Here is a 57,671-nt window from a genome sequence, read left to right as displayed (position 1 = left end):
TTTTCAAAAAAATCTATTGTCCAGATTTAACTATCAAAAATAATTTTTTACCATGATAAGAATATCCCGTGTTTTATTTCTTTGTATTACAGTCACGCTATTTACACAAACTACAAAAGCCCAAAACTCTAATCAACTAGGTGCGTGGTATATGTATTTTTACGATACTCAGTTTAACGAGAGTCAATTTGGGGTACAAGGAGATATTCAATACAGAAACTGGAATATTATGGGCGATTTAGAGCAATTGCTATTACGATCTGGCGTAACTTACACACCCAAAAACACCACTTTAAAACTAACTTTAGGATATGCACATATTACATCTGGTGTTTTGGGTGAAAGTAATGATACATCAACCGAAAGTAGAATTTATCAAGAAGCCTTATTACCACAGAAAATAGGAAAACATATTCATTTAACCCACCGTTTTCGTTATGAACAGCGTTTTGTGGAAGACCAAGATTTTAGAACACGCTATCGTTATAATCTATTTATGAATATTCCATTTAACAAGCAAGGAACGTTTGCAAAAAATACCATTTATGCGGCGTTATACAATGAATTGTTCATTAACGGACAGCAAGATATTGGTGATAACAGAACCGTTGAGTTTTTTGATAGAAACCGTACTTATTTAGGAATTGGCTATGTTTTAAATCCTAAAATTAAATTTCAGTTAGGTTGGATGAACCAAAAAACAAATGCACAAGGGAAAGGGCAATTACAAGTAAGTATGCATCATAAATTTTAAATTTTAATGTATTTTTAACCTTCTTAAATAAATGATAGCAACTTACAAAACATATCTTCTCGAATTTAAGCGCCCTAGTGGAACTTCTAGAGGAGTTTTAAGAACCAAAGAGACTTGGTTTATTATTCTTGAAAAAAATGGCAAACAAGGTATTGGTGAATGTGGTATTTTACGCGGTTTAAGCGCCGATGACAGGCCAGATTACGAACAACAACTTAAATGGACTTGCCATAATATCCATTTAGGTTTAGAAGACCTATATAAAGCAAATATAGAATTTCCAAGCATACAGTTTGGATTGGAAATGGCGTTTAAATCGTTGGAAAGCGAAACGCCTTTTGAGTTATTTCCTTCTGAATTTACAAATGGAAATGCTTCCATCCCTATAAACGGATTAATTTGGATGGGAGACAAATCCTTTATGAAACAACAAATTCAAGATAAAATCAATTCAGGGTTTTCTTGTATTAAAATGAAAATAGGCGCTATCGATTTTCAAACAGAATACAATTTACTTAAATCGATACGAAAAGAGTTTTCTAAAGATGATATTGAGTTACGTGTCGATGCCAATGGAGCCTTTAAATATAATCAAGCTTTAGAAAAACTAAAGTACTTAAGTGAGCTGAATTTACATTCTATAGAACAACCCATTAAACAAGGACAACCAGAAGAAATGGCACGTCTTTGTGAAGACACACCTTTGCCCATTGCTTTAGATGAAGAATTAATTGGCGTGTTTTCTGTAACAGAAAAACAAAAACTACTACAAACCATACAACCACAATACATCATTTTAAAACCAAGTTTTGTTGGTGGTTGGCAAGGCAGTCAAGAATGGATTAATTTGTCAAACAAACAAGATGTAGGTTGGTGGATAACAAGTGCATTAGAAAGTAATATAGGCCTAAATGCTATAGCGCAGTGGACTTACACATTACAAAACCCTATGCCTCAAGGTTTAGGAACAGGAAGCTTATTTACCAATAATTTTGATAGTCCATTATTGGTAACAAAGGGTACATTACATTATAATAACAACATTAATTGGGACTTTTCACTTACAACTAACAAGTAAAAATATGTATATAACACAAGCGTTTAATGTATTGCACGATTGGTGGCGGTATTTAGTAGGTTTTTTAATTGTCGTGGCAGCCGTAATTATTGGACAAATTCCTTTTACAGCAGTAGCCATTTATAAAGCGATGGATAATGGCAGTAATTTGTTTGAAATGAATGAGGCCGAAATGATGTCGGTTTTAGAGCCTAATTTAAACCTCTTTTTAATGCTGTTATCTTTTGCTGCTGGTTTGGTGGGCGTGTTTTTTGCAGCTAAAATGCTTCATAAACAAACGATAACAAAACTTACTACTGCACGATCTAAAATAGATTGGAAACGTTTTTGGTTTGCATTTATATTTTGGGGTGTTTTATCTACTGGAATAACGCTTATAGATTATTTCTATTTATCACCAGGTAATTACGAGATTAACTTTCAGTTAGTGCCTTTTCTTATTTTATGTGTCATTGCTATTATCATGATTCCGTTGCAAACAAGCTTCGAAGAGTATTTATTTAGAGGGTATTTAATGCAAGGGTTAGGAGTATTGACCAAAACTAAATGGGTGCCATTACTTACAACCTCCTTGGTATTTGGTTTATTACACATAGCCAACCCCGAAGTGAAGCAACTAGGCTATATTATTATGATATATTATATAGGAACAGGATTGTTTTTAGGCATTATGACTTTAATGGACGATGGCTTAGAGCTTGCTTTAGGTTTTCATGCGGCCAACAACTTATTTACGGCTTTATTAGTAACAGCCGATTGGACAGCGTTTCAAACCTATTCGGTGTTAAAAGACACCTCGCAGCCCACAGCAGCTGGGTTTATAGATGTATTTATGCCTGTTTTTGTTTTGTTTCCTATTTTACTTTTCATTTTTGCTAAAAAGTATAAATGGACCAATTGGAAAGACAAGCTGTTTGGTAGAGTAGAAGCTCCTATGGAAAACAATGACACTGTAACAATACCATAACTTTTGGAAATATTTAAACACATGCATCCAAGCTTTAAATTAAATGGCATTCATTTTTCTGCAGAAGCCTTAAAAGAAGTGTCTTATAGCTACATTAAAGAAGGAGAGGATTTTGAAAAACAAATAGGCCATTTTTTATTAGAATGGCTTGATCACAATGCATTTATCAACTTAAAAACATCAGGTTCCACAGGCAAACCAAAGCTTATTAAAATGGATAAGCAAGCTATGGTAAATTCGGCTATAGCAACGGGACGTTTTTTTAACTTATCGGCAGGGAAATCGGCATTATTGTGCTTGCCTTCTAATTATATAGCGGGTAAAATGATGTTAGTAAGAGCTATGGTTTTAGGGTTAGACTTAACGTTAATAAATCCTAAGATAGTCCTTAATATTAATCCTAAAAAAGAATTTGATTTTTGTGCCATGATACCCATGCAAGTTGAAAAAAACTTGAATAAATTAACAAATATTAAAACATTAATAGTTGGTGGCGCTGCCGTTTCACGTCAGTTAGAAGAAAAAATAAAACCCTTAAACACGCATGTTTACGCAACTTATGGCATGACAGAAACTGTGAGTCATATCGCTTTAAAAAAGTTAAATCACACTAGAAAGAAAGCATTCTATAAACTTTTACCTAATATATCTATTAAACAAGACGATAGAGAATGTTTAATAATTAATGCGCCAAAACTTACTAAAAAAGAGATTATTACTAACGATATTGTAAAGTTACACAGTAATAAAACTTTCGAGTGGTTAGGACGCTTTGATAATGTGATTAATTCTGGAGGCATAAAACTTATCCCCGAGCCAATTGAAGCGAAACTACAACAGCATATATCAGAACGGTTTTTTATAGCTTCACTTCCCGATGACCATTTAGGAGAAAAATTAGTCTTAATCATTGAAGGAAATGAAAAATCATTACCAAAATCTACCTTTAAACAATTAGATAAACTTCAACAACCCAAAGAGATTTTCTTTGTGGATAAGTTTATTGAAACAAATTCAGGTAAAGTTCAGCGAGAGCAAACTTTAAAATTAATAAACTAAGTCTACCATTCAATTAATTACTGTTGCATTTTAAAGTAATAATCGCATGAATGCTTACCTGAGCCATAGAAAAGAAAAAATACACAAGCTAATAATGTAATACTTGCTATAATTAGATTAACAGTATCCATTTCTCCCATGAAATTAATTAAAACAGCTCCTATTAAAATAGGCAATTGAGCTGCTATTGCCCACCGTGTTAATAAACCAAAAGCAATTAGAGCACCACCAATAAGATGTGCTGGAGCCACATAATGAATAGCCAACATACCACCGGCCCAATTTTGAATAGGAGTAATTAAATCGACTAGCACTTGACTATTAGCCATAAAATTGATGCCCTTTATAAATAAAAACACACCTAAAGCTATTCTAACAAGGTCCAATGGGTAATATGTATGCGCATTAGCCCACTTATTTAAGGTTTTTATTGTTTCCATAACTAATAATGTATTGATTACTAGTCATTAAGATACGAAAAATTAATGAATTATTCACTACACTTGCAGCACACCCATATTAAATTGTTTTTCAATAGGAGCGTGGTTAGCAGCCTCAATACCCATACTTAACCACGTTCTGGTTTCAAGTGGGTCAATAACAGCGTCTGTCCATAATCGTGCAGCAGCATAATAAGGTGATACTTGATTATCGTAACGTGCCTTTATCTTATTGTAAAGTTCGTCTTCTTTTTCTTTCGTGATTTTTTCACCTTGCTTCTCTAATGAAGCTTTTTCAATTTGAAGTAATACTTTAGCGGCACTTTTTCCACTCATTACAGCAAGTTCGGCACTTGGCCAGGCAAAAATCAATCGTGGATCGTAAGCTTTACCACACATCGCGTAATTTCCAGCACCATAGCTGTTACCAATAACGACAGTAAACTTAGGCACCACACTATTACTCACGGCGTTTACCATTTTAGCACCGTCTTTTATAATACCAGAATGTTCACTTTTGCTACCCACCATAAAACCAGTAACATCTTGTAAAAATACCAACGGAATCTTCTTTTGGTTACAATTAGCAATAAATCGCGTGGCTTTATCAGCCGAATCGTTATAAATTACACCACCAAATTGCATTTCGGCAGGTTTGGTTTTAGCGCCTTTGGTTTTTACAATATGACGCTGATTAGCCACAATGCCAACCGCCCAACCATCTATTCTAGCATAACACGTAATAATGGTTTGTCCGTAGCCTGCTTTGTATTCTTCAAATTCGCTGTTATCTACAAGGCGTTTTATAATCTCGTACATATCGTATTGATCGGCGCGACTCTTTGGTAAAATACCATAAATATCATCTTGATTTTCTTTTGGCTTTACAGCTTTAGTTCTATTAAAACCTGCTTTGTCAAAATCACCAATCTTGTCAACAATGTTTTTTATTTTATCTAAAGCATCTTTATCGTCTTTAGCTTTATAATCGGTAACACCACTAATTTCTGAGTGTGTTGTAGCACCCCCTAAAGTTTCGTTATCAATACTTTCACCAATGGCGGCTTTCACTAAATAACTTCCTGCTAAAAAAATACTCCCTGTTTTATCAACAATAAGTGCTTCATCACTCATAATAGGTAAGTAAGCACCACCAGCAACACAACTTCCCATAACAGCAGCAATCTGCGTAATGCCCATACTACTCATCACAGCATTGTTTCTAAAAATACGCCCAAAGTGCTCCTTATCTGGAAAAATTTCATCTTGCATAGGTAAATACACACCAGCAGAATCCACCAAATAAATAATAGGTAACTTGTTTTCAATGGCCAATTCTTGAGCACGTAAGTTTTTTTTCCCTGTAATAGGAAACCAAGCACCAGCCTTAACAGTTGCATCGTTAGCAACTACAATACATTGCTTTCCTTTAATATAGCCAATCTTTACAACCACACCACCTGAAGGACAACCACCGTGTTCTTCATACATATCATCACCTGCAAAAGCTCCAATTTCAATACTATTGGCTTTATTGTCTAATAAATAATCAATTCGCTCTCTGGCAGTCATTTTGCCTTTTGCGTGGTGTTTTTCAATACGTTTCTGTCCTCCGCCAAGTTTTACTTTTGCAAGACGTTTCTTAAGTTCAGAAACCAATAATTTATTGTGGTCTTCGTTTTTGTTGAAGTTTAAATCCATTAATTTAAGTGTGTTTGTTTTGGGCGTTACCACGTTTTACGTGGTCGGGCTTTTCGCTATATCTCCCAAAAGGAGGATGCCGCTGCAATCCCTAACGCAAGTTGTTAATTCAAGGCTAAAAATACAAAACTTAACCTTGCTACGAAAACGTTATAATGTAAAAGCTATGTTAAAAATGGTTACTAGGAAATAGTTTCCTTGGAAAATAAATGTTTTTGTCATATATTTGCCTAGGAAAATAAATAACATGAAACATATAATAGCCTTTGCAGGAAGTAACAGTAAAACGTCAATAAACAAACAGTTAGTTACATATACTTCTAGTTTGGTAGAAAATACAAAAACAGAAGTATTAGACTTAAACGATTTTGATGTGCCATTATTTAGTGTTGACCTGGAAGCAAGCATGAATGGGCAACCAGAAAATGCACATAAATTATTAAACAAGCTTAAAGAAGCTGATGGTCTAATAATTTCATTGGCAGAGCACAATGGCGCGTATTCAGCAGTATTTAAAAATATGTTTGACTGGATGTCTAGAATAGAATCAAAGACTTTCTTTGGAAAACCTATGTTACTTATTGCAACATCACCAGGAGCAAGAGGAGGGAAATCGGTATTAGCCATTGCAAAAGATCGTTTTCCAAGACATGATGCTAATATTGTTGGTGTGTTTTCATTACCAAAATTTAAAGATAATTTTAGTAATGGCATGATAAACAACAAAGAACTAAATAATCAATTATTAGTCGAAGTAGGTAAATTAAAAAACGCACTATAACTATGGAAATTCTAAACGATAACGGCGATAAAAAAGGTGCTTTTTATATTAAAAAAGACAACCAGCGTATTGCAGGAATGACCTATGTATATGCTGGGGCATCAAAAATAATTATCGACCATACAGAAGTCGATTCTAGTTTAAAAGGTCAAGGTGTTGGGTATAAATTGGTTGAAGAAGCAGTACAATTTGCCAGAAAAAATAATTTGAAAATCACACCACTTTGTCCCTTTGCTGCTGCTGTTTTTAAAAAGAAAGCAGCCGATTATAATGATGTTAAAGCGTAACTATTATGGGAGATATTTCAAAAGATATTAACTCGTCTTTTAAAGATAATCGTTCTAAAGCACTAATTAATATTTTGTATACCGCAAATTGGATTTCGGCTAAGCAGAACACGTTTTTTGCACAATTTGGGCTATCACCACAGCAGTATAATATTTTACGCATATTACGTGGTGCAGACAAACCATTAACAATGCAAACGGTAAAATCTAGAATGATTGAACGCGCACCTAATGCCACACGATTAACCGATAAATTGTGCGCCAAAAATTTGATAGAACGTATCCCATCCAAAACAGATAGGAGAGTGGTTCAGGTTGCCATAACAATTTCTGGACAACAACTTTTAAAAGATATTTCGGAAGACTTCAACGACGATTGGTTAAAAAATATTACACAAAAAGAGGCATCGCAACTAAGCGATTTATTAGATAAATTAAGATAAAAAAGGGAAACCTAGAAAGGATTAAAAATGAAAACTATAGTACATAAAGCAGACACCAGAGGATTTGCAAACCACGGTTGGTTACAAGCTAATCATTCGTTTAGTTTTGCAGGATGGTTTAATCCAGAGCGTATTCATTTTGGTGCATTACGTGTATTAAATGATGATACTATTGCACCAAAAATGGGTTTTGGAACGCATCCACATGATAATATGGAAATCATCACCATTCCACTTAAAGGTGTATTAAAACATCGCGATAATATGCATAACGATTGGCAACAAGTTTTACCAGGCGAAGTGCAAGTAATGAGTGCAGGAACTGGAGTGCAACATTCTGAAATTAATGGCTCGGTTGATGAATACTTGAGTTTGTTCCAAATTTGGATTATACCTGAAAAACAAGGCGTATCACCACGTTACGATCAAAAGGAATTTAAACCTGAAGATAGAAAAGGTAAACTACAAACACTAGTAAGCTCGTTTAATGATGCTGATGATGGTAGTTTAAAAATCTATCAAGATACTAGGTTATCGCGTATTGATTTAGACGAGAACGAAACATTTACGTATAATCCAAAAAGCAACAACCACGGTGTTTATGTTATGACTATTTCTGGTAACATTAATATTGAAGGTCATATCTTAGAAACAAGAGACGCTTTAGGTGTTTCTGATACTAAAGAATTTACCATTCAAGCAAAGAACAATTCAGAATTGTTGTTTATTGAGGTTCCTATGATAACATTATAATATTGCAAAAAGGCTGTTTTTTTATCAAGAAAAACGGCCTTCTAATTTAGTGGCTTTAGGAAACAAAATATTATTCTCTAAATGAATATGTAAATGTAAATCTTGCTCAAATTCTTTAAGCATAGCAAACGTAACACGATACGTATTACAAGCATCAGCTGGTGGGGTATAATTATTAGTGATACTAGCAATTTTTCTAAAGCGTTCCCCTTCGTTATTGTGTTCTTTCATCATAGTAGCGATAGGATTTTCTACGGTTCCAAAAACTGGTATTTTAACAGGTTGCCCAGAAATAGTTGCACTAACCATTTGTTTAATAAAAGGAAAGAGGATGAGTTCTTCTTTTTTCATATGTGCGGCTAATTCACTTGCCGATGCTGTAAATAATTCGTTGATTTCAAATAATTCTGGATGACGACTTCCGTGTACTTTACAGAGTTTGTCTAAAAACTGTTTTAATACTGGAATTTTTTCGGCAACGTAACGATGATGTTTTTTCTCAATATAATCAACAAGTAAATCTAAGGGCCAAGATTTGTAATCTATGATTTCGCCTGATTTTGATGTCATAATAGTGTTTAATTCATCTAGTAATACATTGGAGTCTATGCTTTTCTTCTCACAAACTTCCTGTAAGCTCCTGTGGCCTTTACAGCAAAAATCGATACCGTATTTAGAAAATACGGCAGCTGTTCTGTAGTCGTTCGCAACATAACTTCCTATTTGTTTTGTAATGTCTTTTTGTAAGGTTTTCATATACTTGTTTTATTTCGGATAAATTTATCCTGTTTAAATTTAAATTTTTTTAAACACGTAAAAAAGAGGTGCCAGAATGCACGTTTAAAGCCAATTGCTTTAAGTGTGTTGTCTCTAACAGCTTTCTTAAACTATTTCTAACTTTTTTAAAGTCGTCATGAATAGGGCAAGGGTGAAGCTCGTTACAATCTTTTAAACCAATCCCGCAACCTTTATAAATATTATCGCCATCTATAGCTTTAACAATATCAGATAAAAAAATAGTTTCTAATTTATGAGATTCAATTTCAAATCCACCATTAATACCTCTTACAGAAGTAACTATATTTTCTCGGGCAAGTATTTGGAGAATTTTTGCGGTAAAAGCTTCTGGCGAGTCAATATGTTTTGCAATACCTTTTAAACTAACGCGCTTTCCTTCGTTAGAGTTTGCAGCAATATAAATAGCTGCTTTAATACCATATTCACAAGCTTTTGAAAACATATTTACATTAATATTATTACAAATTTAAAGATTATTTTTCAAATAAGATATTTTTGTCTTAATTAAATTGAATGCATGACTTATATTAAGTATTGTATAAAAATGTCGATATTTGTATTCTTAAACAAAATAGTAAATTAATGGCAATGAATAAAAACACTGTGTTAGCTTGGGCAACATGGATTATGATAATAGTAGGATTAAGTTTAATAGCATTGGGTGCTTTCAGATATGACGATGTTGCGGGTTGGGGCTTTGCTGCTGTAGGTATAGGGTTCTTTGCTATTGCTTGGGTATTTAACGCTTTAAAAGGGCGTGTTTAATTCTACATTATTTTAAAAACTTAAAACTAAAACGTATTTATGAGTGACGATAAAAAAGTAATTTTCTCAATGTCTGGTGTAACCAAGACATTTCAAAATGCTAACACACCAGTTCTAAAAAACATTTATTTAAGCTTCTTTTATGGCGCTAAAATTGGTATTCTAGGTTTAAATGGTTCGGGTAAATCTACTTTGTTAAAAATTATTGCAGGAGTTGATAAAAACTATCAAGGCGATGTGGTTTTTTCACCTGGATATTCCGTAGGGTATTTAGAACAAGAACCTCAATTAGACGATGAAAAAACAGTCTTAGAAGTTGTAAAAGAAGGCGCTGCAGAAACTGTTGCTATCCTTGATGAGTACAATAAAATAAACGATATGTTTGGTTTAGAGGAAGTGTATAGTGATCCTGATAAAATGGAAAAGCTTATGAATCGTCAAGCCGAACTTCAAGATAAAATCGATGCTTCTAATGCTTGGGAATTGGATACCAAATTAGAAATAGCTATGGATGCGCTTCGTACACCAGAAGGCGATAAAAAAATTGGTGTCCTATCTGGAGGTGAGCGTCGTCGTGTAGCACTTTGTCGTTTATTGTTGCAAGAGCCTGATATTTTACTTTTAGATGAGCCTACCAACCATTTAGATGCCGAATCAGTCCATTGGTTAGAACATCATTTAGCACAATACAAAGGTACTGTTATAGCCGTTACACACGACCGTTACTTTCTAGATAATGTTGCTGGTTGGATTTTAGAGTTAGATAGAGGCGAAGGCATTCCTTGGAAAGGAAACTACTCGTCTTGGCTAGACCAAAAGTCTAAACGTATGGCGCAAGAACAAAAAGCTGCTTCAAAACGTCAAAAAACACTTGAGCGCGAGTTAGAATGGGTGAAAATGGCACCCAAAGGACGTCAAGCAAAACAAAAAGCTCGTCTAAATAACTACGATAAGTTAATGAGTCAAGACCAAAAACAACTTGACGAGAAGCTTGAAATATATATCCCCAATGGGCCTCGTTTAGGAACTAATGTTATCGAAGCCAAAGGGGTAAGTAAAGCCTATGGCGATAAACTACTTTATGAGGATTTGAACTTTAAACTTCCGCAAGCAGGAATAGTAGGGGTTATCGGGCCTAATGGTGCAGGAAAAACAACCATTTTTAGAATGATTATGGGAGAAGAATCCCCAGATAAAGGTGAGTTTGAAGTAGGCGAAACGGCTAAAATTGCTTATGTCGATCAAAGCCACTCAAATATAGATCCCGAAAAAACCATTTGGCAAAACTTTAGCGACGAGCAAGAATTGGTTATGATGGGCGGACGCCAAGTAAATTCTAGAGCTTATCTAAGTAGGTTTAACTTCTCTGGTAGCGAGCAAAATAAAAAAGTATCCTTATTATCAGGAGGAGAGCGTAACCGTTTACATTTAGCTATGACTCTGAAAGAGGAAGGTAACGTGTTACTTTTAGATGAGCCTACCAACGATTTAGATGTTAATACACTTCGTGCTTTAGAAGAAGGGTTAGAAAACTTTGCAGGTTGCGCCGTGGTCATCTCTCACGACCGTTGGTTCTTAGATCGTATTTGCACACATATCTTAGCTTTTGAAGGCGATAGCCAAGTGTATTTCTTTGAAGGCAGCTTTAGCGATTACGAAGAAAATAAAAAGAAACGATTAGGAGGAGACCTCATGCCTAAACGAATTAAATATAAAAAGTTAATTAGATAATAAAACCCATAAAGCATAAGACTCTTAAAGCCAACGTTCTCAACAATGTTGGCTTTTTTATTGTTAATTACTTTATAAAATCTAAGTTTCATTTTATATCACTATATCTTATATTAGCAGTCTATCGCTAACGTTCACGCATATAAATTTTATGGCAGATCAAACCCAATATACCGAAGATAATATACGCTCACTCGATTGGAAAGAACACATCCGTATGCGTCCTGGAATGTACATCGGGAAATTAGGCGATGGTTCTTCCCAAGACGATGGTATTTATATTCTACTAAAAGAAGTCTTAGATAACTCCATAGACGAATTTGTTATGGGAGCTGGAAAAACTATCGAAATTTCCATCCAAGGCAATAAAGTTATTGTTCGCGATTATGGTCGTGGTATTCCTTTAGGAAAAGTGGTCGATGTGGTTTCTAAAATGAATACGGGTGGAAAATACGATTCAAGAGCCTTTAAAAAATCGGTTGGGTTAAATGGTGTTGGTACCAAGGCTGTTAACGCATTATCAACACATTTTAGAGTAGAATCTACACGCGATGGCAAATCGGCATCAGCAGAGTTTGAGCTTGGTGAACTAAAAAATGAAGAGTTTTTAGATGAAACCTCAAGACGAAAAGGGACCAAAGTTTCTTTCGTGCCAGATGAGTCTATTTTTAAAAATTACAAATACCGTCATGAATATGTAGCAAAAATGCTTAAAAACTATGTGTACCTTAATCCAGGGCTAACCATAGTTTTTAACGGCGAAAAATATTATAGCGAAAACGGGTTAAAAGATTTATTAGAAGAAAATATTAACGACGCTGATAAAATTTACCCGATTATTCACCTGCGCGGCGACGATATAGAAATTGCGCTTACGCACCATAAAACACAATATAGCGAAGAATACCATTCTTTTGTTAATGGTCAAAACACCACACAAGGCGGCACACATTTATCAGCCTTTAGAGAGGCTTTAGTAAGAACCATTCGTGAGTTTTACGGAAAAAATTACGATGCCTCCGATGTAAGAAAATCTGTGGTGTCTGCCATTTCTATTAAAGTTATGGAGCCGGTTTTTGAAAGTCAAACCAAAACTAAATTAGGATCGACAGATATGGGAGGTGATTTGCCAACTGTGCGTACTTATGTTAACGATTTTGTAAAAACACATTTAGACAACTTTTTACATAAAAACCCAGAAACAGCCGAAAAACTTCAACGTAAAATTTTACAAGCAGAACGAGAACGTAAAGAACTTTCTGGTATTAGAAAACTTGCTAAAGAGCGTGCTAAAAAGGCAAGTCTTCATAATAAAAAACTACGCGATTGCCGTGTGCATTTAGGCGATTTAAAAAACGATAGACGTTTAGAAACCACCTTATTTATTACCGAGGGAGACTCAGCATCTGGTAGCATCACTAAATCACGCGATGTTAATACCCAAGCCGTTTTTAGTTTACGTGGTAAACCATTGAATTCCTATGGAATGAGCAAAAAAATTGTTTATGAAAATGAAGAATTCAACTTACTACAAGCTGCATTAAACATAGAAGAGTCTATGGAAGATTTGCGTTACAATAACATTGTAATAGCTACCGATGCCGATGTGGATGGTATGCACATACGTTTGTTGTTAATTACGTTCTTCCTTCAGTTTTTTCCAGAATTAATAAAAGAAGGGCATTTATACATCTTACAAACACCATTATTTCGTGTAAGAAACAAAAAGAAAACAATTTATTGTTATTCCGAAGAAGAACGAAGAAACGCCATAAAAGAGCTAAAACCAAAACCAGAAATCACCCGATTTAAAGGGCTTGGTGAAATTTCACCAGATGAATTTCAGTTTTTTATTGGAGAAGACATCCGTTTGGATCCTATCATGTTAGATAAAGACAAGTCTATCGAGGAATTACTAAGTTTCTATATGGGAAAAAACACTCCTAATAGGCAAGAATTTATTATTGATAACCTAAAAGTAGAGTTAGATATTGTTGAGGAATAAAATATGAGAACCAATAACGGAAAAGTAAAAAATGTTATTATCTCGGTATATTTTATGCTGGTAGTTTTGGCCATACTTTTGGCAACCGTATTTAACGCCTTTCGCGATGTCACTAAAGATCCAGTTGTAACGTTTGCTATCATTTTTGGTGGATTTGCTGTTTTATTGTTTTTAGTTCATTTTATTTCAAAATATTTCGAATATGATAGCGATGGACTAAAAGTTGTAATAACAAACAAAGGTTTATTATTATCAGACTATTTTAATTATCGCGAAAAAACCATAGAATTTGAAAAAGACAGATTATCAGCCTTTAAATGTCATAATTATATTATTTATAAAACCTTAGTGCTTTACATTAAAAACTCAAAAAACCATATCAAAAAAGACGTTTTTAATGTGACACTAGTATCAAAAAAGAAACGAAAATATATCAAGCAATCATTAAGTAAAATGATTAAGCATAATAAAAAACATAAAACGAGTCAATGAGCGAAGAGTTAGACGATTTGAACGAACAAAACGAGGATCAAGGTACCATTACTAAAGTTACAGGCATGTACAAGGATTGGTTCTTAGATTACGCTTCTTATGTAATACTTGAACGCGCCGTGCCTGCTATTGAAGATGGTTTTAAACCCGTACAACGCCGTATTATGCACGCTATGCAGGAGTTAGACGATGGGCGCTACAATAAAGTAGCCAATATTGTTGGACATACCATGCAGTATCACCCGCATGGAGATGCCAGTATAGCCGATGCCATGGTACAAATCGGTCAAAAAGACTTGTTAATAGACACACAAGGTAACTGGGGAAATATTCTTACAGGCGATAGCGCCGCAGCTTCTCGTTATATTGAAGCACGTTTATCTAAATTTGCTTTAGATGTTGTATACAACCCAAAAATTACAGAATGGCAAGCTTCTTATGATGGTAGACGAAAAGAGCCTATTAATCTACCTGTAATGTTCCCATTGCTTCTAGCTCAAGGTGCAGAAGGAATCGCTGTTGGATTATCAACGCGTATATTGCCTCATAATTTTATTGAGCTTATCGATGCTTCTATAAAACATTTACAAGGTAAACGCTTTAAAATTTTACCAGATTTTCCAACAGGAGGAGAAGCCGATTTCACCAATTACAACGATGGTAACCGTGGCGGAAAAGTACGTGTAAGAGCAAAAATTGCACATCATGATAAGAATGTACTTAAGATTTCTGAAATTCCTTATGGAACTACAACAACATCCTTAATTGATTCTATTTTAAAAGCGAATGATAAAGGAAAAATCAAAATCAAAAAAATTGAGGACAATACAGCTGCCGAAGTAGAGATTTTAGTGCATTTACACTCTGGGATTTCACCAGACAAAACCATCGATGCGCTTTATGCCTTTACCAATTGCGAAAACTCCATTTCGCCGTTATGCTGTATTATTGAAGACAATACACCAATATTTATTGGCGTTTCCGAAATTTTACGTCGCTCAACAGATAACACAGTTCAGCTGTTAAAAAGTGAATTAGAAATTAAGCTTAACGAGTTTGAAGAACAATGGCATTTTGCGTCCTTAGAGCGTATTTTTATTGAGAATAGAATTTATCGCGATATTGAAGAAGAAGAAACCTGGGACGGTGTTATATCGGCTATAGATAAAGGCTTAAAACCTCATATTAAACATTTAAAACGTAAAGTAACTACTGAAGATATTACGCGTTTAACTGAAATACGTATCAAGCGTATTTCAAAATTCGATATCGATAAAGCACAACAAAAAATAGAAGCTCTTGAAGACCAAATAGCACAAGTAAAACATCATTTAGAGCATCTTATCGATTATGCTATAGCTTATTTTAAGCGTTTAAAGAAAGACTATGGCGAGGGCAAAGAGCGTAAGACTGAAATTAAGGTTTTTGAAGACATTGTGGCTTCAAAAGTGGTTATTAGAAATACTAAACTATACGTAAATAGAAAGGAAGGTTTTATCGGGACATCGTTACGTAAAGACGAGTATGTATGCGATTGCGCCGATATAGATGATATTATTGTTTTTACTGCTGAAGGTAAAATGATGGTTACCAAAGTAGACACCAAAACCTTTATCGGTAAAGATATTATACATGTTGCTGTTTTTAAGAAAAAAGACAAACGAACCATCTACAATATGATTTATTTAGATGGAAAAGGTGGCACAACTTATGTTAAGCGCTTTGCGGTAACATCTGTTACTAGAGATCGTGAATACGATTTAACCAACGGTAAAAAAGGCTCGAAAGTCCATTATTTTTCAGCTAATCCTAATGGAGAAGCAGAAGTTGTTACAGTATTACTACGCCAAGTAGGCAGCATTAAAAAGTTAAAATGGGATCTAGATTTTGCCGATGTGTTAATTAAAGGACGTAATTCCAAAGGAAATATAGTCTCTAAATACGCTGTAAAGCGCATAGAACTAAAAGAAAAAGGCGTCTCAACATTAAAACCAAGAAAAATCTGGTTTGATGATACGGTACAACGTTTAAATGTTGATGGACGTGGCGAATTGGTAGGCGAATTTAGAGGTGAAGATCGGATTTTAATTATTACACAGTCTGGTATTGTTAAAACCATTGTTCCAGAAATAACTACTCATTTTGACGACGATATGATTGTAATGGAAAAATGGTTACCTAAAAAACCTATTTCGGTAGTATATTACAACGGTGAACGAGAGTTGTATTATGTGAAACGTTTTTTAATTGAAAACGAAGGTAGAGAAGAGGACTTTTTACCCGAACATCCAGACACACAACTAGAAATTGTTTCTACCGATTGGAAGCCTATTGCTGAAATAGAATTTACTAAAGAACGCGGAAAAGACCGTAAACCAAATCAAGAAATTAACCTTGAAGAGTTTATTTCGGTAAAAGGGATTAATGCTATTGGAAATCAGTTAACTAAAGAAAAGGTGAACCAGATTAATTTGTTAGATCCATTACCTTATGAAGCACCAGAAGATACACCTGCAGATGACATAGATGTTGTAGATGAAGAAGAAGTTTCTGAGAAGAAAAAAACAAATTCTTCAACTAACAATACGAGTAACTCTGATGATAATAACTCAGATGATGAAGGGCAAACCGCACTGTTTTAATATGTTTATTTGCTATTGTTTTTTTGTATTCTAAAGTTTATAAACTCGACAAACAACGAGAAAGCAATAGCAAAATATAGATACCCTTTTGGTATAGCGCCAACTGTTTGACCAAAAATAGATGTATGCGATAGGTGAGCGGCTTCGGTAATAAGCATAAAGCCTATTAAAATAAGAAAGGCTAACCCTAAAACCTGCATACTTGGATGCGAATCGATAAACTTCCTAATTGGATTAGCAAAACCTATCATTATGATAATAGATATAACCACAGCAATTATCATTAACACCAAAGCATAGTTATGATTAGGATGTAAACCGTTAGTCATACCAACAGCAGTAAGAATAGAATCGATAGAGAAAATAAAATCGATAATAAGTATTTGTGTTACGGCTTGTGATAAGGACGTAATTTTTTTGTTCTGTATTTCTTTTTCATCATGATCAGGCATTTCTACCTTCTCTCGTATTTCAGAGGTGCTTTTATAAATTAAAAACAACCCTCCAGTAAACAATATTAAAGCTTGCCAGCTTATAGCTATATGAAGCCAATCTGTATTAATAGTGTAAAAAGGCTCTTTTAAACCAATTAAAAATGAGACGAAAAACAACAAAACAATTCGCTGAACCATCGCTAACAACAACCCAATATTTGTAGCTTTACCACGTTGATGCTCAGGCAGCTTATTTGCTGCAATAGATATAAAAACAATATTATCTATTCCCAGAATAATTTCTAGAAATGTAAGGGTTAATAATGCCATAATGGCATCTCCGGTTAATAAAAAGTCTAACATCTTAATCTATTTTTTTAGCCACACCACGCATTTTCTTATTATCTCTATTCAAATCATCAACAGCATATTTATATTCAAATGTATAGGAATCATTAGTTGTACTAATAATTTTCATGTGGATAGGCTTCTTTTCCAAATTTGAAGTAGGATGCAGCTTTTTTAAAATAAACTCACAATCGTTTATCCATCTAATTGATGAAGAATCTGCTTTATTATCAATATAATCAATACTATATGCTTCTGTTCTTACAAAAGTAGCTGTTTTTTCTTCACCTTTTTCTATGTAGGTGAATTCAAATGTACCTGTTTTATAATCAGCACAATCACGATTAGAATTATAACAACTGGTTAGCAACAAAAAACTAACCCCAAAAACGGAAAAAGTATTTAATATTGATTTCATAAGTCAAAAATAACAAAAGACATTTATAAAATAGATATATGGTAGTTGATTAATTCTTAATAAAACTATCTTAAAGTCCTACCAAATTGTTTCTTAAAGTATTATTTTGGCACAGTTTTTAGTTTATTTTAATTGAATTAAAACCCAAATATCTTTATGCGTTTAAAAACCTGTTTACTACTCTCAATATTATCATTTACATTTTGTTTTTCACAACAAAAGAACCCATTAGCTTCAACCAATCCAGAGGCACAAAACAAATGGGTGGATAGTTTGTATAATAATATGACTTTAAAAGAGAAAATAGGACAACTATTCATGGTTCAAGTATTTTCTGATAAAGGACTTAGGCATGAGAATATTATTTTACAACAAATTAAAAACAACGCTATAGGTGGTGTTATTTTTTCAACAGGCGACCCTATTCGTCAAGCGAAGTTAAATAACAGACTTCAATCGGCATCTAAAATTCCTTTATTGGTTGGTATGGATGCTGAATGGGGACTAAGCATGCGATTAGATTCTACCTACGCTTTTCCTTGGAATATGACTTTAGGTGCAGTAAAAGATCCTAAACTAATTGAAGAAACCGGAAAGTACATAGGCCAACACTGCAACCGTTTAGGGGTACATTTTAATTTTGCTCCTGTAGTAGATATTAACACTAACCCTAAAAATCCTATTATAGGAAACCGTTCTTTTGGTGAAAATAAAGACAATGTTACCGAAAAAGCATTAGCCTTTATGAAAGGTATGCAAAGCGCTGGAGTTTTGGCTAACGCGAAGCATTTCCCTGGACACGGCGATACCGAGAGCGACTCGCATAAAACATTACCATCTGTTAATTTTACCAAACAGCGTATAGATTCGGTTGAATTATACCCTTACAGAGCCTTGATTAAAGAAGGACTTTCTAGTGTTATGGTAGCGCATTTAAATGTTCCTGCTTTAGATTCTAGAGACAATTATCCGTCATCTATTTCTAAGCCTATCGTTACAGGGATTTTAAAAGACTCTTTAGGTTTTGAAGGCCTAATATTTACTGATGCTTTAAATATGAAAGGTGCTGCAAATTATAGCGAACCTGGCGATATAGATCTGGCTGCTTTCTTAGCAGGAAATGATGTATTATTAATTTCTGAAAATGTTCCAAAAGCTATTGATAAAATTGCTGAAGCCTATAAAAATGGTGATATTACCGAAGAACGCTTAGCATATTCGGTTAAAAAAATACTAAAAGCAAAATACAAAGTAGGATTAAACCGCTATAAACCTATTTCTTTAGATAATTTGGTTTCCGATTTAAACCGAATTGAAGACCAAGTTCTCTCCGAAAAGCTTTTTGAAAACGCGATTACGGTTTTAAAAAACAAAAACGATATTTTACCTATTCGTAAACTTGAAGATAAGCATATTGCTTATGTCAGTTTTGGTGACGATGATGGGTCGGTATTTTTTAAAGAACTCCAAAAATATGCTAAAGTTCATAAAATTTCTGCCGATAATTTAGATGTTTTATTACAAAAGCTATCAGGATACAATACTGTCATAGCTGGATTTCATCGTTCTAACGCCAATCCTTGGAAGAGTAGCTCATTTAAAAATAAAGAATTAGTTTGGTTATACGAATTGGCACGAACAAAGAATGTCATCCTCGATATTTTTGTAAAACCATACGCTTTACTAGACTTATCAACCGTAGAGAATTTTGAAAGTGTTGTTGTTAGCTATCAAAATAGCGAAATAGCCCAACAAAAATCTGCCCAATTATTATTTGGAGCCATACCAGCTAAAGGAACATTACCTGTTACTGTAGGTAATGGTTTTAATGCTGGAGACGGTATTATGTATAATAATATTTTAAATCTAAGTTATGGTGCTCCAGAACGCGTAGGAATGAGTTCGGAAAAACTTAAAAAGCTCGATTCGGTTGCCAATTATGCCATTAAAGAAGAAATGACACCAGGTATTCAATTGCTTGTAGCAAGAAAAGGTAAAGTCATTTATAATAAAAATTTTGGAAAACACACGTATAGTAAAAATTCCCGAAGCGTTACTTTTAATGATGTTTACGATGTAGCTTCGTTAACCAAAATTTTAGCCACGTTACCATTGCTTATGGAAATGGAAGAGAATGGGATTATTTCTTTAGACACAAAACTATCTAAGATTTTACCTGAATATGCCAATTCAAATAAAAAAAATGTCACTATAAAAGAAATGCTATCGCATTACGCACGACTAAAACCATGGATACCATTTTATTACGCCACTTTAGACTCTGTAACTAATAAACCAAGTGCAGCATATTATCGTAATGAAGCGTCAGGGAAATTTAGCGTTAAAGTAGCTAAAGAACTCTATATGAGAAAGGATTATATGGATTCTATTCAAAAAACAATTAAAGATAGTGATCTACTAGATAGACTTAAGTATAGGTATAGCGATTTGCCTTATTATATCTTAAAAAAGTATATAGAAAAGCACTACAATAAAAGTTTAAGTGAGCTAGCAGATAGTCATTTTTACAAGTCTTTAGGAGCTAATTATACAACCTATAACCCAAATACTAAGTTTAGTGGAGATAAAATAGTTCCTACCGAAGTTGATGATTATTATCGTTATCAAGAAGTACATGGCTATGTACACGATATGGGTGCTGCTATGCAAGGCGGAATAGGTGGTCACGCTGGTATTTTTAGTAATGCTAACGATGTGGCTAAAATCATGCAGATGTATTTACAAAAAGGATATTATGGTGGTAAACGCTATTTAAAACCTGAAACACTAGAAAAATTCAACACCTGTTATTTTTGTAGTGAAGATAATAGGCGAGGCGTAGGGTTTGATAAACCTCAATTAGGCGATGTAGGACCAACTTGTGGGTGTATTTCTATGACAAGCTTTGGACACTCTGGGTTTACAGGAACATATGCTTGGGCCGATCCAGACGAAGAAATAGTATATGTCTTTTTGGCTAATAGAACCTACCCAAAAGCAGGTAGAAATAGACTATTACGCGAAAATATAAGAACTGAAATTCAACGCTTAATTTACGAAGCAATAATAGATTAAAAACGAATACATGAAAATAGGAATTGTTTGCTATCCAACCTTTGGCGGAAGTGGTGTTGTTGCTACCGAATTAGGGATAGAATTATCAAAAAGAGGTCACGAAGTTCACTTTATAACGTATAAACAACCTGTTCGGCTAGAGCTATTAAGTAACAATGTACACTTTCATGAAGTGAATGTTCCTAAATACCCACTTTTTCATTATCAACCTTATGAATTAGCGCTTTCAAGTAAATTAGTAGACATGGTTAAGCTTCATGGTATTGAAGTCTTGCATGTTCATTATGCTATTCCACATGCGTATGCTGCTTATATGGCGAAGAAAATGCTTCAAGAAGAAGGCATTCATGTACCTATTGTTACCACACTTCATGGTACCGATATTACCCTTGTGGGAAGTCACCCGTTTTACAAAACCGCCGTCACATTTAGCATTAATAAATCTGATGCCGTTACAGCAGTTTCCGAAAGTTTAAAGAAAGACACCTTACGACTTTTTGATATTAAAAATGATATTCATGTAGTCACCAATTTTATCGACATAGGAAAACAAAAAGAAGCGTTCACAGATTGCCAACGCGCTATGATGGCGCAAGACAACGAACTCATTATCACACACATAAGCAACCTTAGAAAAGTAAAACGTATCCCAGATGTTATAAAAGTATTTTATAAAATACAACAACAACTTCCTGCTAAATTAATGCTAGTTGGAGAAGGACCTGAAAAGAAAGCAGCCGAGACACTTTGTGAAGAGTTAGGTATAAGCAATCAAGTGGTGTTTTTAGGTAATAGTAACGAAATTGATCGTATTTTATGCTTTTCTGATTTGTTTATTTTACCCTCAGAAACCGAAAGTTTTGGACTTGCAGCATTAGAAGCCATGGCAGCAGGTGTTCCGGTTATTTCAAGCAACTCTGGGGGCATACCAGAAGTTAACAAACATGGTGTTTCTGGTTATTTAAGTCCTGTAGGCGATGTTGATGATATGGCTAAAAATGCCTTATCCATACTTAAAGAGAAAACGACTTTAAAACAATTTAAACAGCAAGCAAAAGCACAAGCTGCTTTGTTTGATATTCATGAGATTGTTCCTCAATACGAAACAATATATAAAGAGGCTTTATCTAAATATGTGGTTTCAGAATAAACTTTACATCATAAAAAAAAGCGCTTCTCTAAGCGCTTTTTTTTGTAAAATAACTTGACTTGATTAAAATTGATAACGTACACCTAAACCTATATCAAAATCTAGATCATCATTATCGTATAAATCATCTCCAAAACCTAGTTCAGGTCTAACATCTAAAGAAAGAAGCAAAGGGAAGTCAAATGTATATTCAATACCAACATCTCCCGATAAAATAACAAAAGAATCACTATGTTCTTCTTTTACACTCCCATAAACAGGATGATTATACCTGTATTCGTTTTTGTAAGCTCCAAATCCGGCACCAGCACCAGCATACCAATTAAAACCACCATCAATATTCCAAATCCATTGGTATAACCCAATAAGTTTTACACCATCATAATGTTTACCATCACGCCAACCAAAATCAAATTCTAGTCGGTTATTATCCATAATGGCACGTTGGTATGATATTTCGGCTCCAAAACCATCGCTATCACCCAATCGAAGCCCAATAGCGTTTTTAGAAATATCTTGTGCGTAGGTTAATGCTGTAAATGTCAGCAAACTAGCAAGCGTTAAAAATACTTTCTTCATAATTTTTTGTTTCGTTTATTTATATATACGTTTTTTCTATTAAATCAGATTACAATAAAAATCTAATACCAATATAAAATAACGTTAAAAACATAAATTTATTAAATATCTTTAACCAGTTAACATTTCATTATGATTAAAATTGGCATAGAAGACTTAAATCAATTAAATAAACAACTTCAAGGTACGCTTTTGTTTGATGATTTAATAAAAGCTATTTATGCTACCGATGCTTCTGTTTACAGAATACTTCCTACAGCTGTTGCTTATCCTAAGAATAGCGAAGATATTATTCGGTTAATTCAATTTGCTAATCAACATAGTATAAGTTTAATTCCTAGAACTGCAGGAACTTCACTTGCTGGACAATGTGTTGGCAATGGTATTATTGTAGATGCTTCAAAACATTTTAATCAGATTCTTAATTTAGATACCCAAAATAAAACAGTTACTGTACAACCTGGTGTAGTAAGAGATGAATTAAATAATTATTTAAAGCCATTTGGTTTGTTTTTTGGACCAAATACGTCAACTAGTAATCGTTGTATGATTGGCGGTATGGTTGGTAATAATTCATCTGGGACAACATCTATCCAATATGGGGTCACTAGAGATACTGTTTTAAAACTAAAAACCATTTTAAGTGATGGAAGTGACGTTGCCTTTAAAGCTTTATCAAAAAAAGAGTTCGATGTAAAACTACAATTAGATACGCTCGAGGGAAAGATTTACAGAAAAATCTATAATCAACTAAAAAGCTCCCTTGTTCAAGAACAAATCAAAAACAACTTTCCTAAACCAGAAATTCATAGAAGAAATACAGGTTATGCTATCGATGAGCTTATAAAAAGTGAAGTTTTTACGACTAGCTCTATTCCCTTTAATATGTGTAAACTGCTATCTGGCAGCGAAGGAACGTTAGCGTTTACTACTGAAATTACTTTGCAGTTACAAAATCTTCCACCTAATAAAAATGCTATGATAGCTTGTCATTTTAATTCTGTAGAGGATTGCTTAAATACTGTAGAAACTGTCATGACACATAATTTACACACTTGTGAAATGATGGATAAAACAATTCTAGATTTAACCAAACACAATAAAACACAACAAAAAAACAGGCAATTTGTACAAGGCGATCCTAAAGCTATATTAATGTGTGAGTTAAAATCTGACACAGATGTGGATTTAAACAAACAAATTGACGGTTTATTACATAGCCTTACAAAAGAAAAGTCTTATGCCAATGTAGTTTTGAAAGATGGAGACATCGTTAAAGCGATGGAGCTAAGAAAAGCTGGACTTGGACTTTTGGGGAACATGATAGGTGATAAAAAATCTGTTGCTTGTATTGAGGATACAGCTGTTGCTTTACCAGATTTAGCAAGCTACATTAAAGCGTTTACACAAATTATGACTAACTATCAGCAAAAAGCAGTTTACTATGCTCATGCTGGAGCTGGAGAGTTGCATTTACGTCCTATTTTAAATTTAAAAGATAGTCATGATGTTTCTCTATTTAGGAAAATAACTACAGATGTAGCCAAGCTAGTCAAAAAACATCAAGGCTCTATGAGTGGCGAACATGGCGATGGTATTGTCCGTGCAGAGTTTATCCCAATGATGATAGGCGAGGAGAACTATACCATAATTAAAGAAGTAAAATCTGTTTTCGACCCTAATGCTATTTTTAATCGCGGAAAAATTGTCGATGCTCTTCCAATGGATGAAAATTTACGATATATACCAGACAGGGAAGAACCAAAAATTGAAACAGCTATAGATTTTTCAGCTTCTAAAGGTATTTTACGAGAAGCCGAAAAGTGTAATGGCTCTGGGGATTGCAGAAAATTACCAGAATTTGGCGGAAGCATGTGTCCAAGCTATCGTGCTACAAAAAATGAAAAAGATACGACTAGAGCAAGAGCCAATGCTTTACGAGAGTTTCTAACACATTCCAATAAAAAGAATAAATTTAATCATCACGAATTAAAAGAGGTTTTCGATTTATGTTTAAGTTGTAAAGCTTGTGCAAGCGAATGTCCTAGTAGTGTTGATGTTGCGTCATTAAAAGCTGAATTTCAATACCAATATCAAAAAGCAAATGGAGCGTCTTTACGTGACAAGTTATTTGCCTACAATAATAAATTTAATAAAATAGCTAGCTACACTCCCAAGTTAACCAACGCCATATTTTCTAATAAAATAACGTCTGGTTTTGTTAAAAAACTTATGGGTATTTCTCCCCAAAGAACGCTGCCTTTAATATCAACTAAAAGATTACCTAACAAAACTAAACACTCTATAAATCAAGAGTTTAAAAAACATGTTTATTTATTTGTTGATGAATTTACTAATCATTTAGACACCCAAATAGGTCTTGATACTTTAGAGCTATTATCTAAGCTTAATTATAAAGTAACTATGGTTAAACATGAGGAATCTGGACGTAGTTTTATCTCCAAAGGATTCTTGGATCAAGCTAAAAAAATAGCCAATAAAAATGTGTCTATTTTTAAAAACCTTATCACCGAGAAAACCCCTTTAATAGGCATTGAACCCTCAGCTATCTATACCTTTAAAGATGACTATCCTAAATTAGCCAACGATAAAAACAATGCGACAAAAATTGCAAAGCACACCTATTTAATCGAGGAATTTTTAAATCGGGAAATTCAACAAGGCCATATTGTTTCTAGTCAATTTTCAGAAGATAATAAAACAATAAAAATACATGCGCATTGTTATCAAAAAGCTTTAGGTAGTTCTAGCGATACGTTTCATATTTTAAATCTTCCTAAAAACTATAACGTAACCGTAATACCTAGTGGTTGTTGTGGTATGGCAGGAAGTTTTGGTTACGAAAAAGAGCATTACGCTATAAGTATGCAAATAGGCAATCAAACACTATTTCCAAACATAAAAAATACCAATCATGATGTTATTATTTCGGCAAATGGAACGAGCTGCAGACATCAAATTTTGGATGGTACGGCAAGACAAGCGCTGCACCCAGTAACCATTTTAAATCAAGCGTTAATCTGATTTCTTCTTTTTACGATCAACCACAGTAATAGCGGCAATTAAATCAGTTATTTCCATGTCTTTCAAATCTTCATCTGCAAAAAATGGTGATAATTTATCGTTGTTATAATTGTAAATTTTCCAACGTTTAAATTGATACTCTAAAGCCGTGAAGTTTTCAACCCAATCACCAGAATTTAAGTACATGGTTTGCCCAAACTTATTCTCTTTAATAAGCATTTTGGGTTGATGGATGTGGCCGCAAATTACATAATCATAACCATTCTCTATAGCCAAGTCAGAGGCCACTTCTTCAAAATCGTTAATATACTTTACAGCACGTTTCACACTGTTTTTAATCTTTTTGGAAAGTGAGTACTTTTCTTTACCCATACGCTCTAAAACCCAATTAACAAAGCGATTTAAAAGAATAAGCATATCATAACCATAACCACCTAATTTAGCTAACCATTTGGCATTTTGTATAGAGACATCAAAAACATCACCATGAAAAATCCAGGCACGTTTACCATCTAAATCAAGTACTTTTTTATTAACTATCGATATATTTCCAATAGTCGTATCAGCAAAACGCCTTAACATTTCATCGTGGTTACCTGTAATGTAAATAACTTCAACACCATCCGATGCAAAGTCCATAATCTTTTTTATAACCTTTAAATGCGATTTAGGAAAATAACGCTTTTTAAATTGCCAAATATCTATAATATCACCATTAAGTATGAGTGTTTTTGGCTCGATACTATTTAAATAGGTAAGGAGTTGTTTAGCATGGCAACCATAGGTACCTAAATGCACATCGGATATAATAGCTATTTCTACTTTACGTTTTAATTTCAAGAGCTAAAAGGTTTGTACAAAGAACAGCTTAATTATTCACTTTTACTTTAAGCCTTAATTAATTAACTGTGAGTAATTTGTTAAAAGAATGTAACCAGAATATTAAGACATATTCTAAGGAAAAGTAATGTCGATTTTTGTTTCTTTAAGAATAGGGTTACATTAGCATAAAAATATAGCAGTTAATGGCAGGAAACTCTTTTGGAAAATTATTTAAGCTCACCACTTTTGGCGAATCGCATGGCCCAGCAATTGGTGGCGTGATAGATGGCTGTCCAGCGGGTTTAAAACTCGATTTTAAAGCCATTCAACACGAATTAGATAGAAGAAAACCAGGACAATCCAATATTGTTACGCAACGTAAAGAACCTGACACTGTCGAGTTTTTATCAGGTATTTTTGAAGGCAAAACCACAGGAACCTCCATTGGATTCATTATTAAAAATACCAACCAAAAATCTAAAGATTATTCACATATAAAAGAAACCTACAGGCCAAGTCATGCCGATTATACTTACGATAAAAAATATGGTCATCGCGATTATCGTGGTGGCGGACGTAGTTCGGCAAGAGAAACAGCTTGTAGAGTAGTGGCGGGAGCCATTGCCAAGCAATTTTTAAGCACCATTTCAATACATGCATACACCTCTTCTGTAGGCGATATTTATTTAGAAAAACCCTACCAAGATTTAGATTTTACCCAAACAGAAAGTAACGATGTACGCTGTCCAGACAGTGATGTAGCAGCTAAAATGATCGATAAAATTAAGTCTATAAGAAAAGAAGGCGATACCATAGGCGGAACGGTTACTTGTGTTTTAAAACAGGTTCCAGTTGGGCTTGGAGAACCTGTTTTCGATAAACTTCATGCCGAATTAGGAAAAGCCATGTTATCCATAAATGCTGTAAAAGGGTTTGAGTATGGTAGCGGATTTTGTGGTACTAAAATGAAAGGAAGCGAACACAACGATCTCTTTAATAAAAACGGCAGTACAAAAACAAATCTATCTGGCGGCATCCAAGGCGGAATAAGTAATGGTATGGATATTTATTTCCGCGTAGCATTTAAGCCAGTAGCAACAATAATGCAAGAGCAAGAGACCTTAAATACTGATGGAAATATTGTAAAAATGCAAGGAAAAGGCAGACACGACCCTTGCGTTGTTCCCAGAGCCATACCTATTGTAGAAGCCATGGCCGCCTTAGTTCTTGCAGATTACTATTTACAAAATAAAACATATAATATGTAGCAAATACCTGCTTTCGGCTTTATCTTTTATAATATAAAAGGATATCGCCTCTATCAGGGCTAAAAAAAACACAATGAAGAAACTCGCATTACATTGGCAAATTATTATCGGAATGGTTTTAGGTGTTGTTTTCGCACTTATTATGGCAAATTTTGAGTGGGGAAGCAAATTTGTGACCAATTGGGTAAAACCTTTCGGAACCATTTTTATAAACCTATTAAAACTTATTGCTGTTCCTTTAATTTTAGCGTCGTTAATAAAAGGTGTGTCCGACCTTAAAGATATTTCCAAACTATCTAAAATGGGGGGACGTACAATAATCACCTATATTTTTACAACCATTATAGCAGTTTCTATAGGATTAACTGTGGTAAACATTGTAAAACCTGGAAAGTCTATCTCTCAAGAAACTAGAACCGAGCTAGTAGAAAGCTATAAAGGCGATGCAGATTCTAAAATATCTGCCGCCGAAAATCAAAAAAATGCTGGGCCATTAAAAGCGCTAGAAGATTTAGTACCTAGTAATATTTTTAACGCTGCAAGCGATAATGGTAATATGCTTCAAGTTATTTTCTTTGCTATTTTCTTTGGTATCGGATTAATTTTAATCCCTGAAGAACAGGCAAAACCTGTAAAACAGTTTTTCGATGGTTTTAACGAAGTCATTTTAAAACTTATAGATCTCATTATGCTAACGGCACCTTATGGTGTATTTGCGCTTTTAGCGGCCTTAGTTGTAGAATCGCCAAGTGCCGATTTATTTAAAGCGCTAGGTTGGTATGCCTTATGCGTTGTTTTAGGTTTAGCCTTAATGATTTGTGTATACATTTTAATTGTTTGGATTTTTACCAAGAAAAAGCCATCATTCTTTATAAACGGTATTTCACCCGCTCAGCTTTTAGCATTTTCAACAAGCAGTAGTGCTGCAACGCTTCCTGTAACTATGGAACGCGTTGAAGAACATTTAGGCGTTGAAGAAGAAGTCGCTAGTTTTGTTTTACCTATTGGCGCCACCATTAATATGGATGGTACTAGTTTATATCAAGCCGTAGCTGCCGTATTTATTGCTCAAGCTTTTGGTATGGATTTAAGCTTTGGTGTCCAATTAGGAATTATTGCTACAGCAACTTTGGCATCAATTGGTAGTGCTGCAGTTCCAGGAGCTGGTATGGTTATGCTTGTTATTGTTTTAGCTCAAGCTGGAATTCCAGAAGCTGGTTTAGCCTTAATTTTTGCCGTTGATAGACCGTTGGATATGTGTAGAACAACCGTTAATGTTACTGGAGACGCTGCTGTTTCTATGTTAGTCGCAAAATCGGTAGATAAATTGAGTGACCCTGAAACCAAAAACTGGGATGATAATTATCCAAAAAATTAAAAGTCTTAAAGTTAAATTTTTATCTAACAGTTTTTACTGAAACCTTCAACACGGGTAGACATACGTGAAGAAAGAAATGGTTATTCCCAACTAACAGAAGTTAGGCCCAAATGACTATTTACTTTAAGACTTTATATAGTATAAAGATAATAGTTGGTTTAAGTAATTAAAACCAAGTTTGAGTAACAGGAGTAATTCGTTGAGTAAAAATAGCTTTTCGTTAAGTTAACGCTTATAAAAAGTGTATTTCATAGAAGATATTTACATAAAAAACTAATAAAACAATTAAAATTTGCGCTTCATCGAATAATTAAATGGTTTTAAATCAATTATTTATAGATTTGATAAGGAAGTTAGAGTTTTATGCCATAAATTTTAAACTCTAAATTTCATTTTAGTTTAATTTTTTGGTTAGTTGTTAAGTTTTTAAAAAAGTTCCTTTTCAAAAAAAGGAACTTTTTTCATATAAACTTATCTTTTAAATCTGAGGTTGGCATCATACATTCGTCACGCTTACCATACCATTTATACCTGTTTTTAGCAACAAAGTCGTAAATCTGGTTTCTTATAAATGCCGGTATAATTAAAAATACAGCCATTAAATTTCTAGGAAACCCTAATTGTAACGCAATTTTTAAAGCTGCTGTGGATTTATATGCTATTTTTTTAGATGGCGAGTAGAGTAGTATAGAATCTATTTTAGACGTATTTATATTAAAATCTTTAATAATCTGTTGGCCAACCTCGCTTTGCAACGCTGTAAACATAAAGCGGTTATTTTTATCGTGTTTTATAACATATTGCACAGAACTGTTGCAGAGGTTACAAACACCGTCAAATAGAATAAGTTGCTTATGTTTTGGTAAATTATACGCCACTTTATTTTTGTTTTACAGCTTCAACCAGTTCCAGTTTATCTAAAGACACATTAGTGGTAAACAAACCGTAGTTTACTATAGCTTTTCCTTTTTCAATTTTGTCTATACTACCAACAGCGCGACCATCTTCAAGTCGAACACGATCGCCAACTTTTAATTTTGGTTTGGGCTTTGGCGGTTGTATAGCGGCTTTTTTCTTTTCGGCTTTCTTTTTCTTTCTTATAACCTCCACTTTTTTTTCGGCTTCTTGTTTTACTTTTTGTTCTTTAGCTTTTTCAACTCGTTTTTGCTTTTTTGATTTTTGTTTGCGTTTAGAGTTTTCTATTTGAACAAGTTTAAACAATTCGTTCATTAAATCACGCTTACGCTTATTTTCAAAATAGGTTTCGGCTAGATCATTCACTTTTTGCCCTAAATAAATAAGACGTTGGTTGCTATCGTAAAGTTCTTGATAATCTTCAAGTTTCTTTTGAATTCTAGCATTCACTTCTTCTAATTTATCGGCTTCACTTTGCTTTTTTCGTTCGTTTTGTTTTAAGGAGCGTTCCGTTTTTTCTAGTTTGCTACGCTCTTTTTGGAGCTTTGCTATTGTACGATCAAAACGTACTTTACCTCGTTCAATCTTTTTCTTTGCTTTATTTATTAAGCTATATGGAATACCATTTTTTTGAGCGACTTCGAAAGTAAATGAGCTTCCAGCTTGTCCTAAAACTAATTTAAACATGGGTTGAAGTGATCGCTCATCGAAAAGCATATTAGCATTTTGCATGTAAGGTAACTCGTTGGCTAATATTTTTAAGTTAGAGTAGTGGGTTGTTATAATACCAAATGCTTCACGCTCGTAAAAAACCTCTAAAAACGTTTCTGCCAAAGCACCACCAAGCTCAGGATCACTTCCTGTACCAAATTCATCTATTAAGAAAAGTGTATTTTTATTACATTTTCTTAGAAAATAATTCATTTGCTTTAAACGATAACTATAGGTGCTTAAATGGTTTTCTATAGATTGATTATCGCCAATATCACTTAAAACCCTATCAAACAAACATAACCTACTTCTCTCATGAACAGGGATAAGCATACCACTTTGTAACATAACTTGTAATAAACCTACTGTTTTTAAGGTAATACTTTTTCCTCCAGCATTTGGACCAGAAATAACAATAATACGATTGTCTTGTTTTAGTTCTATAGTTTGTGGAAATGTTTTTTCGCCTTTTTTCTGATTGTTTAAATATAATATTGGATGGTAGGCATCGCGTAAAAACAAATCGCGTTCGGTTGTAATTTCTGGTAAAACAGCGTTTAATGATTGAGCATATTTAGCCTTAGCCGAAATGACATCTATTTTAATTAAAAAGTCTTGATACTGTTGTAATAGTGATGTAAACGGGCGAATAAATTGTGTTAATTCTTTTAAAATACGCGTAATTTCTTCTTTCTCTTCGTATTCTAAATTGTTTAACTCTCTAGTAAATTGTAGTGTTGTTTGTGGTTCTATAAAAACAATACTGCCTGTTTTACTTCCTCCTAGAATAGCTCCTTTTACTTTTCGCCTATACATAGACTTAACAGCAAGTACACGCTTGTTTTCGATGACAGATTCTCTAATGTCATCTAAATACTCTAATCCTGCATAATAATTTAAAGCTGTTGTAAAGCTTTGATTTATGGTACCTTTTAGCTTATTTATTTTCTGACGTAGCTCTAAAAGTAATGGGGAAGCGTCATTTTTTATATCGCCAAAGCGATCTATAATTGTATTTATTTCTTTAATAAGCAGTTTAGTGACTTCAATTTTTGAAGCAAAAGCATTTAAATTTGAATAATACTCTTCAAACTTTTTAAGAAATAGTATAATATTATTACAGGTTTCTGATACCGAAGCTATTTTTTGAAAACTATGTATTTCTAAAAATGTGTTATCAATTTTTAGTAATTTAATTTCTCTTGTTAATGGCTCGAAATGATGATTTGGTATACGATTATCGTTATCAAAAGATGCTAAATACTCGTTGGTTAAAGCTAAAGAAAACAAAACCTCCTCTTGTGTTTTATAGGGTAAGCTTTGTAAGATAGCTTCATTCCCTAAAGCAGTAAGTGCATATTCACCAACTTGTTCTAAAACTGCAGGAAACTCTAAGTCTTGTAATGTTTTCTTATGAATATTAATCATTTTTAATGGCTACTTTAAAAGAAAATTACAAAAGTACAGATAATTTACTTTTGTTAAAGTATATTTACTATAAACCCAGATTTTTAACTTCATATAATCTGTTACATTAATGAGAAAAATAATCATCCCCTTAGTGTTTTTTTTGCTGTTTAACTGTAATACTATTCCTGACGAATTTTACAAAGAACCTAATTATATAACCAATGCCAAAGGAAAAACCAAAGCGTATTATAACTCTTATGACAAATCCTTAGCTTTATGGGAGGTTGATTATGAAGAAGTTTACATTCCTACAACTTATGGAATAGCTCATGTTATTATTTCAGGGTCTAGTTTTAACGAGCCTTTGGTTTTGCTTCATGGTATGGAAGCTAGTTCAACAATGTGGTATCCCAATGCCAAAGCGCTTTCAAAAAACTATCAACTTTTTGCCATTGATCTTTTATTTGAACCTGGAAAGTCTAAAAAACAAAAAGAGTTGGATAATATAGATCTGTTATTTCAATGGTATGAAGAAGTGTTGCAACAGTTAAACTTGAAAAAGTTTCACTTAGCAGGTGCTTCTCGTGGCGGGTGGATAGCAACTAATTTAGCTATACGAAATCCAAGTACAATAAAGAGCTTAACATTATTAAGTCCAGCACAAACGTTTATTTGGATACCGCCTAGCCAAGATATATTGACAAATATTATTAATGCATTTTCATCTGATAGAGCAAAAATGCGTCGTGCATTAAAAACCATGACCGTTAATATTGATAATATTAATGAAGTCTATTTAAACCAGTATTTCTTAGGTAAAGCATTAGAGATAGATAACCAATTTGTATCTGCAATGCAGCCTTTTTCAAAAGAGGAATTAAATAAGTTATCTATGCCTGTTCTTATATTGGTTGGAGATCAAGACATTATAAACAACGAAAAGAGTATTAGCTATGCTTTAGAGAATATCCCCAATGCTGAAGGAGAAATAATATCGCCATCAGGACATTTTGTCTCTATAGACAAGAAAGAGGTTGTTAATAATAAGATGAAAGCATTTTTAAATAAAAATTAACTCCTCACTGAAAAACTTCTGTTAGTGTAGCTCTTTTTTCATCTTTTAAAATTAAAGGTGGAGTTTTATTAACTTTTTTATTAGTCTTTGTTTTATTAGAACTAAAGAATAACAATAGAAAATTAATAATTACCAATAATACTAAAACAATAGTAATTGTTGTAATCATATAGGATAGATTTAAAGCTTACTTATAAACAAATCTAAACTATTTAATTAAAACAAAAAAACTGCGACTGTTGTTTTGACGTATTTAAAATATTGAAGACTAATATTTTACATTAAATAAAAACTAGCGTAATGTTTTATTAAATAATCAATCTTACTATAATTAAAAAACCATAATTGTTAGCCATATCATGGTTATTACTGTTAAAATAATAACTAAAGGATAGACAAACTTTAACCATTTATTAAAGCCTATTTTTACCATAGCTAATGATGCTAGAATTAACCCTGTTGGATTTAAGAAAGAAAAAATCCCCATGCCATATTGATAACAATTAACAATAACTTCTCTACCAAAACCAAATGTATCGGCAAGTGGAGACATAATAGGCATAGTTAATACAGCCATGCCTGAAGAACTTGGTATAAAAAATGACAAACCACTGTACGCTAATAAAAGAATGTTTGCAAAAACACCTTTATGCAATCCGCTAGTGGCTTGGGTAATATTATACAAAATGGTGTCACTTATCATACCATCTTCCATAATAACCGAAACACCTCTTGCTATACCAATAATTAAGGCTACACCAAGTAAATCACTAGCACCACTTACAAAGGTTTCAACAAAATGAGCTTCCTTTATTTTTCCTATAACACCAATTAAAATAGCGCCTACTAAAAATACCGTTGTCATTTCAATAAACCACCAATCTAATTGAGATACGCCAATAATCATAACAATAAAACATAAAGCAAACACCAGTAAAATTAATCGTAATCTGGGTGTTAAGGCTCGAGTTGTTTCTGTATTTGTACCAAATAAAGATTCTATCATAGCTTTTTCCTCAAAAACAAGAGATTTTTCTGGATGTGCCTTTACTTTACTAGCATATCGTAATATATATATTATGCATACTGTGGTACATAATACCAACATAAAAATTCGTCCGTACAAACCTGTTGTCCAGTTTATACCTGCTGCATCTGATGCTATAATGGTACTAAACGGATTGACTGTAGAACACATTGTGCCAACCGAAGTTCCTATATAAATAGCGGCTAATGGCACCATACCATCATATTTTGCAGCTAAAAAAATAGGAATTAAAATAGGGTAGAAGGCTATTGTTTCTTCAGCTAGCCCAAAAGTAGTTCCTCCTAAAGCAATTAAACTAGTTACTAAAATAATTAGCCAATATTCATGGCCTTTAAGTTTCTTAGCTAACCAAGAAATACCTGCTTCAAAAGCACCAGTAGTATTCATAATACCAATAAGTCCACCAATAATTAAAACTAGGAAAATAATATCTGCCGCTTCAATAATACCTTTTATAGGAGATTTTAAAAAGGCTGCTAAACCTTGAGGTGCTGCTTCTAACTCACGATATGTACCTGGTACAGAAATAGGTTTCCAAATATCGCCATTAGTAAATTTTTCTAACGGTATTTTTATGTTAAGCTTTTCTAGAGTTTTGCTCGTGGCCGGAAGGTTTTTTGCATCAGCATTTGATTGCTGTATAACAAAAGATTGGCTATTCTTACTGTATTGTAATGTATCGTACTTTCCAGCGGGAATTAGCCAAGTTAGCAAAGCTGCAAAAGCTGCAATTATTAATAAAATGGTTTGTGCTGTGGGAAACTTTATTTTTTTCACTAGTAAATATTCTTAAAAAATTAAAGATAATACTATTTTAGTATTCCTATTTTAAAAACACATAAAATACATGGATGTTAAAATAAATGACAGCTGGAAACCCTATTTACAAGCTGAATTTGAAAAACCGTATTTTAAAAATCTTGTTTGCTTTATTAAAAGTGATTATCAAAACCACACCTGTTATCCACCAGGAAGTTTAATATTTTCTGCTTTTAATCATTGTAGTTTTAATGATATTAAAGTTGTTATTATTGGTCAAGACCCTTATCATGGAGCAAATCAAGCAAATGGATTGTGTTTTTCGGTTACAGATGGTGTTCCACATCCACCGTCGCTTATAAATATTTTTAAGGAGATTGAAAAAGACATTCAAGTACCTTATCCTAAAAGCGGTAATCTTGAACGTTGGGCAGATCAAGGTGTTCTTTTATTAAATGCTACGCTAACTGTAAGAGCAGGGCAGGCTGGAAGTCATCAAAATAAAGGTTGGGAAACGTTTACAGATGCTGTAATAAAAACCATTAGTGATAATAAAGAGCATGTTGTCTTTTTACTGTGGGGAGGCTATGCTAAAAAAAAGAGTCGTTTAATTGATGGTAACAAACACCATATTTTAACATCTGGACATCCATCACCACTTAGTGCTAATAGAGGGTATTGGTTTGGTAATAAACACTTTAGTAAAACTAACTCCCTGTTGGAGCAAGATGGGTTTCAGCCAATTTCTTGGTAGAGGATACCGTTTTTGATTTTGTTAAGAAATTAGGAGCAGCTTCAATATTTTTATCATGCTTTGTTGTTTTATTACAACTAAAAATAAGCAGTAAAAAATTGATAATCACAAGAGCAATTACTATGTATATGATTGTTATTAGCATGAAAAATAAACAAGTTTTTACTTATTCAAATATGAATATAACAATTTTGCCTTAAAAAATGAAGTTTTAATATGAATATTTCAAAATTCTGCTGCTATAACTTTTTCACCAATTTATTATATGGGAATTGATTAGTAATAATGCCTAGGTTTTCTAACTGGTTTTGTACTGTTATAACGGTTTCTTCGTCAATAATGCTTTGAGACCATTCGGTTAAGGATAACCACTCTTGCACATCTTCTAATTTTTGATTGTACCTATTGGCTATAGTGTTATCGATGCTTGGAATATCTTTAAAGTCTTCGGTAATTATATTTACAATATCTAAGATTGTCTGTAATTCGTCAGGATGTTTTTCAATAAATTCATTTCTTGCGGCAATAACAAAACATGGCCAAGGCGTAGGGCAGTTTCCTATACGTCTAAATATACCTTCATCTACAATAGGCTTGGTTGTAAATTTTTCCCACATAAAGTAATCGGCAGCACCAGATGATAACCCTTTAATGGCGCCATCAAGGTTTTTAATGACTTCAAAATGTAAATCATCATCTAAATTCCAGTTATTATTCTTAGCATTAATATAAGCCATAAGGTGAGAACCAGAGCCATAACGACTAATAGCGGCTTTTTTGCCTCTTAAATCACTTATAGTTTGATAGCTTGAACTTTCGGCCACATGAATTCCCCAGATTAATGGCGACTGCACAAAAGTTTGCACTATACTACTTGGGTTACCTTCAACAATATCTTTTATAATACCTTCGGTAAGAATAACGGCTAAATCAATATCGCCATTTCTTAACGATTTACACATATCGCCAGTGCCACCATAATAATCTTTCCATCTTAGGTTTATACCTGCTTTTTTAAATGTGCCACTTTTTAGTGCTAAATACCAGGCTAAATTAAAGTGCTCTGGAACACCACCAACGTTTACTGTTTTCATAAATTATTGTGTAAGTTTTTCTAGAGCGTATTGTATTAATTTTTCTGTAATAATTTTGGGAGATTTACTAAATGTACCTTTTGGTCTATTAGCTATAATAGCATTTGCAGATAAAGCTTTATGGCCTAGTAATGCCGATAACCCATAAATTCCTGCTGTTTCCATTTCTAGGTTTGTAATTTTTATGCCTTCATATTCAAAACTAGCAAGTTTATCGTTTAACAAATCGTCTTGCAATGGAAGGCGTAAAACACGTCCTTGTGGTCCATAAAAGCCTACATTTGTAGCGGTACAACCTGTAAATGTTTGGTTTGAAGATAATTTTTCTAATAACTCATTATCGCCTTTTACAACATAAGGATGCGATTTTTTTTGAAACCAATTAGTATGCGTCATTAAAGCATTAGATACGTTTTGATGTTGTACTTTTTCGCTATCGTAAAAATGAAGCAAACTATCAAAACCTATGGCGTATTCACTAAGTAAGAAACTATCAACAGGAATATCTTCTTGTAACGATCCAGAGGTTCCAATTCTAATAATATCTAACGATGTATGGTTAGGTTTTACTTCTCTGCGTTCTAAATCGATGTTAACTAAAGCATCTAATTCATTTAAAACGATGTCTATATTGTCTGTACCAATTCCTGTAGAGACCACACTTAAACGCTTTCCATTTAAAGTTCCTGTTTGTGTATGGAATTCTCGTTTTCTTACCTTAAAATCGATATGATCAAAGTATTTTGTCACCTTGTCAACCCTATCAGGGTCGCCAACCGTAATAATAGTTTTTGCAATATGCTCTGGTTTTAAATTTAGATGGTAAACGCTACCATCTGGATTTAAAATTAATTCGGAATCTTTAATTGGCATTAATAGGTGTTTTTATAAGTTTATTTTCAGTTTTACTAAACTGATATTCTAATCGGTTTATACCGCCATAATAAATATTATTGTTAAGTTCTAAAGCAAAATTATGTTGGCCTAACAGGGCTTCATGGCCTTTTCGGTTTAGAGCTATACTATCTTTGGTTTCTTTAAAGAAAATAGATAGGTTATCTATAAGACGCTCTATTTGTAAATCGCCATAACCATAATACCCTTGATAATTTAATACATAACCCAACAAATGATGTCTAGATTTAATATTATGATCTTTAATAAGTTGTAAGATATTATTTTCTAATACATTTAAACCATTAATCGAACTAGGAAAACGCTCTAAATGGGCTTTTAAACAACTATTTAAATACTCGAAAGAAGACTTTTTAACAATAAAAGGTTTAAATAAATTATGGTCTTTACCACAGTAAATTCCCCAAAGTGTTTCTGCTAATTCTAAATCGGTTTGATTTAAGCTGATTTTGTTATCAAAATGATTTAACAACTGACTTTGTGTAAGTTCGCCCAAGCCTTTTAAACTGTCTTCGCCTTCAATTCTGCCACTACAAACCAAGTAAATAGGTAAATTAACATGTTTTTGCCTTAGTAAACTAATGGCGGCCATTAAGTTAATATGGCAAAACAAGTCGTATTCAAACCATAAAATTACGTCGGTATATTGATTGGCATGGTTTAATTTATCTATATCTTTTTGAAATTTATCATCTTCAAATTCTAAACCATAAACTTCATTAAAAAATATTTTTCGTTTGTTTATATGAGCTTCAGAGTCTAATTGTTCTATAGCTTGGCCTTCACACAACATCTCATTCCAAGTTAAAATATCACCCGGAATAGAGAGCTCTAGCAAGCGCTCTGTCATGATATCACCATTTGTTATGTGTAGCGTTTGCATAGTTATCCTCCAACGCGTTTAACAGAAAACCCTTTATCTTTTAATATGGTCATAATTTGATCACGATAATCACCTTGTATGATAATGGTGTCGTTTTTAAACGATCCACCAACGCCTAATGTTGTTTTAAGCTCTTTAGCTAATTGTTTAAAATCACTATCTGCACCAGTATACCCCTCTAAAATAGTTATAGGTTTTCCTTTGCGTTTTTCGTATTTACAAATAATAGGGTCGTCTTGTAGCCATAAATCATCGTCTTTAGTCTCGCTTGTTTCCTCTGTAGATTCAGACACATGATCTGGAAATAAATTTTTTAATTGATCTTGTAAATCCATAAAAAATTACTTTTTAATAAGTCCTAATTCTACCAAGCGCTCATGCAAAAATTGGCCTGCAGTAATATCGTCGTATTGTTTTGAATGTTCATTATCAACACAGCTATCTAAAACATCTAATTTCATTTCAGAAATAGGATGCATAAAAAACGGAATAGAGTAACGCGATGTTCCCCAAAGTTCTTTTGGTGGGTTTACCACACGATGTATGGTAGATTTTAGCTTGTTATTGGTGTGTCGTGATAGCATATCGCCCACATTAATCATAAGTTCATCGGGTTCGGCAATTGCGTCTATCCATTCACCTTTATGATTTTGTACTTGCAAACCACGTCCTTGAGCGCCCATTAATAACGTAATTAAATTAATATCGCCATGTGCAGCAGCTCTTACAGCATCTTTAGGTTCTTGGGTAATTGGTGGGTAATGTATTGGACGTAATATCGAATTTCCGTTATGAATATAGGCATCGAAATACGTTTCCTCTAAACCTAAATGTAATGCTAATGCTCTTAAAACATACTTAGCCGTTTTTTCAAGCATTTGGTAAGTTTCTTTTCCAACTTTATTAAACTCCGGAAGTTCTTTTACTTCTACATTATCTGGATATTCTTCAGCTAATTTAGGGTTGTCATCAACATACTGCCCAAAATGCCAAAACTCTTTTAAATCGCCTTCTTTTTTTCCTTTTGCACTTTCTTTTCCAAAGGAAACATATCCGCGTTGTCCGCCAATTCCAGGCACTTCATATTTTTGTTTGACTTCAAGCGGTAAATCAAAAAAGTTCTTAATTTCAGTATAAAGCTTGTCTACTAAAGTTTCGTCTAAAAAGTGTCCTTTTAAAGCGACAAAGCCTATATCTTCATATGCCTTTCCTATGTTATCAACAAACTTTTGTTTTCGTTTAGGATCTTCAGAAAGAAAATCTGATAAATCTACGCTTGGTATACTATTCATGGTATTATTGTTTTATATCGTGTGTCTTACAAATGTACGAAAACATTGCAAAGTTTCCACTTCATATAACGGCTAAGATTTTTCATTTTTTCTACATAACATTTAGCTATATTTGAGAAATTTTTAAAATTTGAACCTAAAAGGTGAATATTACACAGTATGATTACATATAAAAACACAAACCTTTCTAAAGATACTTTAACACAATTATATAAAAGCATGCTTAAACCTAGGCTAATAGAGGAGAAAATGCTTATTCTATTACGTCAAGGAAAAATCTCAAAATGGTTTTCTGGAATTGGGCAAGAAGCCATTGCTGTTGGGGTTACCAAAGCCATGAAAAATGAAGAATATATACTTCCTATGCACCGTAACCTTGGGGTGTTTACCACTAGACAAGTGCCTTTAAAACGCTTGTTTTGTCAGTGGCAAGGAAAAGCTAGTGGATTTACCAATGGTCGTGATCGGTCCTTTCATTTTGGGACTCAAGAGTACAATATCGTAGGAATGATTTCACATTTAGGGCCACAATTAGGTGTTGCCGATGGTATTGCATTAGCAAAAAAACTAAAAAATCAACAACAAGTAACTGCTGTATTTTCGGGTGAAGGTGGCACAAGTGAAGGCGATTTTCACGAAGCGTTAAATGTGGCTTCGGTATGGCAATTACCAGTTATGTTTTGCATTGAAAATAATGGTTATGGTCTTTCTACACCAACAAACGAGCAATATAATTGCGACCATTTGGCCGATAGAGGTAAAGGATATGGTATGGAATCTCATATTATAGATGGCAATAACATTCTAGAGGTTTACGAAACCATTTCAGAAATTACTAATAGCATACGAACTAATCCAAGGCCTGTCCTTATTGAGTTTAAAACATTTAGAATGCGTGGTCATGAAGAGGCAAGTGGTACTAAATATGTTCCTAACGAACTCCTCGAGACTTGGGGTAAAAAAGATCCTGTTGAAAATTTTAAACACTATCTTTTAGATAACAACATACTTACTGAAGCTCAAAACGACGCTTTTAAAGCCGACATAAAAAATGAAATTGATGTTGCTTTAGAAGAAGCTTATTCCGAACCAGCAATTGAGCCTAATTTAGAAAAAGAACTTGTTGATGTTTATGCTTCTTTTGAATATAAAAATATTGCTCCTAACAATGAAACTGAGGAATTACGACTAATCGATGCTATATCTCAAGGTTTACGACAATCTATGGAAAAGCATGACGATTTAGTGATTATGGGACAAGATATTGCCGAATATGGTGGTGTTTTTAAAATAACCGAAGGTTTTGTTGAACAATTTGGTAAAGACCGTGTTCGTAATACACCTATCTGTGAATCGTCTATTATAGAAGTTGGCATGGGGCTATCTATTGCGGGAATAAAAAGTATTGTGGAAATGCAGTTTTCTGATTTTGTGACGTCTGGATTTAATCCTATTGTAAACTATTTAGCCAAAGTGCATTACCGTTGGAACCAACAAGCCGATGTTGTTGTACGCATGCCTTGTGGTGCTGGCGTAGCTGCTGGACCATTCCACTCGCAAACTAACGAAGCATGGTTTACAAAAACTCCTGGATTAAAAGTTGCGTACCCTGCGTTTCCTTACGATGCCAAAGGGCTTTTAGCTACAGCTATTAACGACCCTAACCCTGTAATGTTTTTCGAGCACAAAGCACTATACCGCAGTATTCGTCAAGAGGTACCAACAGACTATTACACCATTCCCTTTGGAGAAGCAGCTTTGTTAAAAGAAGGGGAGGATGTTACTATTATTTCTTATGGCGCTGGTGTACATTGGGCTTTAGAAACACTAGAAAGTAATACTAAAATTAGTGCAGATCTTATCGATTTAAGAACCCTTCAACCTTTAGATACAGAAGCTATTTTTAATTCGGTAAAGAAAACCGGAAAAGCTATTATCTTACAAGAAGATTCTTTATTTGGAGGAATAGCATCAGATATTTCTGCATTAATAATGGAACATTGCTTTCAGTATTTAGATGCTCCCGTAAAACGTGTGGCGAGTTTGGAAACTCCAATTCCGTTTATTAATCAATTAGAAGATCAATATTTACCAAAAAATAAGTTTCAGCAAGCGTTAATAGATTTATTAGAATATTAAATTATGCTTTTTGTTATATTTAAAAGGTGATTAAATATATATCTATCATATTACTGTGCTTATTAACAACATGCCAAAAGGCACCTAAACAGCCCATATCACCATACAAATGGGAATGTTTAGAGGTTACAGCAACGGCCTACAATAGTTTGTCGTATCAAACTAATAGCCAACCTAATATTACAGCATTTGGCGATACTTTAACTCCCAATATGAAATGCATTGCAGTATCTCGCGATCTTTTAAAATTAGGGTTAACTCATAATACACCTGTGGTTATAGATGGCCTTGATGGTATGTATCTTGTTAAGGACAAAATGCATAGACGATGGCGAAAGCGTATCGATATTTATATGGGCAAAGACGTTAAAAAGGCGAAACAATGGGGACGTCAAAAATTAACTATTAATTATCAAGTAAAACGAGATTCTTTAGGCATAAAAAAAGCCAGCAATTAAACTGGCTTATTTTCGACTAATCCTAAATAATTAATGGGCGTAACGTTCGTGTCTTGTCCATAAAGCATCATGATAACTATTAATGCTCTCCACAAGTTTTTGCCTTGGTAATGGTTTGTACTTATTTATAGAGTCTCTAGTTAATGTAATAATAGCTTTCATGATGTGTTCGTTTTTTTTGATTGATGATTAGTTTAAAAGTCTGTGTTTATCTGTAACGTCTTTTAGTATTCCAAGTATGACTCTTAGTGTTACTTAATGTTCCAGAAATCTGATTGTTGTTTAAAGTTCTCATAATAAAATGTGTTTTTTGATTGATTTACACTTAATAGACGACCAAAAACAAATATTGTTACAGTACTATGTATTACATAATAGCATTTTAACATTTTTTAACGATTTTAATAAAAGTTTACATAGGGTAGAATAAGATTATTTATAAATTTACCACTTGGTATAGTATTTGTTAAAACTGCTATAGTATCGATTTGTATGAAAAAACTGTGGTGTATTCTTATATTGTTAATTAACCTAAGCCTTATGGCTCAAGTTACCGACTCTAATAGTCAGTCTACTAGCATTCCTGCCGTAGAAACAGAAGACGAGCAAAATAATAGCTCGGTTTTAGATATACAACCATTAAGTCAAGAAGAAAAAAATCAAAATAACAAGCTTAATGGGATGACACTTCCAGAAAGCCGTCAGCTTAACACACAAAACCAAGAAGAATTTTCCATGTTTGGTGAAGAATTTGGAAATCCAGGTGAACTTTATCAAAACAAAGTAAAAAAACACAATAAGCAATTTGAAGAAGAAGGCGAACGCCGTAACAATGGTAACACCACAAATCAATATTTAGGTGATTATAGAGTTAAAGTGGGTAAAGTTAATGTTATATATCGTGATTTTGCCGATCCTGATGGCGACCGTGTGAAAATTTTTGTCAATGATGAAGAGGTTAAAATGGCTGTCTTAAGACGTAACTTTGATGGTTTTAAACTCAACTTGGAAAAGGGTTTTAATAAAATAGATTTTCAAGCCTTAAACCAAGGTCGTTATGGCCCTAATACAGCTGAACTTCAAATACTTGACGAACACGGTAATATTATTGCTGCTAGCCAATGGAATTTAGCTACTGGTGTTAAAGCGACTTTAATTTTAGTAAAAGAATAACCCTTAAATTATACTGTTTTAAGGTTATCAACGGCCATTGTTAAAAAATTCAATCATATTTTTCCTTAATTTATTCCTTAAAACCCTATAAAACGCCTTATTTTTGCACATCGCAAAAAATTATGAGCAAAAATAACATTACATCATTCGAATTAGAAGATAGGCAAGTTGGTAAAGATCTGTATAGCTACCAAAAAGGAGCTATCAGTAAAATATTTAAATGCTTTGAAGAAGCACCAGAAGACTACCATTTATTATATCAATTACCAACCGGTGGTGGAAAAACGGTTATCTTTTCAGAAATCGTAAGACAGTATCTTAAGCATCATAAAAAAAGGGTATTGGTTATGACACACCGTATCGAACTTTGTAAGCAAACCTCTAAAATGCTTAAAGAGTTTGGTGTTGTAAATAAAGTAGTAAGTAGTAAAGCAAACCTAGACGACCAAGACCAATACAGTTGTTTTGTCGCCATGGTAGAAACCCTTAATAATAGGTTACAAGATAACAAACTTGATATATCGGATATTGGTTTAGTGATTATTGATGAAGCACACTACAACTCGTTTACTAAACTATTCAAGTTTTTTGAAAAATCTTTCATCCTTGGCGTAACAGCAACACCGCTTAGCTCCAACATAAAATTACCTATGAAAGATAATTACGATGAGCTTATTGTTGGCGAAACCATTCAATCGCTTATCGAAAACGAATTCTTAGCTAAAGCTAATGTCTATTCCTATAACGTTGGGTTAACCTCTTTAGTTGTTGGTGCAAATGGCGATTATACTGTAAAATCTTCAGAAGATTTATATACCAATACCGATATGCTTTCTAAGCTTATGCAAGCTTATGAAGAACGCTCTAAAGGTAAAAAAACACTTATATTTAATAATGGTATTAACACCTCGTTACATGTGTATGATACCTTTAGGCGAGCAGGATATCCCGTTGCTCATCTGGATAATACGCATACTAAAAAAGAGCGTAAAGCTATCTTAAAATGGTTTAATGAAACACCCGACGCCATTTTAACATCGGTAAGTATTTTAACTACAGGATTTGATGAACCTACTGTAGAATCTATCATTCTTAATAGAGCCACAAAATCGTTAACGTTATATTACCAGATGATTGGTCGTGGATCACGTATCCTAAAAAATAAAAACTCATTTAATGTTATTGATTTAGGAAACAATTTCCATCGTTTTGGTCCTTGGGGATCGGATATCGACTGGCAACGTATCTTTAAATCGCCAAACTATTATTTAGATAGTTTATTAAATGATGAGGAAATTGAGGAAAACTTCCGCTACGAAATGCCAGACGATTTACGAGAAGAGTTTGGAAATTCGGAAGAAGTTTATTTCGATATTAAAGAAGCTTATATAAGTGCTGTAAGAGCAGGGGAGTCGTCTAAAAAAGTCTTAGAACGTTCTATCGAGCATCACGCTAAAATATGTGTAGAAAATAGTGAAGATGTATATGATGCTTTAGATTTAGCCAAAAAATTAAGCGATGATATAGATCATCGTATTCACAAATACACCAAATGTATTAGTAAAAGCACCTATAACTTTGTGAAGTGGTTGGAAGACGATTACCGCAAAAAGCTACGTAGTTATTTACGCAATAATTTTGATGATGTTTTCCTAGAAGTACATGGTAAACCAGCCGAGAGCTAATAAAATATCATAATAAAAAAACAAGAAAGGCTGTCTATTTTTAGACAGCCTTTTCTATGGACTAATTAAATATACTTGAGGTTAAGTACATATTATCCTTGTGTATCTTGCTTGCTTTGCATTAAAGCGAAGAACTTGTTTAAGTTTGGTAAAATTATAATGTTTGTTCTTCTGTTTTTTGAACGATCTTCGGCAGTATCATTACTAGCAACAGGAGAGAAGTAACTTCTACCAGAAGCGATTAGTTTTTCAGGAGCTACGTTATAATCGTCTTGTAATTTACGTACAACCGATGTAGCACGTAATACACTTAAATCCCAGTTATCTTGGACTTTACTGTTGTGAATGCTTCTAGAATCGGTGTGGCCTTCAACCATCACTTCAATGCTTGGTTCAGAGTTAATAACATTGGCTAATTTTTGTAAAATATCGTTTGCTCTAGAGCTTACGCGGTAGCTGGCAGTGTTAAATAACATTTTATCTGAAATTGAAATCATCACCACAGTTTCATCTACATTAATAGCAATATCCTCGTCGTCTTCAAGGCTAGAGGTATCTACCGATTTTTGTAAATTGTAAGCAACAGCCAAGTTCATAGAATCTTTAAGTGTTTTGGCTTCGGCTAATTTTGCTTGGTCTACATGTTTCAGCGTTTCATTCATTTGCTCTCTAACATCGTTAGAAATCACAACGTCATCACCAACAGTAACTAGTTTAGCATCATTTTCATCGCTTAGCGAGTTAATTTTAGTGTTATACTCATCAACACGGGCTTGAATAATAGCAAACTTATTTTCTAAGTCTTCTTTTTCAACACGTGTTTTTGTTAGTTCACTTTTTAATTCTCCGTTTTCATCTTGTAGTGCGACATATTTCTTTTTAGACACGCAAGAGAACACAAAGATTCCGGTTAGTAAAAGCAATCCTAATTTCTTCATAATCGTTTAAGTTTGGTTTTAATTGTTTGTGTATATGTACGCATACAAAAGCTATCTTGGATGTCAACAATTACTTTTTAACGGTATTTTAAGGATTTTACCGATGCTGTAATACTAATGCGTTAGGAAAAGACAAGTTGTTAATGTTTTAAAAATGATGTGTTTGCATGACTAAACTTCAATATGCTTAACAGATAATTAGCTTATGCAATATTTTTATATCGTGGAGTAGCTTTACAAATATTCTATTTTACATAATATTAATTATAGAACAAATAAGTGATACAGAAAGTTGGGTATAGCTATACTATTTGATATAAAATCAGTTCTAGTAATTTAGTGCTATAACGATACCAACTTTATGTTAAAGTAATTTGCTGATGATATTAGCACTTCTAATTGCATATAAAATCTGTTCTATTAAAAAATTGAAATTAATTTTTACTCACAATCGACTTCAATGAAATCTTCTTTTTCGGAATCATATTCTATGCATTTTTTCTGAACTAAAACCATTGTATTGTTGACTACTTTATATGTTGCATTCATATGACTTCTTCCTGCACAACACTGGTTATGTTCGTAAATAAGTTTGGAGTCCTTGTCAAACTCTAACGATACTCCTTTAAAATCACTTACGATATATTTATCTGAATTTACATCTCTGAGAATGTATATACTTGATGTATTTGGTCCTGCATAACTTGTCTCAAAAACTGAAAAATCTTCTATTCCATCAAAGTTATAATCGCCTATCCTAACACTATCAATGCCAAACAGTTGACAATCTAAATCTATTGTTTGGATTAATCTATCTGTTTCTTTTTCAAATATTTTAACACCAATTATTCTGCCATAAAAGCGTCCTACTTCTTTTGTAATTATTGTTTTAAAATAATGGTTTTTTGTAGAGCTTGACTGGATTAATTCTTTTGTATCCCATTCTACATTATCTCCATTAGTTATATCAAAATCTTTTTTTAATAAGATTTGAAGCCCTTCTGTATTGCTTTTATTAGTCCATTTTCCCTTAATTATTTTATCGTTCTTTTTGAAATTTTTAAAGATTAATGTTGCTAAAGTATTAGCCGACTTATCCTTTTCAAAAAGTTTTAATTCTCCTTCTTTTAGGCTCCCGTTTACCTTTATAGGATTATCATATTTATTATAAACATAATAAGCATGTGAAATATCATCGCTGTAATGATACATAACTAATGTTATTGAATATTTCCCTAAATAACCAGTATAACAAGATTGGCTATTGCCAGTAAGAGTAAATAGAAAAAGTAATATTACTAATGTAAATTTCAACAAAAACTATATTTTAATTTAATGTTTTTCATTTTTAATTAAATCGCCATACTTATCATAAAACTTCCAGACGCCTATTTTTTCGTTATTTTGGTAATAGCCTGTGCTTTTTAATGCCTCATTATCGAAATACTCGTTCCATTTGCCTTCTTTTTTACCATTTAAGTAACTTCCTATCATTTTAATAATACCGTTTTCATAATAGTATCGCCACTCGCCTACTTTTTGATCATCTTTAAAATTCCCAATAGCATCTATTACCCCATTAACTGCATCATAATACTTCCATTCTCCAGTAGCTTTATCATTTTTATAACTACCTATATATAGCAAACCACCAATTTTACGATAAGCTTTCCATTCTCCTGTTTTTAAACCTTTTTCATAATACCCTGTTCGCAGTATTTGACCATTGGGATAGTAATATTTAGCCAAACCATGTTTAACACCATCTTTATACATAATTTCATCCTCTTTCTCTTTCTTTGCTTTAGTATCTGTAATAGCACTATAGCGTTTTAAGAACAATAGTAATTTACTTTCTTCAGTAATATTTATAGACATTTTCATTTGGTTATTGTCTATTTGTAACTGAGCTTCTTTGTTTTTAAATTTAAATATCGAAATTTTGTACCTATCATCTTCTATATGATTAAATGTTCCGGGGTCTACTTTTATTTCTTCGCAATCTGGATTAAAATCTTTAATCATTATTACACCATCCTCTTGAAAATCAAAAAATGATCTACATTTATTGTTATTATTATTTTTTTTAGAGCTTTCCAATTCATTATCAATATAGACTTCAAATTTCATTGGAGCCCATTTTCCTATAATATTCTGTGACGCTTGCGACGTTTCCTTTTTATTTACTTTAATACTGTTTTCATCATTATAACGTTTTAACAGCGCTACAGCTTTGCTCCTTTCTCCTGTATTAATATACATTTTCATCTGATTGCCTTCTATTTGTATCTGAACTTCTTCATCTTTCAATTCATCAACAGAAATTTTGTACCAATCTTCTCCTATATGATTAAATGTTCCAGGGGCTGCTTTTATTTCTTCACAATTTGAAGTAAAATCTTTAGTCATTATTGTGCCTCCCTTTAAAAACTCAATGTAAGACACACATGTTTTGTTACTATTTTGTTTTACAGTGTCTTCTAATTCAGAATCACTATAAAAATCGGTTTTTATGGGCACCCATTTTCCTATGATGCTTTGTGATACTTGGGCTGTTAGGTGAATACTAAGGAATAAAAAAGTAATAGTGATTAATGTAGATTTCATTATTAGGTTAATTCTGTTAGGGTTAATATTAAACCTCGAATTTAAGAAAACAAGTAGAATTTTTGGTTATAAAGACATCAATTGTCTTCGAAAGTGTAGTAATAGTAATTAAGTCCTATGTCTTTTTTAGCATTAAGGAACGTTCGTTCTCTTTTGAACAATCTTTTAGATTTAAGTAACTTTTTATTGTTACCCAAACTTGTAATCATTCCTTGAATACTTCCTCCTCCAGGCATTTTAACTATTCTTATATGGTTTTTATCTTGAGTTATTCTATTTAACATATGAAATATAGTAAATTCTTATCGGTTTCTTAAAAAGACAACTATTTTATATATGAAAGTCACTTTTTAAATTAATCATTTAAACTTTTTATAAGTGTATTCCAATCGTAGTTTTCTTTGTTGGCATTATTCCAGTTTTCTACCTCTAACAGCATGGCATCGATTTTTGTTTCATCAAGCCATTTCCCATTTACAAACACTCCTGAAATGTTACGCGTATTATTAATATTGTTTAATGGATTTTGGTTTAACAACACCAAATCGGCAAACTTACCTGCTTCAACAGTTCCTATTTTATCATCAATTTCCAGCCATTCGGCACCTAAGCGCGTGGCAGACACCAAAACCTCCTCATTGGTTAAGCCAGCCTGAACCAATAGGTTGAGTTCGTCATGAAGCGAAAATCCAGAAACAATACCAGAAATACCTGCATCGGTTCCTACAAGCATGGGAACACCATATTCTTTAAATGCTTTAACGATTAACTTATGAAAATTGGCTTGTTTTTGTAAATACTCTAAAAGCTCATCTGAAGTATCATAATAACTATTTGATGTTAGCCATTTGCTCTGCATTAACGGATGTACATACTTAAAACCTGGTAGTTTTTTAATATTTTCCAACGATTTTGCTTGACCAATAATAGATTCTATATTTAATACATTAGGAATTAACCAAGTGTTATTTTCTTTTGCTAAACGCGCAAACTCTTGCGCTTTTTTATAGCTATAATCGGTCGTTTGTTTTGATAGCTCTTCGGCGTGTGCAATTAAACCAAAATGAGGCATAAAAATGTCTTTGGCTGGTTTTCCTTCAAATGCCTTAGGTATATGACCAACAACTTTTATGTGTTGTTTTTTGGCTTCATCTATAACGGCTTTAAACGTTTCTTGGTTTAACCAAGTATATGCTTTTATAAATTCGTATTGGTCTTCTTTAGCCATGCGTACTGCATTCCTAGCATCGGATGGTGTTTTACTCGTGATATTAGTTTTGCTCCCTCCTATTACTTTGGCTAATGCTATTCTAGGACCAATAACATCGCCTCTTATAATTTCGTTACGCTGTCCTATGTTTTCTGGTCTTGCACTTAACTCAAAAACAGTTGTCACACCATTAGCAATATAGGGTGTCATAATATTTTGAGTGTTAAAACTTACCAATGGCCCTTTGGTTGGATACATTATAAATGGACTTCCTTCTGCGAGTGTATGCGCATGCATATCTATTAATCCTGGAATGAGCCACTTCCCTGTTCCATCGATTATTTTTGCGTGCTTTGGAATCGCGCCATTAATGGATTGGATTTTTGTGCGCTGTATTACAACAGTAGCATTTTTAATGACCGTATTGTCTTTAGTCATTGGTATGACATTCACATGTGTTATAGCGTAAGTGTCATTCGCTTGTTTATCGGAATATAAATTTAACTTGTTTTGTGCGTTTACATTGAAGCTAATAACAATAAATAGCGTTAGAAGTTTTAAGTATTTCATTTTGATGATTGATTGATGATATACTTAATAAGACAAAAAAACACTGTATTTGTTACAGATAGTTTCTATATAAATAGTAAGGTTATATAATTTTATAAACTCTGTTTTATAAGCAACATGAGCTTTTTAGCAAATTCTTTTCTTTGTTTCATAGAATATATAATCATTTGCTTTCTATATAAAGCCATTCTAATTCGGTTTCTACCTTCCAAAGAATTAATAATTCTTGTTAACTCTTGTTTTCTTTTAGCTTCTGTCTGTCTGTAGAGAGTTTTAACGTTGTAATTGCCTATTAAATTATTTGGTAGTTCGATTTGCGGGGTGTTAAACCAAAACACTTCGTCTTGTTCTGTGGCTCCATTTTCCCAATTAATTTGTTCTTCTAAATATTTAGCCGATATAATATAATATGCACCAATCTGTTCTTCTAATTCAGGTGAGTAATTAGATATACTGCCGCTTTTAATCTTCTCAAATGCCTGAGGTAAATATACAAAAAACAACCCCGTAGCTGTGTGCTTAGTGAGTAACATTTGTTAATTTGTTTTTGCTAAAGCTATTAAACTCTTTCTTTATTTACCAAGTTTTAAAATTCTAATAGCTCCCTGAATTATCAATGCAAAAACAATTATTCCAATAATCAAATCTGGCTTGTTTGAGTTTAACCAGTTTACTAAAAGCCCAGCTGTTATAACGCCTAAGTTTATTATAACGTCGTTTGATGTAAAAATCATACTGGCTTTCATATGAGCTTCTTCTTTACTTTTTGATTTTTGTAGTAAGTACAAACAAATGGCGTTAGCCATAAGTGCAAAAATAGAAACGGTAATCATTGTTGAGAAATCTGGAAGTTTTTCGTTTACAAAAAACCTTCTTAAAACTTCTACAAACCCAATAATTGCAAGAATAATTTGAAAATATCCTGCAAGTTTTGCAATGTGTTTTTTTCTTGTTAGAGTTCCGCCAACAGCAAAAAGACTAATTCCATAAACAAATGAATCGGCAAGCATATCCAAACTATCGGCAACTAAACCCATTGATTTGGAAATTATTCCAGTTGCCATTTCAATTAAAAAAAAGGCAAAGTTTATTCCTAATACAGCCCAAAGTAACTTTCTTTGGTTGGCATTTTCATTAAAATTGATTTGTTCTGTTTGTTCGGTAGAGATTTTTTTTGCGCCTAAATTCAGTTCAAAAATTAAGGTCTCAATTTCCTCAATCTGTTCATAATGAAAAACCGTTAGTTTTCGGTTTGGTATATCAAAATCTAAATTTGCAATAGCTGAAACGCCATCTAATTTCATTCGGATTAAATTTTCTTCCGAAGGACAATCCATTTTTGAGATCTTAAATATTGTTTTTTTCATATATACATACAAATATACATATTTGCTCATACCTTTAAAACACGAAATTTGTTCCTTACAAGATTGAAAACACCTAAGGTTTTATTGAAGTTATATTAAAATCTTATTTAGGTATGGCTTTAGAAAAAAACTAAAAATTATATAAAAAATAAAAGTATTATCCCTTATTCTATAACTGCTGGACGAAGCACAATATTCTTTTCGGCTAGATAATAGTTTTCTTTTTTTAACGTGGTAAGAATACAGTCGATACCTTTTTTGTTAATATGCTTACGACAATGTTTCGTTAAAAATGGGTCGTCGTTAAAAATAAAATCTGGTAAGTTATATTCCAACTGTCCGGCAACTTTAACGCTTCTATAAATACGGCGTAATTCTTTACTGTGCGCGTATGATCCTGGTATAAATGTATAAAAAGTATATTCGCCTTTAGCATTGGTTTTTACCCAACCACGATGGTAAACATAGCGTTTCTCGTTTTTAGTACGAATATCAAATTTACCATCCTCATTGGCATGACGAATAAATACAATAACATCTTTAGCGGGTGTTATCCCGTCTGGCTGATATACTATTCCTGTGAGTTTTAAAGGGGTTTCTTTAGTTTGAAAGCCTGGAATACTATCGATAGCATTTAAGTTAGTTTCAGAAAAATCGTAAATAGCATGACGCGAAGCATAATCAAACGGAACATCTTCGGTAACTTGTATTGCCGCGTCTTGCGCTATAACATATTGGCCTATTAATAAACTTCCTAAAACACTTAAAAGAACACGTAATTTTTTCATGAGAATAGTATTTAACACTCTCAAAATTAAATCACTAAACACTTCTTTTTAAAAAAATCTTATGAAATCATTAAAAAAACGATAAACGTAATACACAGACTACCAACAACTTATTTTATCGATGTATGAAATAGAAAAAATGTAAATTTCTATAAACTATTATTATATAGAAAAAGCAGCCCATTATTGTGGGCTGCTTTTGTCAACTAAACTAACCAATCAAAAAAAACACTACATTAAACGTAGTGTATATTGTTTAACGATTATTTGTTTTTATACAAGCTCTGTAATAAACTTTTCCTTTGGTGTACGTACTTTTTTCATACCTACCAACCAGTCGTTATTATCGTCTCTATAACCTAATGTTAGTACTAAGGCCGATTTTAAGCCTTTTTTATTTAACTCTAAAAGATTATCTAACGCTTCGGCATCAAAACCTTCCATTGGGGTCGCATCAACTTTTTGCTCGGCAGCAGCGGCTATAGCCATACCAAACGCAATGTACGCTTGTTTAGCCGTATGTTGCGCGTGCCACTCCTCACCTAGTGGTTCGTATAATCCCCACAAACGCTCTTTATAAGCATCCATAGTATCACTTGGTAAGTTGCGTTCTTTTAATGTTGCTTGAAATACATTCTCTATACGGTCTAGGGTATAATTATCCCAAGCCGCAAATACCAATACATGCGATGCATCAACAATTTGACTTTGGTTAAATGCTATAGGTTTTATCTTTTCCTTTAGCTCTTTATTAGTAATAACAAGAATCTCATAAGGCTGAAGCCCCGATGATGAAGGTGCTAAACGTGCAGCTTCTAAAATGTAATCTATTTTTTCTTGCGGAACGGTCTTTCCATTCATTGCTTTGGCGGCATAGCGCCATTGTAAATCATTAATTAAACTCATATTATTATTTAAGGGATTTCATATCGATAACAAATCGATATTTCACATCTGACTTTACTACTCTGTCGTAAGCGGTATTAATATCTTGCATATTTATCATTTCAATATCTGAAACAATGTTGTGCTCACCACAAAAATCTAGCATTTCTTGGGTTTCTTTAATACCTCCAATAAGAGATCCTGCTACACGTTTACGTCCCATTATAAGTCCTCCACCGTGGAACGGTTCTAATGGTTCGACTGCACCAACAATAACCATTGTGGCATCTATTTTAAGTAACTGAATGTAAGGGTCCATTTTATGCCCAACAGGAATGGTGTTAAGTATAAAGTCGAAACTTGCTGCATGTTTTGCCATATCTTCTTGGTTTGTTGAGATTAAAACATCATCTGCGCCAAGTTCTTTTGCATCGTTTCCTTTTTCTGGTGATGTTGTAATCATAACAACTTCGGCACCAAGAGCATGAGCAAATTTTACGCCCATGTGGCCTAAACCACCAAGTCCTACAACACCTACTTTATCACCTTTTTTCACATTCCAATGGCGTAAAGGCGACCACGTTGTAATACCAGCACATAGTAGTGGTGCAGCACCAGCAGGATCGATATTTTCTGGTACACGTAGTACAAACTCCTTATCTACAACTACCATAGTAGAATAGCCGCCATAAGTTTGTTGCCCTTTTATGTGTTGGTCTGCACTACCATAGGTAAAAGTAGCGCCATTTTCACAAAATTGTTCAAGATTGTTTTTACAGGAATTACAGGTTTGACAGGAATCAACCATACATCCTACACCTACTAAATCCCCTTCTTTAAAGTTGCTAACATCTCCTCCAACACTTACTACGCGTCCTATAATTTCGTGTCCAGGAACAACAGGGTATTTTGCGCCTCCCCATTCGTTTCTAGCAGTGTGAATATCACTATGGCAAACACCACAGTAAAGGATATCTATTTTAACATCGGTTTCTCCAACATCTCTACGTTTTATATCTAACGGTTCTAAAGCATTTTCTGGTGCCATAGATCCGTATGCTTTTATTGTTGTCATTGTATCTTGTTTATTGATTAAGATTAATATGTAACTTAATATCAGTATCTAAAAGTTTTGAGATTGGGCAAACGTTTTTAGCATTTGTAGCCACCTCTTTAAACTTTTCTTCGCTTATACCAGGTACATCGGCTTGTAAATTTAGTTCTATCTGTACAATACTACCATCTTGAAAATTTACTGAGGCAGCAACATCTAATGTGTTTGGCGTTACACCTTCTTCTCCTAATAAAAAGCTTAATTGCATAGCAAAGCATCCTGCATGAGCTGCTCCTACAAGTTCTTCAGGGTTGGTGCCATCACCATCCTCAAATCGTGTATGAAACGAATAACTTGTATTGTTTAAAACTTTACTATCGGTTGTTAAGGTGCCGCTTCCTTCTTTTCCGGCTCCTTTCCATACTGCTTTTGCGTGTCTTGAAAATTTCATAGTTGTGTGTGTTTAATTGGTTTTATTTAATTCTGCTTTTTTATAATCGGTATAGCCTTTTTCGCCTTGCGTGTAAAAGGTATCGTTATCCCATTTGGTTAGTGGAATATTATGCTGAAACCTTTCAACTAAGTCTGGATTAGATATAAATGGTTTACCAAAAGCTACCAAATCGGCTAAACCATCAGCTATAACTTTATTTCCAGATTCTTGAGTAAATCCAGCATTAATCATTAATGTACCATTATATAGTGGTCTAAAATGCTCTGCTATATTGGTTACAGCATGAGGCACATTAGAAACATCGGTAAACGGTTCAGATAAATGCACATACGCCAGATTGTAATTATTTAATCTTTTAATGATGTATTCGAAGGTTGGTATCGTTTCTTCATCAACGGTTATTCCAAACAATCCATGTAAAGAAGGATTGAATCTTACGCCAATTTTATCTTCTGGCATAACTTGCTTGACAGCCTCTAAAACCTCAAAAAAGAATCGACTTTTATTTTCGGTATTTCCACCATATTCATCTGTTCTTGTATTAGAACAATTACTAAAAAATTGATGAAATAAATACCCATTTGATGAGTGTATTTCTACACCATCAAACCCAGCTTCCATGGCATTAGCTGCTGCATTTTTAAAATCGGCTACGGTTTGTTTAATATCCTCCTTAGTCATTTCACGAGGCGTTACAGTGTCTTTAAATCCGTTAGGGGTAAATGATTGTGCCTTAGGATTGATTGCTGATGGGGCTAATGGAAGTTCGCCATTATGAAAATCGGGATGCGATATGCGGCCAACATGCCATAATTGAATATAGATTTTACCGCCTTTGTCATGCACGCGTTGGGTAACGTTTTTCCAGCCTTCAACTTGTGCTTTACTGTGTATTCCAGGTGTGAAAATGTAACCGACAGCTTGTTTAGAGACTTGAGAACCTTCTGTAATAATTAGTCCTGCTGATGCTCTTTGCTCATAATACAACGCATGCATTTCTACTGGTTTTCTTTGCTCGTTATCGGCACGACTTCTCGTCATAGGCGCCATAACAACTCGGTTTTTTAGGGCTAATTTGGGATAAGGTTTTAATAGTGATTGTGACATTAGTTTAATTTTATGCTTAGGGATTTTAATTGTCTTTAAGATACTACATTTTAGCCATTACTAAAACATCTTTAGCTGTCTTTTCATTGTACCAAGACAATGGTATACAAAAATAAAGGACATAAATTAGAATATAATTGACCTAAATCAATTCACAAAACTTTAACCTTTTAATTGCTTACGCACTCTACTTAAGCTTTCAGCAGACATCCCTAAGTAGTTTGCAATATGATAATTAGGAACCCTATCTTGAATAGTAGGGTAAAGTGTTTTAAATTCCAGATAACGCTCTTTAACCGAATTGTGTAGTGTTGATAAAATACGTTTCCTCTGAGCAATAAAGGCATTCGTTACTAAACTACGAAAATACCTTTCAAAAATAGGTGCTTCAATTAAAAGTTGATTAAAGTGTTTTTTACTTAGCGCAAATAAAGTCGCATCTTCTATAGCTTGAATATATAACTTGGACGGAGTATTATTAAAATAAGCATCGAAATCTCCTATCCACCAATTTTCAATAGCAAACTGTACAATGTGTTTATTGCCTTTGGTATCTAAATAATATGCAATTAAACAACCTTTTTCAACAAAGTATTCGTTATGAATAAAAGTTTCTGGCTCTAATAAAAACGCTTTTTTTTTAATATTAACAGGCTCTAACTTTAATGTAAAGGCTTGCAATTCATCAGTCGACGCCTTTACATAGTTCGTTATATGTTTTTCAATGTTTTGATACATGATAGTTTATAAATACAGAGCTATTATCGCACATGGTAAATATACATATTAAAAAAACGACGCATAACAATACGTCGTTTTTTACTGATTTTATTTTATTAAATTCTATTTTACGTCATTACCATGAATATCTAATTCTACCATAGGCTTACCTAACTTTTCAACTTCTTGCCATTGTGTTTCCTTATCACCTACTACAATATAGAGCATGTCTTCTTCTTGTAGGTATTTATTAATCATGTTATGATAATCGTTTAACGACATGTCTACTAACTCATTTTGATCCTGCTTTACAAAATCTACTGGTTTATTGTATTTGCTAATATTTTGTAGCATACCTAATTTAGCTCCAAGACTTTCGAAAGCTCTTGTATTTTCTTTAAGAAGTTTGTCTTTGGTTATTTTTACTTCTTCCTCACCAAAATTATC

55 protein-coding genes (1 of these 55 only partly in view) are annotated in these 57,671 nt (G+C 33.3%); 24 read left to right on the top strand and 31 right to left on the bottom strand.

All coding sequences use genetic code 11. The features are described from left to right. Positions 1-52: 52 nt before the first annotated feature. From EJA19_RS11445 to EJA19_RS11430, 4 genes are read left to right on the top strand one after another with little or no spacing between them, the layout of a single operon-like run. On the top strand, positions 53-754 hold the full coding sequence (locus tag EJA19_RS11445; protein ID WP_125468509.1) for a DUF2490 domain-containing protein: 702 nt from the start codon (positions 53-55) through the stop codon (positions 752-754). Between the two features lie 31 nt (positions 755-785). Continuing rightward, entirely contained in the window at positions 786-1,832 is a 1,047-nt protein-coding gene (locus EJA19_RS11440) for an o-succinylbenzoate synthase (protein WP_125468508.1), read from the top strand. Between the two features lie 4 nt (positions 1,833-1,836). Next, positions 1,837-2,799, top strand: coding sequence for a CPBP family intramembrane glutamic endopeptidase (locus EJA19_RS11435; protein ID WP_125468507.1), 963 nt, complete (start codon positions 1,837-1,839; stop codon positions 2,797-2,799). 21 nt (positions 2,800-2,820) lie between these two features. Continuing rightward, positions 2,821-3,858: an AMP-binding protein gene (locus EJA19_RS11430; RefSeq protein WP_125468612.1), complete on the top strand. Its 1,038-nt coding sequence runs from the start codon at positions 2,821-2,823 to the stop codon at positions 3,856-3,858. 17 nt (positions 3,859-3,875) lie between these two features. On the opposite strand, the gene EJA19_RS11425 is transcribed toward EJA19_RS11430, so the two are convergent. Both EJA19_RS11425 and EJA19_RS11420 read right to left on the bottom strand, forming a co-directional pair. Then, positions 3,876-4,298 (bottom strand): DoxX family protein, encoded by a 423-nt coding sequence (locus EJA19_RS11425; protein WP_125468506.1) that lies wholly within the window; start codon positions 4,296-4,298, stop codon positions 3,876-3,878. Positions 4,299-4,355: 57 nt separating this feature from the next. Then, positions 4,356-5,999 carry an acyl-CoA carboxylase subunit beta gene (locus tag EJA19_RS11420; RefSeq protein ID WP_125468505.1) on the bottom strand — a complete coding sequence of 548 codons (1,644 nt, stop codon included), beginning with the start codon at positions 5,997-5,999 and terminating at the stop codon, positions 4,356-4,358. A 247-nt stretch (positions 6,000-6,246) separates the two neighbouring features. Between EJA19_RS11420 and EJA19_RS11415 the strand changes: the two genes are divergently transcribed. Genes EJA19_RS11415 through EJA19_RS11400 form a run of 4 tightly spaced genes read left to right on the top strand, consistent with a single transcriptional unit; the run spans position 6,247 to position 8,263 of the window. Beyond that, positions 6,247-6,780, top strand: a complete 534-nt coding sequence (locus EJA19_RS11415; protein WP_125468504.1) for an NADPH-dependent FMN reductase — start codon at positions 6,247-6,249, stop codon at positions 6,778-6,780. Positions 6,781-6,782: 2 nt separating this feature from the next. Beyond that, the gene (locus EJA19_RS11410) at positions 6,783-7,067 is read left to right on the top strand and encodes a GNAT family N-acetyltransferase (RefSeq protein WP_125468503.1); all 285 of its coding nucleotides are present in this window, start codon (positions 6,783-6,785) and stop codon (positions 7,065-7,067) included. 5 nt (positions 7,068-7,072) lie between these two features. Beyond that, positions 7,073-7,510, top strand: coding sequence for a MarR family winged helix-turn-helix transcriptional regulator (locus EJA19_RS11405; protein WP_125468502.1), 438 nt, complete (start codon positions 7,073-7,075; stop codon positions 7,508-7,510). A 27-nt stretch (positions 7,511-7,537) separates the two neighbouring features. Beyond that, the gene (locus tag EJA19_RS11400) at positions 7,538-8,263 is read left to right on the top strand and encodes a pirin family protein (RefSeq protein WP_125468501.1); all 726 of its coding nucleotides are present in this window, start codon (positions 7,538-7,540) and stop codon (positions 8,261-8,263) included. 24 nt (positions 8,264-8,287) lie between these two features. Here EJA19_RS11400 and ric read toward each other — a convergent pair whose 3' ends face one another. Further along, a complete protein-coding gene (gene ric / locus EJA19_RS11395; RefSeq protein ID WP_125468500.1) occupies positions 8,288-9,019 on the bottom strand; it encodes an iron-sulfur cluster repair di-iron protein in 732 nt (243 codons plus the stop codon). Between the two features lie 49 nt (positions 9,020-9,068). Further along, positions 9,069-9,503: an RrF2 family transcriptional regulator gene (locus EJA19_RS11390; RefSeq protein WP_125468499.1), complete on the bottom strand. Its 435-nt coding sequence runs from the start codon at positions 9,501-9,503 to the stop codon at positions 9,069-9,071. Between the two features lie 140 nt (positions 9,504-9,643). Here EJA19_RS11390 and EJA19_RS11385 point away from each other — a divergent pair, with 140 nt between their 5' ends. The 5 genes from EJA19_RS11385 (at position 9,644) to EJA19_RS11365 (ending at position 16,696) form a co-directional block, all read left to right on the top strand. Then, the gene (locus EJA19_RS11385; protein WP_125468498.1) at positions 9,644-9,826 is read left to right on the top strand and encodes a CAL67264 family membrane protein; all 183 of its coding nucleotides are present in this window, start codon (positions 9,644-9,646) and stop codon (positions 9,824-9,826) included. 39 nt (positions 9,827-9,865) lie between these two features. After that, on the top strand, positions 9,866-11,557 hold the full coding sequence (ettA, locus tag EJA19_RS11380) for an energy-dependent translational throttle protein EttA (protein ID WP_125468497.1): 1,692 nt from the start codon (positions 9,866-9,868) through the stop codon (positions 11,555-11,557). 151 nt (positions 11,558-11,708) lie between these two features. Next, entirely contained in the window at positions 11,709-13,562 is a 1,854-nt protein-coding gene (locus EJA19_RS11375) for a DNA topoisomerase IV subunit B (RefSeq protein WP_125468496.1), read from the top strand. Between the two features lie 3 nt (positions 13,563-13,565). Then, positions 13,566-14,054, top strand: coding sequence for a hypothetical protein (locus tag EJA19_RS11370; protein WP_125468495.1), 489 nt, complete (start codon positions 13,566-13,568; stop codon positions 14,052-14,054). Further along, the gene (locus tag EJA19_RS11365; protein ID WP_125468494.1) at positions 14,051-16,696 is read left to right on the top strand and encodes a DNA gyrase/topoisomerase IV subunit A; all 2,646 of its coding nucleotides are present in this window, start codon (positions 14,051-14,053) and stop codon (positions 16,694-16,696) included. The genes EJA19_RS11370 and EJA19_RS11365 overlap by 4 nt, the downstream gene beginning before the upstream one ends. 5 nt (positions 16,697-16,701) lie before the next feature. Here the strand turns inward: EJA19_RS11365 and EJA19_RS11360 are convergent, their stop codons facing one another. Together EJA19_RS11360 and EJA19_RS11355 are read right to left on the bottom strand one after the other, a co-directional pair. Beyond that, the gene (locus tag EJA19_RS11360) at positions 16,702-17,493 is read right to left on the bottom strand and encodes a TerC family protein (protein WP_125468493.1); all 792 of its coding nucleotides are present in this window, start codon (positions 17,491-17,493) and stop codon (positions 16,702-16,704) included. A gap of 1 nt (position 17,494) precedes the next feature. Further along, positions 17,495-17,896 (bottom strand): hypothetical protein, encoded by a 402-nt coding sequence (locus EJA19_RS11355; RefSeq protein WP_125468492.1) that lies wholly within the window; start codon positions 17,894-17,896, stop codon positions 17,495-17,497. Between the two features lie 156 nt (positions 17,897-18,052). On the opposite strand from EJA19_RS11355, the gene EJA19_RS11350 reads away from it, so the two are divergent. Both EJA19_RS11350 and bshA read left to right on the top strand, forming a co-directional pair. Beyond that, on the top strand, positions 18,053-20,971 hold the full coding sequence (locus EJA19_RS11350; RefSeq protein ID WP_125468491.1) for a glycoside hydrolase family 3 N-terminal domain-containing protein: 2,919 nt from the start codon (positions 18,053-18,055) through the stop codon (positions 20,969-20,971). 10 nt (positions 20,972-20,981) lie between these two features. Next, entirely contained in the window at positions 20,982-22,121 is a 1,140-nt protein-coding gene (gene bshA, locus EJA19_RS11345; protein WP_125468490.1) for an N-acetyl-alpha-D-glucosaminyl L-malate synthase BshA, read from the top strand. Between the two features lie 63 nt (positions 22,122-22,184). On the opposite strand, the gene EJA19_RS11340 is transcribed toward bshA, so the two are convergent. Further along, positions 22,185-22,700: a hypothetical protein gene (locus EJA19_RS11340; protein WP_125468489.1), complete on the bottom strand. Its 516-nt coding sequence runs from the start codon at positions 22,698-22,700 to the stop codon at positions 22,185-22,187. Positions 22,701-22,832: 132 nt separating this feature from the next. On the opposite strand from EJA19_RS11340, the gene EJA19_RS11335 reads away from it, so the two are divergent. Beyond that, complete coding sequence (locus EJA19_RS11335) at positions 22,833-25,745, top strand: FAD-binding and (Fe-S)-binding domain-containing protein (RefSeq protein ID WP_125468488.1); 2,913 nt, start codon at positions 22,833-22,835, stop codon at positions 25,743-25,745. On the opposite strand, the gene EJA19_RS11330 is transcribed toward EJA19_RS11335, so the two are convergent. After that, the gene (locus tag EJA19_RS11330; RefSeq protein ID WP_125468487.1) at positions 25,737-26,585 is read right to left on the bottom strand and encodes a UDP-2,3-diacylglucosamine diphosphatase; all 849 of its coding nucleotides are present in this window, start codon (positions 26,583-26,585) and stop codon (positions 25,737-25,739) included. The genes EJA19_RS11335 and EJA19_RS11330 overlap by 9 nt on opposite strands. A 185-nt stretch (positions 26,586-26,770) precedes the next feature. Here EJA19_RS11330 and aroC point away from each other — a divergent pair, with 185 nt between their 5' ends. Together aroC and EJA19_RS11320 are read left to right on the top strand one after the other, a co-directional pair. Then, positions 26,771-27,835 (top strand): chorismate synthase, encoded by a 1,065-nt coding sequence (gene aroC, locus EJA19_RS11325; protein WP_125468486.1) that lies wholly within the window; start codon positions 26,771-26,773, stop codon positions 27,833-27,835. A gap of 73 nt (positions 27,836-27,908) precedes the next feature. Further along, positions 27,909-29,213, top strand: coding sequence for a dicarboxylate/amino acid:cation symporter (locus tag EJA19_RS11320; RefSeq protein WP_125468485.1), 1,305 nt, complete (start codon positions 27,909-27,911; stop codon positions 29,211-29,213). 461 nt (positions 29,214-29,674) lie between these two features. Here the strand turns inward: EJA19_RS11320 and EJA19_RS11315 are convergent, their stop codons facing one another. Next, the gene (locus EJA19_RS11315) at positions 29,675-30,091 is read right to left on the bottom strand and encodes a thiol-disulfide oxidoreductase DCC family protein (RefSeq protein WP_125468484.1); all 417 of its coding nucleotides are present in this window, start codon (positions 30,089-30,091) and stop codon (positions 29,675-29,677) included. 1 nt (position 30,092) lies between these two features. Then, on the bottom strand, positions 30,093-32,267 hold the full coding sequence (locus EJA19_RS11310; RefSeq protein ID WP_125468483.1) for an endonuclease MutS2: 2,175 nt from the start codon (positions 32,265-32,267) through the stop codon (positions 30,093-30,095). A gap of 109 nt (positions 32,268-32,376) precedes the next feature. Between EJA19_RS11310 and EJA19_RS11305 the strand changes: the two genes are divergently transcribed. Further along, the gene (locus EJA19_RS11305) at positions 32,377-33,324 is read left to right on the top strand and encodes an alpha/beta fold hydrolase (protein WP_125468482.1); all 948 of its coding nucleotides are present in this window, start codon (positions 32,377-32,379) and stop codon (positions 33,322-33,324) included. 331 nt (positions 33,325-33,655) lie between these two features. Here EJA19_RS11305 and EJA19_RS11300 read toward each other — a convergent pair whose 3' ends face one another. Then, positions 33,656-35,149: a YfcC family protein gene (locus EJA19_RS11300; RefSeq protein WP_125468481.1), complete on the bottom strand. Its 1,494-nt coding sequence runs from the start codon at positions 35,147-35,149 to the stop codon at positions 33,656-33,658. Positions 35,150-35,219: 70 nt separating this feature from the next. Here EJA19_RS11300 and ung point away from each other — a divergent pair, with 70 nt between their 5' ends. Further along, positions 35,220-35,885, top strand: a complete 666-nt coding sequence (ung, locus tag EJA19_RS11295; RefSeq protein ID WP_125468480.1) for a uracil-DNA glycosylase — start codon at positions 35,220-35,222, stop codon at positions 35,883-35,885. A 239-nt stretch (positions 35,886-36,124) separates the two neighbouring features. Here ung and EJA19_RS11290 read toward each other — a convergent pair whose 3' ends face one another. From EJA19_RS11290 to EJA19_RS11270, 5 genes are read right to left on the bottom strand one after another with little or no spacing between them, the layout of a single operon-like run. Further along, a complete protein-coding gene (locus tag EJA19_RS11290) occupies positions 36,125-36,979 on the bottom strand; it encodes a substrate-binding domain-containing protein (protein ID WP_125468479.1) in 855 nt (284 codons plus the stop codon). Positions 36,980-36,982: 3 nt separating this feature from the next. Beyond that, positions 36,983-37,852, bottom strand: a complete 870-nt coding sequence (locus EJA19_RS11285) for a nucleoside phosphorylase (RefSeq protein WP_125468478.1) — start codon at positions 37,850-37,852, stop codon at positions 36,983-36,985. Continuing rightward, on the bottom strand, positions 37,842-38,777 hold the full coding sequence (locus EJA19_RS11280) for a DUF1835 domain-containing protein (RefSeq protein ID WP_240640281.1): 936 nt from the start codon (positions 38,775-38,777) through the stop codon (positions 37,842-37,844). The genes EJA19_RS11285 and EJA19_RS11280 overlap by 11 nt, the downstream gene beginning before the upstream one ends. 2 nt (positions 38,778-38,779) lie before the next feature. Continuing rightward, positions 38,780-39,112: a translation initiation factor gene (locus EJA19_RS11275; RefSeq protein ID WP_125468476.1), complete on the bottom strand. Its 333-nt coding sequence runs from the start codon at positions 39,110-39,112 to the stop codon at positions 38,780-38,782. Positions 39,113-39,118: 6 nt separating this feature from the next. After that, entirely contained in the window at positions 39,119-40,069 is a 951-nt protein-coding gene (locus EJA19_RS11270) for an isopenicillin N synthase family dioxygenase (protein WP_125468475.1), read from the bottom strand. 159 nt (positions 40,070-40,228) lie between these two features. Between EJA19_RS11270 and EJA19_RS11265 the strand changes: the two genes are divergently transcribed. Next, positions 40,229-42,208, top strand: coding sequence for an alpha-ketoacid dehydrogenase subunit alpha/beta (locus EJA19_RS11265; RefSeq protein ID WP_125468474.1), 1,980 nt, complete (start codon positions 40,229-40,231; stop codon positions 42,206-42,208). Positions 42,209-42,234: 26 nt separating this feature from the next. After that, a complete protein-coding gene (locus EJA19_RS11260) occupies positions 42,235-42,666 on the top strand; it encodes a 3D domain-containing protein (RefSeq protein ID WP_394342055.1) in 432 nt (143 codons plus the stop codon). A 30-nt stretch (positions 42,667-42,696) separates the two neighbouring features. On the opposite strand, the gene EJA19_RS12790 is transcribed toward EJA19_RS11260, so the two are convergent. Then, positions 42,697-42,828, bottom strand: a complete 132-nt coding sequence (locus tag EJA19_RS12790; RefSeq protein ID WP_262706705.1) for a hypothetical protein — start codon at positions 42,826-42,828, stop codon at positions 42,697-42,699. Between the two features lie 378 nt (positions 42,829-43,206). Here EJA19_RS12790 and EJA19_RS11255 point away from each other — a divergent pair, with 378 nt between their 5' ends. Continuing rightward, positions 43,207-43,839 carry a hypothetical protein gene (locus EJA19_RS11255; protein WP_240640280.1) on the top strand — a complete coding sequence of 211 codons (633 nt, stop codon included), beginning with the start codon at positions 43,207-43,209 and terminating at the stop codon, positions 43,837-43,839. 122 nt (positions 43,840-43,961) lie between these two features. Then, a complete protein-coding gene (locus tag EJA19_RS11250) occupies positions 43,962-45,524 on the top strand; it encodes a DEAD/DEAH box helicase (RefSeq protein ID WP_125468472.1) in 1,563 nt (520 codons plus the stop codon). A 92-nt stretch (positions 45,525-45,616) separates the two neighbouring features. Here EJA19_RS11250 and EJA19_RS11245 read toward each other — a convergent pair whose 3' ends face one another. The 14 genes from EJA19_RS11245 to EJA19_RS11180 all read right to left on the bottom strand — a co-directional run. Then, positions 45,617-46,462 (bottom strand): OmpA/MotB family protein, encoded by an 846-nt coding sequence (locus EJA19_RS11245; RefSeq protein ID WP_125468471.1) that lies wholly within the window; start codon positions 46,460-46,462, stop codon positions 45,617-45,619. A 441-nt stretch (positions 46,463-46,903) separates the two neighbouring features. Next, positions 46,904-47,776, bottom strand: coding sequence for an XAC2610-related protein (locus tag EJA19_RS11240; protein WP_206075175.1), 873 nt, complete (start codon positions 47,774-47,776; stop codon positions 46,904-46,906). An 18-nt stretch (positions 47,777-47,794) separates the two neighbouring features. Next, positions 47,795-49,069, bottom strand: a complete 1,275-nt coding sequence (locus EJA19_RS11235; RefSeq protein WP_125468469.1) for a toxin-antitoxin system YwqK family antitoxin — start codon at positions 49,067-49,069, stop codon at positions 47,795-47,797. A 77-nt stretch (positions 49,070-49,146) separates the two neighbouring features. Beyond that, positions 49,147-49,353 carry a hypothetical protein gene (locus EJA19_RS11230; RefSeq protein ID WP_125468468.1) on the bottom strand — a complete coding sequence of 69 codons (207 nt, stop codon included), beginning with the start codon at positions 49,351-49,353 and terminating at the stop codon, positions 49,147-49,149. A 71-nt stretch (positions 49,354-49,424) separates the two neighbouring features. Then, positions 49,425-50,849: an amidohydrolase family protein gene (locus EJA19_RS11225; protein WP_125468467.1), complete on the bottom strand. Its 1,425-nt coding sequence runs from the start codon at positions 50,847-50,849 to the stop codon at positions 49,425-49,427. A 92-nt stretch (positions 50,850-50,941) separates the two neighbouring features. Then, positions 50,942-51,382: a hypothetical protein gene (locus EJA19_RS11220; RefSeq protein ID WP_125468466.1), complete on the bottom strand. Its 441-nt coding sequence runs from the start codon at positions 51,380-51,382 to the stop codon at positions 50,942-50,944. A 39-nt stretch (positions 51,383-51,421) separates the two neighbouring features. After that, positions 51,422-52,216 carry a cation transporter gene (locus EJA19_RS11215; RefSeq protein ID WP_125468465.1) on the bottom strand — a complete coding sequence of 265 codons (795 nt, stop codon included), beginning with the start codon at positions 52,214-52,216 and terminating at the stop codon, positions 51,422-51,424. Positions 52,217-52,380: 164 nt separating this feature from the next. Continuing rightward, positions 52,381-53,004 carry a peptidase associated/transthyretin-like domain-containing protein gene (locus EJA19_RS11210; RefSeq protein WP_125468464.1) on the bottom strand — a complete coding sequence of 208 codons (624 nt, stop codon included), beginning with the start codon at positions 53,002-53,004 and terminating at the stop codon, positions 52,381-52,383. A gap of 273 nt (positions 53,005-53,277) precedes the next feature. Continuing rightward, a complete protein-coding gene (locus tag EJA19_RS11205; RefSeq protein ID WP_125468463.1) occupies positions 53,278-53,910 on the bottom strand; it encodes an NAD(P)H-dependent oxidoreductase in 633 nt (210 codons plus the stop codon). 4 nt (positions 53,911-53,914) lie between these two features. Beyond that, positions 53,915-54,964 (bottom strand): NAD(P)-dependent alcohol dehydrogenase, encoded by a 1,050-nt coding sequence (locus EJA19_RS11200; protein ID WP_125468462.1) that lies wholly within the window; start codon positions 54,962-54,964, stop codon positions 53,915-53,917. 10 nt (positions 54,965-54,974) lie between these two features. Next, positions 54,975-55,394 carry an OsmC family protein gene (locus tag EJA19_RS11195; protein WP_125468461.1) on the bottom strand — a complete coding sequence of 140 codons (420 nt, stop codon included), beginning with the start codon at positions 55,392-55,394 and terminating at the stop codon, positions 54,975-54,977. Positions 55,395-55,406: 12 nt separating this feature from the next. After that, entirely contained in the window at positions 55,407-56,504 is a 1,098-nt protein-coding gene (locus EJA19_RS11190) for an alkene reductase (RefSeq protein WP_125468460.1), read from the bottom strand. A 162-nt stretch (positions 56,505-56,666) separates the two neighbouring features. Next, complete coding sequence (locus EJA19_RS11185) at positions 56,667-57,242, bottom strand: Crp/Fnr family transcriptional regulator (RefSeq protein WP_125468459.1); 576 nt, start codon at positions 57,240-57,242, stop codon at positions 56,667-56,669. A 105-nt stretch (positions 57,243-57,347) separates the two neighbouring features. Beyond that, positions 57,348-57,671, bottom strand: the 3' portion of a protein-coding gene (locus EJA19_RS11180; protein ID WP_125468458.1) for a M16 family metallopeptidase. Its footprint extends 2,511 nt past the window's final position; 324 of the gene's 2,835 nt are visible here — the last part of the coding sequence; its start codon lies off the right edge, out of view — the gene reads right to left on this strand; its stop codon occupies positions 57,348-57,350.

The organism is Mangrovimonas spongiae, from assembly GCF_003944795.1.
Taxonomy (GTDB): domain Bacteria; phylum Bacteroidota; class Bacteroidia; order Flavobacteriales; family Flavobacteriaceae; genus Mangrovimonas; species Mangrovimonas spongiae.
This window is presented reverse-complemented; position numbering and strand designations above follow the sequence as displayed.

Bases quoted from the DNA above. Each gene is read 5' to 3' on its own strand.
- ung (WP_125468480.1), top strand. From the start codon at position 35,220: ATGGATGTTAAAATAAATGACAGCTGGAAACCCTATTTACAAGCTGAA.
- ettA (WP_125468497.1), top strand. From the start codon at position 9,866: ATGAGTGACGATAAAAAAGTAATTTTCTCAATGTCTGGTGTAACCAAG.
- EJA19_RS11195 (WP_125468461.1), bottom strand. From the start codon at position 55,394: ATGAAATTTTCAAGACACGCAAAAGCAGTATGGAAAGGAGCCGGAAAA.
- EJA19_RS11425 (WP_125468506.1), bottom strand. From the start codon at position 4,298: ATGGAAACAATAAAAACCTTAAATAAGTGGGCTAATGCGCATACATAT.
- EJA19_RS11340 (WP_125468489.1), bottom strand. From the start codon at position 22,700: ATGAAGAAAGTATTTTTAACGCTTGCTAGTTTGCTGACATTTACAGCA.
- EJA19_RS11400 (WP_125468501.1), top strand. From the start codon at position 7,538: ATGAAAACTATAGTACATAAAGCAGACACCAGAGGATTTGCAAACCAC.
- EJA19_RS11220 (WP_125468466.1), bottom strand. From the start codon at position 51,382: ATGTTACTCACTAAGCACACAGCTACGGGGTTGTTTTTTGTATATTTA.
- EJA19_RS11365 (WP_125468494.1), top strand. From the start codon at position 14,051: ATGAGCGAAGAGTTAGACGATTTGAACGAACAAAACGAGGATCAAGGT.
- EJA19_RS11200 (WP_125468462.1), bottom strand. From the start codon at position 54,964: ATGACAACAATAAAAGCATACGGATCTATGGCACCAGAAAATGCTTTA.
- EJA19_RS11410 (WP_125468503.1), top strand. From the start codon at position 6,783: ATGGAAATTCTAAACGATAACGGCGATAAAAAAGGTGCTTTTTATATT.
- EJA19_RS11350 (WP_125468491.1), top strand. From the start codon at position 18,053: ATGCGTTTAAAAACCTGTTTACTACTCTCAATATTATCATTTACATTT.
- EJA19_RS12790 (WP_262706705.1), bottom strand. From the start codon at position 42,828: ATGAAAGCTATTATTACATTAACTAGAGACTCTATAAATAAGTACAAA.
- EJA19_RS11205 (WP_125468463.1), bottom strand. From the start codon at position 53,910: ATGAGTTTAATTAATGATTTACAATGGCGCTATGCCGCCAAAGCAATG.
- EJA19_RS11305 (WP_125468482.1), top strand. From the start codon at position 32,377: ATGAGAAAAATAATCATCCCCTTAGTGTTTTTTTTGCTGTTTAACTGT.
- EJA19_RS11370 (WP_125468495.1), top strand. From the start codon at position 13,566: ATGAGAACCAATAACGGAAAAGTAAAAAATGTTATTATCTCGGTATAT.
- EJA19_RS11290 (WP_125468479.1), bottom strand. From the start codon at position 36,979: ATGAAAACAGTAAACGTTGGTGGTGTTCCAGAGCACTTTAATTTAGCC.
- EJA19_RS11225 (WP_125468467.1), bottom strand. From the start codon at position 50,849: ATGAAATACTTAAAACTTCTAACGCTATTTATTGTTATTAGCTTCAAT.
- EJA19_RS11360 (WP_125468493.1), bottom strand. From the start codon at position 17,493: ATGTTAGACTTTTTATTAACCGGAGATGCCATTATGGCATTATTAACC.
- EJA19_RS11310 (WP_125468483.1), bottom strand. From the start codon at position 32,267: ATGATTAATATTCATAAGAAAACATTACAAGACTTAGAGTTTCCTGCA.
- EJA19_RS11435 (WP_125468507.1), top strand. From the start codon at position 1,837: ATGTATATAACACAAGCGTTTAATGTATTGCACGATTGGTGGCGGTAT.
- EJA19_RS11250 (WP_125468472.1), top strand. From the start codon at position 43,962: ATGAGCAAAAATAACATTACATCATTCGAATTAGAAGATAGGCAAGTT.
- EJA19_RS11245 (WP_125468471.1), bottom strand. From the start codon at position 46,462: ATGAAGAAATTAGGATTGCTTTTACTAACCGGAATCTTTGTGTTCTCT.
- EJA19_RS11265 (WP_125468474.1), top strand. From the start codon at position 40,229: ATGATTACATATAAAAACACAAACCTTTCTAAAGATACTTTAACACAA.
- EJA19_RS11280 (WP_240640281.1), bottom strand. From the start codon at position 38,777: ATGCAAACGCTACACATAACAAATGGTGATATCATGACAGAGCGCTTG.
- EJA19_RS11390 (WP_125468499.1), bottom strand. From the start codon at position 9,503: ATGTTTTCAAAAGCTTGTGAATATGGTATTAAAGCAGCTATTTATATT.
- EJA19_RS11285 (WP_125468478.1), bottom strand. From the start codon at position 37,852: ATGCCAATTAAAGATTCCGAATTAATTTTAAATCCAGATGGTAGCGTT.
- EJA19_RS11235 (WP_125468469.1), bottom strand. From the start codon at position 49,069: ATGAAATCTACATTAATCACTATTACTTTTTTATTCCTTAGTATTCAC.
- EJA19_RS11270 (WP_125468475.1), bottom strand. From the start codon at position 40,069: ATGAATAGTATACCAAGCGTAGATTTATCAGATTTTCTTTCTGAAGAT.
- EJA19_RS11185 (WP_125468459.1), bottom strand. From the start codon at position 57,242: ATGTATCAAAACATTGAAAAACATATAACGAACTATGTAAAGGCGTCG.
- EJA19_RS11355 (WP_125468492.1), bottom strand. From the start codon at position 17,896: ATGAAATCAATATTAAATACTTTTTCCGTTTTTGGGGTTAGTTTTTTG.
- EJA19_RS11415 (WP_125468504.1), top strand. From the start codon at position 6,247: ATGAAACATATAATAGCCTTTGCAGGAAGTAACAGTAAAACGTCAATA.
- ric (WP_125468500.1), bottom strand. From the start codon at position 9,019: ATGAAAACCTTACAAAAAGACATTACAAAACAAATAGGAAGTTATGTT.
- EJA19_RS11385 (WP_125468498.1), top strand. From the start codon at position 9,644: ATGGCAATGAATAAAAACACTGTGTTAGCTTGGGCAACATGGATTATG.
- EJA19_RS11320 (WP_125468485.1), top strand. From the start codon at position 27,909: ATGAAGAAACTCGCATTACATTGGCAAATTATTATCGGAATGGTTTTA.
- EJA19_RS11255 (WP_240640280.1), top strand. From the start codon at position 43,207: ATGGCTCAAGTTACCGACTCTAATAGTCAGTCTACTAGCATTCCTGCC.
- EJA19_RS11405 (WP_125468502.1), top strand. From the start codon at position 7,073: ATGGGAGATATTTCAAAAGATATTAACTCGTCTTTTAAAGATAATCGT.
- bshA (WP_125468490.1), top strand. From the start codon at position 20,982: ATGAAAATAGGAATTGTTTGCTATCCAACCTTTGGCGGAAGTGGTGTT.
- EJA19_RS11190 (WP_125468460.1), bottom strand. From the start codon at position 56,504: ATGTCACAATCACTATTAAAACCTTATCCCAAATTAGCCCTAAAAAAC.
- EJA19_RS11375 (WP_125468496.1), top strand. From the start codon at position 11,709: ATGGCAGATCAAACCCAATATACCGAAGATAATATACGCTCACTCGAT.
- EJA19_RS11210 (WP_125468464.1), bottom strand. From the start codon at position 53,004: ATGAAAAAATTACGTGTTCTTTTAAGTGTTTTAGGAAGTTTATTAATA.
- EJA19_RS11335 (WP_125468488.1), top strand. From the start codon at position 22,833: ATGATTAAAATTGGCATAGAAGACTTAAATCAATTAAATAAACAACTT.
- EJA19_RS11275 (WP_125468476.1), bottom strand. From the start codon at position 39,112: ATGGATTTACAAGATCAATTAAAAAATTTATTTCCAGATCATGTGTCT.
- EJA19_RS11215 (WP_125468465.1), bottom strand. From the start codon at position 52,216: ATGAAAAAAACAATATTTAAGATCTCAAAAATGGATTGTCCTTCGGAA.
- EJA19_RS11445 (WP_125468509.1), top strand. From the start codon at position 53: ATGATAAGAATATCCCGTGTTTTATTTCTTTGTATTACAGTCACGCTA.
- aroC (WP_125468486.1), top strand. From the start codon at position 26,771: ATGGCAGGAAACTCTTTTGGAAAATTATTTAAGCTCACCACTTTTGGC.
- EJA19_RS11430 (WP_125468612.1), top strand. From the start codon at position 2,821: ATGCATCCAAGCTTTAAATTAAATGGCATTCATTTTTCTGCAGAAGCC.
- EJA19_RS11420 (WP_125468505.1), bottom strand. From the start codon at position 5,999: ATGGATTTAAACTTCAACAAAAACGAAGACCACAATAAATTATTGGTT.
- EJA19_RS11230 (WP_125468468.1), bottom strand. From the start codon at position 49,353: ATGTTAAATAGAATAACTCAAGATAAAAACCATATAAGAATAGTTAAA.
- EJA19_RS11440 (WP_125468508.1), top strand. From the start codon at position 786: ATGATAGCAACTTACAAAACATATCTTCTCGAATTTAAGCGCCCTAGT.